General features: G+C 53.0%; 47 protein-coding genes and 1 pseudogene (2 of these 48 cut by a window edge). 27 read left to right on the top strand and 21 right to left on the bottom strand.

Going from position 1 to position 57,671, the window contains the following annotated elements; all coding sequences use genetic code 11:
- From dnaK to nhaR, 4 genes are all read left to right on the top strand, one after another.
- On the top strand, positions 1–826 hold the end of the coding sequence (dnaK, locus tag OGX66_RS18235) for a molecular chaperone DnaK (RefSeq protein ID WP_003018959.1). The gene continues 1,097 nt to the left of window position 1, outside the view; the window shows 826 of its 1,923 coding nt (coding positions 1,098–1,923); its start codon lies off the left edge, out of view; it ends in the stop codon at positions 824–826.
- Between the two features lie 85 nt (positions 827–911).
- Positions 912–2,045 (top strand): molecular chaperone DnaJ, encoded by a 1,134-nt coding sequence (gene dnaJ / locus OGX66_RS18230; protein WP_032937497.1) that lies wholly within the window; start codon positions 912–914, stop codon positions 2,043–2,045.
- A gap of 206 nt (positions 2,046–2,251) precedes the next feature.
- Complete coding sequence (gene nhaA, locus OGX66_RS18225; protein ID WP_003018952.1) at positions 2,252–3,418, top strand: Na+/H+ antiporter NhaA; 1,167 nt, start codon at positions 2,252–2,254, stop codon at positions 3,416–3,418.
- Between the two features lie 38 nt (positions 3,419–3,456).
- A complete protein-coding gene (gene nhaR, locus OGX66_RS18220; RefSeq protein WP_003837333.1) occupies positions 3,457–4,356 on the top strand; it encodes a transcriptional activator NhaR in 900 nt (299 codons plus the stop codon).
- 49 nt (positions 4,357–4,405) lie between these two features.
- Here nhaR and OGX66_RS18215 read toward each other — a convergent pair whose 3' ends face one another.
- The 3 genes from OGX66_RS18215 to rpsT form a co-directional block, all read right to left on the bottom strand.
- Positions 4,406–6,445 carry a glycoside hydrolase family 31 protein gene (locus OGX66_RS18215; RefSeq protein WP_103798170.1) on the bottom strand — a complete coding sequence of 680 codons (2,040 nt, stop codon included), beginning with the start codon at positions 6,443–6,445 and terminating at the stop codon, positions 4,406–4,408.
- 40 nt (positions 6,446–6,485) lie between these two features.
- Positions 6,486–7,859, bottom strand: a complete 1,374-nt coding sequence (locus tag OGX66_RS18210; protein ID WP_088903374.1) for an MFS transporter — start codon at positions 7,857–7,859, stop codon at positions 6,486–6,488.
- A 463-nt stretch (positions 7,860–8,322) separates the two neighbouring features.
- Positions 8,323–8,586: a 30S ribosomal protein S20 gene (gene rpsT, locus OGX66_RS18205; RefSeq protein ID WP_003018940.1), complete on the bottom strand. Its 264-nt coding sequence runs from the start codon at positions 8,584–8,586 to the stop codon at positions 8,323–8,325.
- Between the two features lie 117 nt (positions 8,587–8,703).
- Between rpsT and OGX66_RS18200 the strand changes: the two are divergent.
- From OGX66_RS18200 to caiF, 11 genes and pseudogenes are all read left to right on the top strand, one after another.
- A pseudogene (locus tag OGX66_RS18200) lies at positions 8,704–8,907 on the top strand (DUF2575 domain-containing protein).
- 7 nt (positions 8,908–8,914) lie between these two features.
- Positions 8,915–9,853, top strand: a complete 939-nt coding sequence (gene ribF / locus OGX66_RS18195) for a bifunctional riboflavin kinase/FAD synthetase (protein WP_003845657.1) — start codon at positions 8,915–8,917, stop codon at positions 9,851–9,853.
- A 37-nt stretch (positions 9,854–9,890) separates the two neighbouring features.
- The gene (gene ileS / locus OGX66_RS18190) at positions 9,891–12,707 is read left to right on the top strand and encodes an isoleucine--tRNA ligase (RefSeq protein ID WP_016149528.1); all 2,817 of its coding nucleotides are present in this window, start codon (positions 9,891–9,893) and stop codon (positions 12,705–12,707) included.
- Positions 12,707–13,204, top strand: a complete 498-nt coding sequence (lspA, locus tag OGX66_RS18185; RefSeq protein WP_003018932.1) for a signal peptidase II — start codon at positions 12,707–12,709, stop codon at positions 13,202–13,204. Before ileS ends, lspA begins: the two co-directional genes overlap by 1 nt.
- Before the next feature lie 117 nt (positions 13,205–13,321).
- The gene (fkpB, locus tag OGX66_RS18180) at positions 13,322–13,771 is read left to right on the top strand and encodes an FKBP-type peptidyl-prolyl cis-trans isomerase (protein WP_003018929.1); all 450 of its coding nucleotides are present in this window, start codon (positions 13,322–13,324) and stop codon (positions 13,769–13,771) included.
- Between the two features lies 1 nt (position 13,772).
- A complete protein-coding gene (gene ispH / locus OGX66_RS18175) occupies positions 13,773–14,723 on the top strand; it encodes a 4-hydroxy-3-methylbut-2-enyl diphosphate reductase (protein ID WP_088902758.1) in 951 nt (316 codons plus the stop codon).
- A 66-nt stretch (positions 14,724–14,789) separates the two neighbouring features.
- Complete coding sequence (rihC, locus tag OGX66_RS18170) at positions 14,790–15,704, top strand: ribonucleoside hydrolase RihC (protein ID WP_046670915.1); 915 nt, start codon at positions 14,790–14,792, stop codon at positions 15,702–15,704.
- 173 nt (positions 15,705–15,877) lie between these two features.
- A complete protein-coding gene (gene dapB, locus OGX66_RS18165; protein ID WP_003018920.1) occupies positions 15,878–16,699 on the top strand; it encodes a 4-hydroxy-tetrahydrodipicolinate reductase in 822 nt (273 codons plus the stop codon).
- Between the two features lie 455 nt (positions 16,700–17,154).
- Positions 17,155–18,303: a glutamine-hydrolyzing carbamoyl-phosphate synthase small subunit gene (carA, locus tag OGX66_RS18160; protein WP_003018918.1), complete on the top strand. Its 1,149-nt coding sequence runs from the start codon at positions 17,155–17,157 to the stop codon at positions 18,301–18,303.
- A 17-nt stretch (positions 18,304–18,320) separates the two neighbouring features.
- Complete coding sequence (gene carB, locus OGX66_RS18155; protein ID WP_088902757.1) at positions 18,321–21,548, top strand: carbamoyl-phosphate synthase large subunit; 3,228 nt, start codon at positions 18,321–18,323, stop codon at positions 21,546–21,548.
- A gap of 273 nt (positions 21,549–21,821) precedes the next feature.
- Positions 21,822–22,217: a carnitine metabolism transcriptional regulator CaiF gene (gene caiF, locus OGX66_RS18150; RefSeq protein ID WP_003018912.1), complete on the top strand. Its 396-nt coding sequence runs from the start codon at positions 21,822–21,824 to the stop codon at positions 22,215–22,217.
- A 75-nt stretch (positions 22,218–22,292) separates the two neighbouring features.
- On the opposite strand, the gene caiE is transcribed toward caiF, so the two are convergent.
- From caiE to caiT, 6 genes are all read right to left on the bottom strand, one after another.
- Positions 22,293–22,889, bottom strand: a complete 597-nt coding sequence (gene caiE / locus OGX66_RS18145) for a carnitine operon protein CaiE (RefSeq protein WP_003845681.1) — start codon at positions 22,887–22,889, stop codon at positions 22,293–22,295.
- 6 nt (positions 22,890–22,895) lie between these two features.
- Positions 22,896–23,681, bottom strand: a complete 786-nt coding sequence (caiD, locus tag OGX66_RS18140) for a crotonobetainyl-CoA hydratase (RefSeq protein ID WP_003845683.1) — start codon at positions 23,679–23,681, stop codon at positions 22,896–22,898.
- Positions 23,682–23,735: 54 nt separating this feature from the next.
- A complete protein-coding gene (caiC, locus tag OGX66_RS18135) occupies positions 23,736–25,289 on the bottom strand; it encodes a crotonobetaine/carnitine-CoA ligase (RefSeq protein WP_003845685.1) in 1,554 nt (517 codons plus the stop codon).
- 61 nt (positions 25,290–25,350) lie between these two features.
- A complete protein-coding gene (caiB, locus tag OGX66_RS18130; protein ID WP_003837364.1) occupies positions 25,351–26,568 on the bottom strand; it encodes an L-carnitine CoA-transferase in 1,218 nt (405 codons plus the stop codon).
- 105 nt (positions 26,569–26,673) lie between these two features.
- Complete coding sequence (caiA, locus tag OGX66_RS18125; RefSeq protein WP_003018898.1) at positions 26,674–27,816, bottom strand: crotonobetainyl-CoA dehydrogenase; 1,143 nt, start codon at positions 27,814–27,816, stop codon at positions 26,674–26,676.
- 34 nt (positions 27,817–27,850) lie between these two features.
- Positions 27,851–29,368 carry an L-carnitine/gamma-butyrobetaine antiporter gene (gene caiT / locus OGX66_RS18120; protein ID WP_003018896.1) on the bottom strand — a complete coding sequence of 506 codons (1,518 nt, stop codon included), beginning with the start codon at positions 29,366–29,368 and terminating at the stop codon, positions 27,851–27,853.
- A 480-nt stretch (positions 29,369–29,848) separates the two neighbouring features.
- Between caiT and OGX66_RS18115 the strand changes: the two genes are divergently transcribed.
- The 9 genes from OGX66_RS18115 (at position 29,849) to folA (ending at position 38,178) form a co-directional block, all read left to right on the top strand.
- Positions 29,849–30,619 (top strand): electron transfer flavoprotein FixA, encoded by a 771-nt coding sequence (locus OGX66_RS18115; protein WP_088902756.1) that lies wholly within the window; start codon positions 29,849–29,851, stop codon positions 30,617–30,619.
- 15 nt (positions 30,620–30,634) lie between these two features.
- Positions 30,635–31,576 carry an electron transfer flavoprotein subunit alpha/FixB family protein gene (locus OGX66_RS18110; RefSeq protein WP_016149531.1) on the top strand — a complete coding sequence of 314 codons (942 nt, stop codon included), beginning with the start codon at positions 30,635–30,637 and terminating at the stop codon, positions 31,574–31,576.
- Between the two features lie 48 nt (positions 31,577–31,624).
- Complete coding sequence (locus OGX66_RS18105; protein WP_003018887.1) at positions 31,625–32,911, top strand: FAD-dependent oxidoreductase; 1,287 nt, start codon at positions 31,625–31,627, stop codon at positions 32,909–32,911.
- Positions 32,908–33,195, top strand: coding sequence for a ferredoxin-like protein FixX (fixX, locus tag OGX66_RS18100; protein WP_000203736.1), 288 nt, complete (start codon positions 32,908–32,910; stop codon positions 33,193–33,195). Before OGX66_RS18105 ends, fixX begins: the two co-directional genes overlap by 4 nt.
- A gap of 147 nt (positions 33,196–33,342) precedes the next feature.
- Complete coding sequence (locus tag OGX66_RS18095; RefSeq protein WP_003845694.1) at positions 33,343–34,686, top strand: MFS transporter; 1,344 nt, start codon at positions 33,343–33,345, stop codon at positions 34,684–34,686.
- Between the two features lie 91 nt (positions 34,687–34,777).
- Complete coding sequence (locus OGX66_RS18090; RefSeq protein ID WP_003018880.1) at positions 34,778–35,011, top strand: YgdI/YgdR family lipoprotein; 234 nt, start codon at positions 34,778–34,780, stop codon at positions 35,009–35,011.
- Positions 35,012–35,114: 103 nt separating this feature from the next.
- Entirely contained in the window at positions 35,115–35,645 is a 531-nt protein-coding gene (kefF, locus tag OGX66_RS18085) for a glutathione-regulated potassium-efflux system oxidoreductase KefF (protein ID WP_286512032.1), read from the top strand.
- Complete coding sequence (gene kefC / locus OGX66_RS18080; protein ID WP_088902755.1) at positions 35,638–37,500, top strand: glutathione-regulated potassium-efflux system protein KefC; 1,863 nt, start codon at positions 35,638–35,640, stop codon at positions 37,498–37,500. The genes kefF and kefC overlap by 8 nt, the downstream gene beginning before the upstream one ends.
- Before the next feature lie 198 nt (positions 37,501–37,698).
- Positions 37,699–38,178, top strand: a complete 480-nt coding sequence (gene folA, locus OGX66_RS18075; protein WP_003018873.1) for a type 3 dihydrofolate reductase — start codon at positions 37,699–37,701, stop codon at positions 38,176–38,178.
- 96 nt (positions 38,179–38,274) lie between these two features.
- Here folA and apaH read toward each other — a convergent pair whose 3' ends face one another.
- From apaH to lptD, 6 genes are read right to left on the bottom strand one after another with little or no spacing between them, the layout of a single operon-like run.
- Entirely contained in the window at positions 38,275–39,123 is an 849-nt protein-coding gene (gene apaH / locus OGX66_RS18070; RefSeq protein ID WP_270926431.1) for a bis(5'-nucleosyl)-tetraphosphatase (symmetrical) ApaH, read from the bottom strand.
- 10 nt (positions 39,124–39,133) lie between these two features.
- Entirely contained in the window at positions 39,134–39,511 is a 378-nt protein-coding gene (apaG, locus tag OGX66_RS18065) for a Co2+/Mg2+ efflux facilitator ApaG/CorD (protein ID WP_003018867.1), read from the bottom strand.
- A 2-nt stretch (positions 39,512–39,513) separates the two neighbouring features.
- Positions 39,514–40,335 carry a 16S rRNA (adenine(1518)-N(6)/adenine(1519)-N(6))-dimethyltransferase RsmA gene (rsmA, locus tag OGX66_RS18060; RefSeq protein WP_003018865.1) on the bottom strand — a complete coding sequence of 274 codons (822 nt, stop codon included), beginning with the start codon at positions 40,333–40,335 and terminating at the stop codon, positions 39,514–39,516.
- Complete coding sequence (pdxA, locus tag OGX66_RS18055) at positions 40,328–41,320, bottom strand: 4-hydroxythreonine-4-phosphate dehydrogenase PdxA (protein WP_088902754.1); 993 nt, start codon at positions 41,318–41,320, stop codon at positions 40,328–40,330. Before pdxA ends, rsmA begins: the two co-directional genes overlap by 8 nt.
- Positions 41,320–42,606 carry a peptidylprolyl isomerase SurA gene (surA, locus tag OGX66_RS18050; RefSeq protein ID WP_003018860.1) on the bottom strand — a complete coding sequence of 429 codons (1,287 nt, stop codon included), beginning with the start codon at positions 42,604–42,606 and terminating at the stop codon, positions 41,320–41,322. Before surA ends, pdxA begins: the two co-directional genes overlap by 1 nt.
- A gap of 53 nt (positions 42,607–42,659) precedes the next feature.
- Positions 42,660–45,017, bottom strand: coding sequence for an LPS assembly protein LptD (gene lptD, locus OGX66_RS18045; protein WP_016149536.1), 2,358 nt, complete (start codon positions 45,015–45,017; stop codon positions 42,660–42,662).
- Positions 45,018–45,272: 255 nt separating this feature from the next.
- Between lptD and djlA the strand changes: the two genes are divergently transcribed.
- The gene (djlA, locus tag OGX66_RS18040) at positions 45,273–46,088 is read left to right on the top strand and encodes a co-chaperone DjlA (protein ID WP_003845702.1); all 816 of its coding nucleotides are present in this window, start codon (positions 45,273–45,275) and stop codon (positions 46,086–46,088) included.
- Positions 46,089–46,183: 95 nt separating this feature from the next.
- Here djlA and rluA read toward each other — a convergent pair whose 3' ends face one another.
- The 3 genes from rluA to polB form a co-directional block, all read right to left on the bottom strand.
- A complete protein-coding gene (gene rluA / locus OGX66_RS18035; RefSeq protein ID WP_008786174.1) occupies positions 46,184–46,843 on the bottom strand; it encodes a bifunctional tRNA pseudouridine(32) synthase/23S rRNA pseudouridine(746) synthase RluA in 660 nt (219 codons plus the stop codon).
- Positions 46,844–46,854: 11 nt separating this feature from the next.
- Positions 46,855–49,761, bottom strand: coding sequence for an RNA polymerase-associated protein RapA (gene rapA / locus OGX66_RS18030; protein WP_003837386.1), 2,907 nt, complete (start codon positions 49,759–49,761; stop codon positions 46,855–46,857).
- Between the two features lie 131 nt (positions 49,762–49,892).
- Positions 49,893–52,244 carry a DNA polymerase II gene (gene polB, locus OGX66_RS18025; protein WP_088902751.1) on the bottom strand — a complete coding sequence of 784 codons (2,352 nt, stop codon included), beginning with the start codon at positions 52,242–52,244 and terminating at the stop codon, positions 49,893–49,895.
- Positions 52,245–52,840: 596 nt separating this feature from the next.
- Between polB and OGX66_RS18020 the strand changes: the two genes are divergently transcribed.
- A complete protein-coding gene (locus OGX66_RS18020) occupies positions 52,841–53,224 on the top strand; it encodes a DUF4751 family protein (protein WP_048233916.1) in 384 nt (127 codons plus the stop codon).
- A 40-nt stretch (positions 53,225–53,264) separates the two neighbouring features.
- Here OGX66_RS18020 and araD read toward each other — a convergent pair whose 3' ends face one another.
- From araD to araB, 3 genes are all read right to left on the bottom strand, one after another.
- A complete protein-coding gene (araD, locus tag OGX66_RS18015) occupies positions 53,265–53,960 on the bottom strand; it encodes an L-ribulose-5-phosphate 4-epimerase (RefSeq protein ID WP_003018841.1) in 696 nt (231 codons plus the stop codon).
- 97 nt (positions 53,961–54,057) lie between these two features.
- The gene (gene araA, locus OGX66_RS18010; protein WP_088902750.1) at positions 54,058–55,560 is read right to left on the bottom strand and encodes an L-arabinose isomerase; all 1,503 of its coding nucleotides are present in this window, start codon (positions 55,558–55,560) and stop codon (positions 54,058–54,060) included.
- 10 nt (positions 55,561–55,570) lie between these two features.
- Complete coding sequence (gene araB, locus OGX66_RS18005) at positions 55,571–57,280, bottom strand: ribulokinase (protein WP_088902749.1); 1,710 nt, start codon at positions 57,278–57,280, stop codon at positions 55,571–55,573.
- A 339-nt stretch (positions 57,281–57,619) separates the two neighbouring features.
- Here araB and araC point away from each other — a divergent pair, with 339 nt between their 5' ends.
- On the top strand, positions 57,620–57,671 hold the 5' end (the start) of the coding sequence (gene araC / locus OGX66_RS18000) for an arabinose operon transcriptional regulator AraC (RefSeq protein WP_003018834.1). Its footprint extends 794 nt past the window's final position; only the first 52 of its 846 coding nucleotides appear in the window; it begins with the start codon at positions 57,620–57,622; its stop codon lies off the right edge, out of view.

Here is a 57,671-nt window from a genome sequence, read left to right as displayed (position 1 = left end):
CCCGGACGAAGCCGTAGCAATCGGTGCTGCTGTTCAGGGTGGTGTATTGACCGGTGATGTTAAAGACGTGCTGCTGCTGGACGTTACCCCGCTGTCTCTGGGTATCGAAACCATGGGTGGCGTAATGACTCCGCTGATCGCGAAAAACACCACTATCCCGACCAAGCACAGCCAGGTGTTCTCTACCGCTGAAGACAACCAGTCTGCGGTAACCATCCATGTGCTGCAGGGTGAACGTAAACGTGCTGCTGATAACAAAGATCTGGGTCAGTTTAACCTGGATGGTATCAGCCCGGCTCCGCGCGGTATGCCGCAGATCGAAGTTACTTTTGACATCGATGCCGACGGTATCCTGCACGTTTCCGCGAAAGACAAAAACAGCGGTAAAGAGCAGAAGATCACCATCAAGGCTTCTTCTGGTCTGAACGAAGAAGAAATTCAGAAAATGGTTCGCGAAGCAGAAGCGAACGCAGAATCTGACCGTAAGTTTGAAGAGCTGGTTCAGACCCGTAACCAGGGTGACCATCTGCTGCACAGCACTCGCAAGCAGGTTGAAGAAGCAGGCGACAAACTGCCGGCTGACGACAAAACTGCCATCGAGTCTGCACTGACCGCGCTGGAAACTTCTCTGAAAGGTGAAGACAAAGCGGATATCGAAGCGAAAATGCAGGCGCTGGCACAGGTTTCCCAGAAACTGATGGAAATCGCTCAGCAGCAGCACGCACAGCAACAGGCTGGTGCAGCAGGCGCTGATGCTTCTGCAAATAACGCGAAAGATGACGACGTTGTCGACGCCGAGTTTGAAGAAGTGAAAGACAAAAAATAATCGCCCTTTGAACGGGTAATTACTGGCACGGGCGAAGAGGTTTCCTCTCCGCCCGTGCACGCATGTTAGGGGCAGATAAAAAGAGATGGCTAAGCAAGACTATTACGAGATTTTAGGCGTTTCCAAATCAGCGGAAGAGCGTGAAATCAAAAAGGCCTACAAGCGCCTGGCCATGAAATATCACCCGGACCGCAACCAGGGTGATAAAGAGGCCGAAGCCAAGTTTAAAGAGATCAAAGAAGCGTACGAGATCCTGACCGATGCGCAAAAACGTGCGGCCTACGATCAGTACGGTCATGCTGCGTTTGAGCAAGGCGGTATGGGCGGCGGCGGCGGTTTTGGCGGCGGGGCTGACTTCAGCGATATCTTTGGTGACGTGTTTGGCGATATCTTTGGCGGCGGTCGTGGTCGTCAGCGCGCCTCACGTGGTGCTGATTTACGTTACAACATGGATCTCACTCTGGAAGAAGCCGTGCGTGGCGTCACCAAAGAGATCCGTATTCCGACTCTGGAAGAGTGTGACGTCTGCCACGGTAGCGGCGCGAAGGTGGGCACTCAGCCGCAAACCTGTCCAACCTGTCACGGTTCTGGTCAGGTGCAGATGCGTCAGGGCTTTTTTGCCGTACAGCAGACCTGTCCACACTGTCAAGGCCGCGGTACGCTGATCAAAGATCCGTGCAACAAATGCCACGGGCATGGTCGCGTTGAGAAGAGCAAAACGCTGTCTGTTAAAATCCCGGCTGGGGTTGATACCGGCGACCGTATCCGTTTGTCTGGTGAAGGCGAAGCCGGTGAGCATGGCGCGCCAGCAGGTGATTTGTACGTTCAGGTGCAGGTAAAACAACACCCAATTTTCGAACGTGAAGGCAATAACCTCTACTGCGAAGTGCCGATTAACTTTGCGATGGCTGCTCTGGGCGGCGAGATTGAAGTCCCGACGCTGGACGGTCGCGTGAAGCTAAAAATTCCGGGCGAAACGCAAACTGGCAAACTTTTCCGCATGCGTGGAAAGGGCGTCAAGTCTGTACGCGGTGGCGCTCAGGGAGACCTGCTGTGCCGCGTGGTAGTGGAAACCCCGGTTGGCCTGAACGACAAGCAGAAGCAACTGCTGAAAGATTTGCAGGACAGCTTTGGCGGCCCGACGGGTGAACAAAACAGTCCGCGCTCCAAAAGTTTCTTCGACGGTGTGAAGAAGTTCTTTGACGATCTGACTCGCTAATTCGCCGTTTTATCTCGAATAAAAAGCCTGGGACTGAAAAGCCTCAGGCTTTTTTATTTCTGTTTTCCGCTCGGAAAATCTTTATCGACTTTATCTGAATAGGTCGTAAAAACCGATCTATCAATCACAAATAATCTAATTTTAACGAGCTTTTTGAGGGTGTAAGATAGTATTTACGAAGTATTCACCCAATAGAGAGAATAAAAGTGAAACATCTGCATCGTTTTTTTAGTAGTGACGCCTCGGGGGGCATCATTCTGATCATCGCTGCCGTGGTCGCTATGCTGATGGCAAACATCGGGGTAACCAGTGGATGGTACCACGCCTTTTTGGAAACACCCGTTCAACTGCGGGTTGGCGCGCTTGAGATCAACAAAAATATGCTGCTGTGGATCAACGACGCGTTGATGGCGGTGTTCTTCCTGTTGATTGGTCTGGAGGTGAAGCGTGAGTTGATGCAAGGCTCGCTGGCCAGCCTGCGTCAGGCAGCGTTTCCGATCATTGCCGCTATCGGGGGCATGATTGTCCCGGCGCTGCTGTACCTGGCATTCAACTATGCCGATCCCATCACCCGTGAAGGGTGGGCGATCCCGGCGGCAACGGACATCGCTTTTGCGTTAGGTGTGCTGGCGTTGTTGGGCAGCCGCGTTCCGCTGGCGTTGAAAATATTCCTGATGGCGCTGGCGATTATTGATGACCTCGGCGCTATCGTAATCATCGCACTGTTCTACACCAGCGATCTCTCGCTGCTGTCGCTGGGCGTTGCCGCGTGTGCCATTCTCGTCCTGGCGGCCTTGAATCTGTGTGGCGTGAGACGTACCGGGATTTATATTCTGGTGGGCGTGGTGCTATGGACTGCGGTACTGAAGTCCGGCGTGCATGCGACGCTGGCTGGCGTGATCGTCGGTTTCTTCATTCCGTTAAAGGAAAAACACGGGCGTTCACCGGCGAAGCGACTGGAGCATGTTCTGCATCCATGGGTGGCATACCTGATCCTGCCACTGTTTGCCTTCGCCAACGCGGGCGTTTCACTGCAGGGCGTTACTATTGATGGACTGACCTCGGTGTTACCGCTGGGGATCATTGCCGGCCTGTTGATCGGCAAACCGCTGGGTATCAGCCTGTTTTGCTGGCTGGCGTTACGCCTTAAGGTGGCGCAATTGCCGGAGGGAACGAACTTCCAGCAAATTATGGCGGTCGGCATTCTGTGCGGCATTGGCTTTACAATGTCAATTTTTATCGCCAGCCTGGCGTTTGGGAACGTCGATCCTGAGCTGATTAACTGGGCGAAACTGGGGATCCTGATCGGTTCCTTGCTGTCGGCGGTAATAGGTTACTGCTGGTTACGCACCCGGTTGAACGCGTCAGCCTGACGGGATAACCCTTTTGTGACAATTTTCAGGGAGTGAGTATGTCTCATATAAACTACAACCACCTGTACTACTTTTGGCATGTCTATAAAGAAGGTTCGGTGGTTGGCGCTGCAGAAGCGCTTTATCTGACGCCGCAGACCATTACCGGGCAGATTAAAGCGCTTGAGGAACGTTTGCAGGGAAAGCTGTTCAAGCGCAAGGGGCGTGGACTGGAGCCTAGTGAGTTAGGCGAATTGGTTTTTCGTTATGCGGATAAGATGTTCACCTTAAGCCAGGAAATGCTGGATATCGTGAACTACCGCAAAGAGTCTAATTTACTGTTTGATGTCGGCGTGGCGGATGCGCTATCGAAGCAGCTGGTCAGTAGCGTGCTTGATGCCGCTGTGGTTGAAGATGAACAAATCCATCTGCGTTGTTTTGAGTCAACACATGAGATGCTGTTGGATCAACTCAGTCAGCATAAGCTGGATATGATTATCTCCGACTGCCCGATCGACTCTACGCAGCAGGAAGGGCTGTTCTCAGTGCGGATAGGCGAATGCAGCGTGAGTTTTTGGTGCACCAAACCGTTGCCTGAAAAACCCTTCCCGGCCTGCCTTGAGGAGCGTCGATTACTGATCCCTGGACGTCGTTCAATGCTCGGTCGTAAGCTGCTGAATTGGATCAACTCACAAGGATTGAATGTCGAAATCCTCGGCGAGTTTGATGACGCTGCGCTGATGAAAGCGTTTGGCGCAACGCATAATGCCATTTTCGTTGCACCTACGCTGTATTCACACAATTTCTATGCCGATGATTCTATTGTTGAAATTGGACGCGTAGAGAATGTGATGGAGGAGTATCACGCCATATTTGCTGAAAGGATGATCCAGCATCCGGCGGTGCAGCGTATTTGCAATACGGACTACTCAGCACTGTTCAAGTCGCCACAGGTCTAAACGCCTTCATGTTGCCGGCTGCGGTGTACTAACCGCAGCCGGACTGTGACTACAGTTTCAACATATTACGATACTGCCCGCCTTCGCGGATAAATACCGGAATTCTGTTCAGGGGAGCGTCATAGCGCAGCGTTTGTCCTCCCTGATAGCTCTCGCCGGTTGCAAGATCCGTCCATGTTTCACCTTCCGGTAGCCAAACGTCACGCTCGCGCATACCTTCAAGCATGACGGGCGCAACCAGCAGGTCGGGGCCAAAACAGTACTGGTCGGTAATCTCCCAACTCCTTGTCTGTTCTGGGAATTCAAAAAACAGGGTGCGCATAACCGGGGCATTGCGTTCGTGTGTTTCCGCCATCACCGCTTTGATGTACGGCCTTAACTTTTCTCGCAACGTCAGACAGCCAGTCAACACTTCGCACACCTCTTCACCATAGCTCCACACTTCGTTTGCAGCACCGGTCGGACACTGGGCAATACCATCACGGTAAGGATGTTCTGGTAAAATCTGCGGATCGCGGTTGCCGTGCAGGCGCATCACTGGGCTAAACACGCCCCACTGGAACCAGCGAATCAGCAACTCATGAAAGTGTGGGTCGTGAATATTGCCGCCATGAAAGCCGCCAATATCTGTTGTCCACCACGGGATACCTGCAATACCCATGTTCATCCCGGCGGCAAACTGATTGCGCAGAGAACGAAACGATGAGTGGATATCACCTGACCAGACCAGCGCGCCGTATTTCTGACTTCCGGCCCAGGCGCAGCGCAGCAGGTTGATCACCTGGTCTTCGCCATCGGCTTTCATGCCGTCAAAAAAGGTTTTGGCGTACATTCGCGGGTAGATATTGCCCACTTCCAGCACCGGTCCGGCGTGGTAGCGATAATTATCGTAGTCGTAAACGCTGAACTCCGGCTCGGCTTCGTCTAGCCAGAAGAGCTTCACGCCTTTATCGTAATAGTTGCGTTTTGCTTTACCCCAGACGTAGTCGCGAGCGTCGGGATGGGTGGCATCAAAGAAAGTGGTATTGCCGAGGAAATCCATATTAATCGGCAATCCGCGCTCTGTTTGCACCAGCCAGCCGTTTTCGCGCATCTCCCGATAGCTCTCGGTTCGGCTATCCACAGTTGGCCAGACGGAGACCATTAGCTCAATACCCAGCGATTTTAGCTCGGCGATCATGGCATCGGGATCGGGCCAGTCCCGCGAGTCGAACATCCAGTCCCCCTGATTTGGCCAGTGGAAGAAATCGATCACGATTACCGAGATGGGGAGATTGCGCCGTTTGTACTCGCGGGCGACGGCGAGCAACTCCTCCTGAGTGCGATAACGTAACTTGCACTGCCAGAAGCCCATGGCGTAATCCGGCATCATCGGCGGCGTGCCCGTGGCGAGCGCATACGCCCGGCTAATTTCTGCCGGGGTATCGCCAGCGGTGATCCAGTAGTCCAGCTGCTCGCTGATTTGAGCTTCCCACTCGGTCACGTTGTGGGCGAATGTCACGCGGCCGACCGCCGGATTGTTCCATAAAAATCCGTAGCCCAGGCTTGAGAGCATAAAGGGCACCGAGGCCTGAGAGTTGCGCTGGGCCAGTTCGAGCACGCATCCTTTGAGATCCAGATTGGCCTGCTGATATTGGCCCATGCCGTAAATTTTTTCCCCTTCGGTGGCTTCGAAGCGGGCTTTAAGTGAATATTTCCCACCCTGAATAGGGCGGAATTCGCGTCCCTCAAGGTTGAGTGCGCTGACGTACTGGCCGTGAGAAGATTCATCCTCGCCAATTTCGCCCCGCAGGCGCCAGAACTCCTGCAACAGGGGTTTGTGTGGATGACGGTAAAAGGTAACTTGTCCTTTTTGATTGACGATAGCGATAATTTTGCCGTTGGTCATTGTCGCCTGGTGGTGCTCATAATCGATGTGGCAGTGGCTTTCTGCGACTGGCTCAGTCAATGCCCAGTCTTCATTTCTCATTACCGGCAGATGACGACCACTGCGTACGCGCAGGCTGTTCTCGCCCCAGGGTTCAATCCACAAATAGCGATCGTTTTGCTGCCAGACCAGACGACGCGGGTCATGTTGCACAAATGGCATGGTGGTGCCTCCCATATTTTGAGGGTAAAGATTAAGAAAGTTATTGGGTGATGGTTTCCAGATCGTGGCGAATCGTCTCTTCCATTGCTTCGTACTTACGGAAGAAAAGTAGCGGGATCGCCGCGAGTGCGAAGAGTAGGGCGGGCGCCCAGATAAAGGCCCAGGTAATGCCTTCCAGGCCCGCAGCGCTTTGGGCATGGTTCGGGACATAGCCAAAACTGTTCATGATCCAGGCGGCGAAAGCGGTACCCAGACCACTGCCCATCTTGATGCAGAAAGTACTGCCGAAGGCGATAAGAATGCCCGTGGCCTTGATGCCCGTTTTCCAGGCACCGAAGTCGACGGCAAAGCCCAACATGGCAAACGGCATTGAGCAGGCGATTCCGCTACCGATATTGCCGAGCACCCAGGCCGCGATGAGGAAAGGTATGTTGTCCGCCGCCAGCCACATCAAGACGCCGCCGAACGTGGCGACCAGCAAGCCTCCTACCCATATCCAGGTTTTAGCCAGGAATTTGCTAAAGAAAGGGATGGCGATGATGAACAGGATCTGAATCGTCGCCAGACTGTTAATCAGCGGAACCAGGTCTTTGCGATCGAGGTTGTAGGTCAGATAATAAACAATGGTTGTGGACCGCTGTTGCAGGGCAATCCAGAAGATCAGATTGGCCAGCACCATCAGGATCCATGGCCAGTTACCTTTCATTGCCGTGAAACTTTTTTTCATCGGCAGTTTGGGTTCTTGCTGTATTTTATCCGCATCCATTTCGCGGATATTTTTAAAGGCGAAAAGCGTTAGCGAACAGGATATCGCAGCAAACAGAATCGCCGTGTAAATAAATCCGGCATGATCATTTCCGTTACCTAAAAATGCAACCAGGGGTAATGCTGTGGCATTCATTAATAAAACCCCGATTTGTCCCCCGGTCATTCTCCAGGAATTTAATATCAGCCGTTCCTTAGGGGACAGAGTCATTAGAGGTAATATTGCGCTGAGCGGTGTATTGAGTCCGGTAAATAAAATGCTGGCAATCATGTAGGATATTGCTGCATATATGGCTTTTCCTGTCATGCTGATATCTGGAGACCAAAATGACAGCGCGCTGAATACACCAAAAGGCAGCGGCAGCCATAAGAACCAGGGACGACATTTACCGTAACGTGAACGTGTTTTATCGATAATGATACCCCAGATTGGGGCATCTATACCATCTACGATACGCGCCAACAGCAGGATGACACCTGCTACGGCGAGACTAATACCCGCAACGTCAGTGTAGAAATATAAGATGTAGGTTGAGCCGAAACAGTACAGTAGATTACCTGCCACATCCAAAGAGCCGTAGCTAATACGCTGTAGTAAAGATAATGATGCTGACCCGCAAGACTGGGTATCCTCAATAACAGAACTCATAATAATAACTCCGATATTGGTGCGATACGCCCAGAAAAACAACTTTTACTTTCCAAGCAAGTTTTAAATATTATTTTTTATGTCGTTACTGAATTTAACCTCAGATTAAAATGAGTGAGTAAGGTGTACATGGAAAGTAGTTGACCCTACCGCAGCAATCAATTATCAAATCTTACATCAGGATTGCGTTTATTCGTTTTTGAATGAGAGATGTTTCTATTTGCTAAGGTGGTCACAGTTTTTTTAATAATGAAATAAAAAAAGGAAAACAGTGAAAGAAAATAACTTTCAAGTATTACGCGACGCGACTAACTAAGGGAGGGATAGCTGAAAAAACAGGCTGGTCAGGAAGAGTGTGGGCGAGCGAGAACAACATCCGTGGCTGAAGAGAAAAACGCCAGATAGCAGGCATAAAAAAACCCGCTTGCGCGGGTTTTTTCACAAAGCGTCGACAAGCAGGCGATTAAGCCAGTTTGTTGATCTGTGCAGTCAGGTTTGCTTTATGACGTGCAGCTTTGTTTTTGTGGATCAGACCTTTAGCAGCCTGACGGTCCACGATTGGTTGCATTTCGTTAAATGCTTTCAGTGCAGTAGCTTTGTCGCCAGCTTCGATAGCTGCGTATACTTTCTTGATGAAAGTACGCATCATAGAGCGACGGCTAGCGTTGTGCTTGCGGGCCTTTTCAGACTGAACGGCGCGCTTCTTAGCTGATTTGATATTAGCCAAGGTCCAACTCCCAAATGTGTTCTATATGGACAATTCAAAGGCCGAGGAATATGCCCTTTTAGCCTTCTTTTGTCAATGGATTTGTGCAAATAAGCGCCGTTTAAATTCCAGCACTCGTTGCGTAGTGATGGCGCAGGATTCTACCAGCTTGCGTGGCGTGAATACAGCTTTTCGACGAGAAAAATTGCATTGGTGTGCCCGTGAAGGGCGTCAATTTGTTTCATAACAATGAAAACCATCCTCTTTCTGTTTCGTAGAAACAATCGCCGGTTAACCTTGACCGCGGTACAGGGTATACTTTCACGATTTTCACTGTTTTGAGCCAGACATGAAGCTGATACGAGGCATACATAATCTCAGCCAGGCCCCGCATGGGTGTGTGCTGACTATTGGTAATTTCGACGGTGTGCACCGTGGCCACCGTGCGTTGCTGCAAGGCTTACGGGAAGAAGGGCGCAAACGCAATTTACCGGTGGTGGTAATGATTTTCGAGCCACAACCGCTGGAACTGTTTGCGACGGACAAGTCACCTGCGCGCCTTACCCGCCTGCGGGAAAAACTGCGTTATCTGGCCGAATGCGGTGTGGACTATGTGCTGTGTGTGCGTTTTGACAGGCGTTTCGCCGCATTAACGGCGCAGACCTTCATCAGCGACCTGCTGGTGAAGCGCCTTGGTGTACAATTTCTTGCCGTTGGCGATGATTTCCGCTTTGGCGCTAGCCGTGCGGGCGATTTCTTGTTATTACAGGAAGCGGGCGCTGAGTATGGTTTTGATATCACCAGCACCCAAACCTTCTGTGAAGGCGGTGTGCGTATCAGCAGCACCGCAGTACGTCAGGCGCTGGCCGAAGATAACCTGCAACAGGCCGAAAGCCTGCTTGGGCATCCTTTTACTATCTCAGGACGCGTCGTTCACGGTGATGAGTTAGGGCGTACCATCGGTTTTCCGACGGCAAACTTACCGCTTCGTCGTCAGGTTTCTCCGGTGAAAGGTGTTTATGCGGTTGAAGTGATGGGACTGGGTGACAAACCGTTGCCCGGCGTCGCCAACATCGGCACCCGCCCGACGGTAGCAGGCGTACGCCAGCAGTTGGAAGTGCATCTATTGGACGTTGTAATGGACCTGTATGGTCGCCATATAGATGTAGTACTGCGTAAAAAAATACGCAGCGAACAGCGATTTGCCTCGCTGGATGAACTAAAAGCGCAGATTGCGCGTGATGAGTTGACTGCCCGTGAATTTTTTGGGCTAACAAAACCGGCTTAATGCCTATACGAGTTTTAAATACGGAACCGAGAATCTGATGAGTGACTATAAATCAACCCTGAATTTGCCGGAAACAGGGTTCCCGATGCGCGGCGATCTCGCCAAGCGCGAACCGGGAATGCTGGCGCGTTGGACTGATGATGACCTGTACGGCATCATTCGTGCGGCCAAAAAAGGCAAAAAAACCTTCATTCTGCATGATGGCCCTCCTTATGCGAATGGCAGCATTCATATTGGTCACTCGGTTAACAAGATTCTGAAAGACATTATCGTGAAGTCCAAAGGACTCACGGGCTATGACTCGCCGTACGTTCCGGGCTGGGACTGCCACGGTCTGCCGATCGAGCTGAAAGTAGAGCAGGAATACGGCAAGCCGGGCGAGAAGTTCACCGCTGCTGAGTTCCGCGCCAAGTGCCGTGAATACGCTGCTACGCAGGTTGACGGTCAGCGTAAAGACTTTATCCGTCTTGGCGTACTGGGCGACTGGTCGCATCCGTACCTGACCATGGACTTCAAAACCGAAGCCAATATCATTCGCGCGCTGGGTAAAATCATTGGCAACGGCCATCTGCATAAAGGTGCGAAGCCGGTGCACTGGTGCGTTGACTGCCGTTCCGCGCTGGCGGAAGCGGAAGTTGAGTATTATGACAAAACCTCCCCGTCCATCGACGTGGCGTTCCACGCTGCCGATCAGGATGCGGTGAAAGCGAAGTTTGGCGTTTCTGACGTCAACGGCCCGATCTCACTGGTTATCTGGACTACCACCCCGTGGACGTTACCGGCGAACCGCGCAATCTCTCTGGCACCTGATTTTGACTATGCGCTGGTGCAGATTGACGGCCAGGCTGTGATTCTGGCGAAAGATCTGGTTGAAAGCGTCATGCAGCGTATTGGCGCGGCTGAATACACCATTCTCGGCACAGTGAAAGGCGCTGAGCTGGAACTGCTGCGCTTTACCCATCCGTTTATGGGCTTTGACGTGCCGGCTATCCTTGGCGATCACGTTACGCTGGACGCGGGTACCGGTGCGGTCCATACCGCTGGCGGTCACGGTCCGGATGACTACGTCATCAGCCAGAAATACGGTCTGGAAATCGCTAACCCGGTTGGCCCGGACGGCGCATACCTGGCGGGTACCTATCCGGATCTGGACGGTGTGAACGTCTTTAAAGCCAACGACAAAATCGTTGCGCTGCTGAGCGAAAAAGGCGCGCTGCTGCACGTTGAGAAGATGCAGCACAGCTACCCATGCTGCTGGCGTCACAAGTCACCGATCATCTTCCGTGCGACCCCGCAGTGGTTCGTCAGCATGGATCAGAAAGGCCTGCGCGCGCAGTCGCTGAAAGAGATCAAAGGCGTACAGTGGATCCCGGACTGGGGCCAGGCGCGTATTGAATCGATGGTTGCCAACCGTCCTGACTGGTGTATCTCCCGTCAGCGTACGTGGGGTGTGCCGATGTCTCTGTTTGTTCACAAAGACACCGAAGAGCTGCATCCGCGCGCTATCGAACTGATGGAAGAAGTGGCTAAACGCGTTGAAGTTGACGGCATCCAGGCGTGGTGGGATCTCGATCCGAAAGATATCCTCGGCGACGAAGCTGACCAGTATGTCAAAGTCCCGGATACGCTGGACGTGTGGTTCGACTCCGGTTCAACCCACTCATCCGTCGTGGATGTGCGTCCTGAGTTTGCGGGCCATGCGGCAGATATGTATCTGGAAGGTTCTGACCAGCACCGTGGCTGGTTCATGTCTTCCCTGATGATCTCCACCGCCATGAAAGGCAAAGCACCTTATCGCCAGGTACTGACCCACGGTTTCACCGTTGATGGTCAGGGCCGTAAGATGTCCAAATCTATCGGTAACACCGTTTCTCCGCAGGACGTGATGAACAAACTCGGCGCGGATATTCTGCGTCTGTGGGTTGCTTCTACCGACTATACTGGCGAAATGGCCGTTTCTGACGAAATCCTGAAACGTGCTGCCGACAGCTATCGTCGTATCCGTAACACCGCGCGCTTCCTGCTGGCGAACCTGAACGGGTTCGATCCGGTTAAAGACATGGTGAAACCGGAAGAGATGGTGGTGCTGGATCGTTGGGCGGTAGGTTGTGCGCAAGCGGCGCAGGACGAAATCCTGAAAGCCTATGAAGCCTATGACTTCCACGAAGTGGTACAGCGCCTGATGCGCTTCTGCTCCGTAGAAATGGGTTCGTTCTACCTCGACATCATCAAAGACCGTCAGTACACCGCGAAAGCGGACAGCGTGGCGCGTCGTAGCTGCCAGACTGCGCTGTTCCATATTGCAGAAGCGCTGGTTCGTTGGATGGCGCCGATCATGTCCTTCACCGCCGATGAAATCTGGGGCTACCTGCCGGGCGATCGTGAGAAGTACGTCTTTACCGGTGAATGGTACGAAGGTCTGTTTGGCTTAGGTGAAACCGAAGCGATGAACGATGCCTACTGGGACGAGCTGCTGAAAGTGCGCGGCGAAGTGAACAAGGTTATCGAGCAGGCGCGTGCGGATAAGAAAGTCGGCGGTTCTCTGGAAGCGGCAGTGACCCTGTACGCTGAACCTGAGCTGGCGGCGAAACTGACCGCGCTGGGTGAAGAGTTGCGTTTTGTACTGCTGACCTCTGGTGCGACGGTTGCGGATTATGCGGCTGCTCCTGCTGATGCTCAGCAGAGCGAACTGCTCAAAGGTCTGAAAATCGTACTGAGCAAAGCTGAAGGTGAGAAATGCCCGCGCTGCTGGCATTACACTACCGACGTCGGCCAGGTGGCGGAACATGCAGATATCTGCGGACGCTGTGTCAGCAACATCGCCGGTGATGGCGAACAACGTAAGTTTGCCTGATGAGTAAGCCTCTTTGTTCAACAGGACTACGCTGGCTGTGGCTGGTGGTAGTCGTGCTGATTATCGATTTAGGCAGCAAGTACCTGATCCTCCAGAACTTTGCTCTGGGGGATACGGTGTCGCTGTTTCCGTCGCTTAATCTGCACTACGCGCGTAACTATGGTGCGGCGTTTAGCTTCTTAGCTGACAGCGGCGGCTGGCAACGTTGGTTCTTTGCCGGTATCGCTATCGGTATTTGCGTCATCCTGATGGTGATGATGTATCGCTCGAAGGCGACGCAGAAGCTGAACAACATCGCGTATGCGTTAATCATTGGCGGTGCGCTGGGCAACTTGTTTGACCGCCTGTGGCACGGCTTCGTGGTTGATATGATTGACTTTTACGTCGGCGACTGGCATTTCGCGACCTTCAATCTGGCCGATACAGCTATCTGTATCGGGGCGGCATTGATTGTTCTCGAAGGCTTCCTGCCGTCGAAAGAGAAAAAAGCCGCATAAAAAAATGCCGGATGGCGCTATGCTAATCCGGCCTACAATTTACTGTGATCCTTGTAGGCCCGGTAAGCGTAGCGCCACCGGGCAGACAGGCGGCAGCAATTTTAAAGAGCAACCTGCATGTCTAAATCAGTACAGAGTAACAGTGCGGTGCTGGTGCACTTCACCCTTAAGCTCGACGATGGCTCCACCGCAGAGTCAACCCGCAATAACGGCAAGCCTGCGCTGTTTCGCCTGGGCGACGGTTCTCTGTCTGAAGGACTGGAGCAACACCTGCTGGGGCTAAAAGAAGGCGATAAAACCACCTTTGCTCTGGAGCCGGATGCCGCCTTTGGCGTATCAAGTCCGGACTTAATTCAGTATTTCTCGCGTCGGGAATTTATGGACGCGGGCGAGCCAGAAATTGGCGCAATCATGCTCTTTACCGCAATGGACGGCAGTGAGATGCCTGGCGTGATCCGTGAAATCAACGGTGACTCGATCACGGTTGATTTCAACCATCCGCTGGCTGGGCATACCGTTCATTTTGATATTGAAGTGCTGGAAGTCGAACCGGCACTGGAGGCGTAAAATGCAGATCCTGTTGGCCAACCCGCGCGGTTTTTGCGCTGGCGTAGACCGCGCTATCAGCATTGTCGAAAACGCGTTGGCTATTTACGGCGCACCGATTTATGTCCGTCATGAAGTGGTACATAACCGTTATGTGGTGGATAGCCTGCGCGAGCGCGGCGCTATTTTTATCGAGCAAATCAGCGAAGTGCCGGATGGCGCGATCCTGATTTTCTCCGCTCATGGCGTGTCTCAGGCGGTGCGTAACGAAGCCAAAGGCCGCGACCTCACGGTTTTTGATGCAACCTGTCCGCTAGTCACGAAAGTGCATATGGAAGTTGCCCGCGCCAGCCGTCGTGGCGAAGAATCCATTCTGATTGGTCACGCCGGACACCCGGAAGTCGAAGGCACGATGGGCCAGTACAGCAACCCGCAAGGCGGAATGTATCTGGTTGAATCACCAGATGATGTGCTGAAACTGAATGTGAAAAATGAAGGCAAATTATCCTTCATGACGCAGACCACGCTCTCCGTTGACGATACTTCTGACGTTATTGATGCTTTGCGTCAACGCTTCCCGAAAATTGTCGGACCGCGTAAAGACGATATCTGTTATGCCACCACCAACCGTCAGGAAGCGGTTCGCGCGCTGGCGGAACTGGCTGATGTTGTGCTGGTGGTCGGCTCGAAGAACTCCTCTAACTCCAACCGTCTGGCTGAACTGGCACAGCGAATGGGGAAAGCGGCGTATTTGATTGACGATGCGACCGACATCCAGGAAGCGTGGGTGAAAGAGGCGAAGTGCGTAGGCGTGACGGCCGGAGCCTCGGCGCCGGATATCCTGGTGCAAAACGTGATTGCTCGCCTGCAGGAGCTTGGCGGTGAGGAAGCTATTCCGCTGGAAGGCCGCGAAGAGAACATCGTTTTCGAAGTGCCGAAAGAGCTGCGTGTGGATGTTCGTGAAGTAGAGTAAGTCTTTCCGGTTACGATTATGAGAAGATGCCAGACTTAACGTCTGGCATTTTTTTATGGAGAAACCATGCGCTTACCGATCATTCTTGATACCGATCCCGGCATTGATGATGCCGCCGCCATTGCCGCCGCGCTGTTTGCCCCTGAGCTGGATCTGCAACTGATGACCACGGTAGCAGGCAATGTGTCGGTGGAAAAAACCACCCGTAATGCGTTGCAACTGCTGCACTTCTGGAATGCGGATGTTCCACTGGCGCAGGGAGCATCGATGCCGCTGGTGCGGCCGCTGCGTGATGCCGCTTCCGTGCACGGCGAGTCCGGTATGGAAGGGTATGAATTTGTCGAACACGACCGCCAGGCGATGGCAAAACCCGCCTTCCAGGCGATTCGCGATGCGCTGATGCATGCCCCGCAGCCCGTGACGCTGGTGGCAATTGGCCCGCTGACCAACATTGCGCTGCTGCTGACCCATTATCCTGAATGCGTATTCAACATTCACCGTCTGGTGATTATGGGCGGCTCTGCCGGGCGCGGGAACTTCACACCCAACGCCGAGTTTAATATTGCTATCGATCCCGAGGCTGCCGCAAAAGTCTTCCAGAGCGGGCTGGATATTGTGATGTGTGGGCTGGATGTTACTAACCAGGCCATGCTCGCCCCGGACTATCTGGCGACGCTCCCCCAGCTTAACCAGACGGGAAAAATGCTGCACGCGCTGTTTAGCCATTACCGTAGCGGCAGTATGAATACGGGGCTGCGAATGCACGATCTGTGTGCCATTGCCTGGCTGGTGCGCCCGGAACTGTTTACCCTGCAGTCGTGTTTCGTGGCGGTTGAAACCCAGGGCGAATATACCTCAGGTACGACGGTGGTGGATATCGAAGGACGTCTGGGGCATCCAGCAAATGCGCAGGTTGCGCTGGGTCTGAACGTTGAAGGTTTCCAGCAGTGGGTGGCAGAGGTGCTGACACTGGCCCCTTGATCTCCGCGCTTTATAACCCGATGACGCTGCTTTTTCCGTGGCGTCATGCCTTTTACTGATATCTCTGCCTGTTTATCATTAAATTCTAATTATCGACGTTTTCGGCTGGCGGTGCAGCGTTGCGCTGGTTAATCTGAAAACGATTTACGTAAAATTAACAAAAGAGAATAGCTATGCATGATGCACAAATCCGCGTTGCCATCGCGGGAGCCGGAGGACGCATGGGGCGTCAGTTGATTCAGGCCACTCTCGGCATGGAAGGCGTACAGCTGGGCGCGGCGCTGGAGCGCGAAGGTTCCTCCTTATTAGGAAGCGATGCCGGAGAGTTAGCGGGAGCCGGGAAAACGGGCGTTACCGTACAAAGTAGCCTTGAAGCGGTGAAAGATGATTTCGATGTTTTCATCGATTTTACCCGCCCGGAAGGCACGCTGACGCATCTGGCGTTTTGCCGCCAGCACGGTAAAGGGATGGTGATTGGCACCACCGGCTTTGATGACGCGGGTAAACAGGCTATTCGTGATGCCGCGCAGGAGATTGCTATCGTTTTCGCCGCGAACTTTAGCGTCGGCGTGAACGTTATGCTTAAGCTGCTGGAGAAAGCGGCGAAAGTGATGGGCGATTACACCGATATTGAGATTATTGAAGCCCACCACCGTCATAAAGTTGATGCGCCGTCAGGCACTGCGCTGGCGATGGGCGAGGCGATTGCCGGGGCGCTGGATAAAGATCTGAAAGACTGCGCAGTCTATTCGCGTGAAGGTTACACCGGCGAGCGCGTACCGGGCACGATCGGCTTTGCCACGGTGCGGGCGGGGGATATCGTTGGTGAGCATACCGCGATGTTTGCTGATATTGGCGAGCGTATTGAGATCACGCATAAAGCGTCCAGCCGCATGACTTTTGCGAACGGCGCGGTGAGATCGGCAATTTGGCTAAAATCAAAGTCAAATGGTCTTTTTGATATGAAAGATGTGCTTGATTTACGTAATTTATAGCTTTTACTACCCTTCGTGATGTGGTTATTGTAATCATAATTATTTGATTGCATGGGGCAATATTTTATTGCCCTTTAATTTTTATCTTTTGAATATATTTTTTCTTTTAAATGAGTTTTTGTATATGTTTTGTTGGGTTTTTATGTTACCTCAATGTAAATTTTGACCAAATGGTCCACTTTTTTCTCTCCCGCATTCTTTTTTTACACTCTTTGCCTACCGCAAGCGTTTTCCACCACAAGTTAGCTGATCTTTTTGCCTGTTAAATCGTGTGATTTATCCCAGTGGCGCAAAATAATAATAAAAATTACCCTTTTGGGTAGACTTTTACGTGGGCTATCTCTAGAATGCCGCCGTTTGCCAGAAATCCATAGGTAAGCAAATTTGCATTGATTCATGAGGTGTTAATGAATTAATATGCAAATAAAGTGAGTGAATATTCTCTGGAGGGTGTTTTGATTAAGTCAGCGCTATTGGTTCTGGAAGACGGAACCCAGTTTCACGGTCGGGCCATAGGGGCAACAGGTTCGGCGGTTGGGGAAGTCGTTTTCAATACTTCAATGACCGGTTATCAAGAAATCCTCACTGATCCTTCCTATTCCCGCCAAATCGTCACTCTTACTTATCCTCATATCGGTAATGTCGGCACCAATGAAGCCGATGCAGAATCTTCACAGGTACATGCGCAAGGCCTGGTCATCCGCGACCTGCCGCTGATTGCCAGCAACTTCCGCGATACCGAAGACCTCTCTTCTTACCTGAAGCGCCATAACATTGTGGCGATTGCTGATATCGATACTCGTAAGCTGACGCGTTTGCTGCGTGAAAAGGGCGCACAGAACGGCTGCATCATCGCGGGCGATAACCCGGATGCGGCGCTGGCACTGGAAAAGGCAAAAGCTTTCCCTGGCCTGAACGGTATGGATCTGGCGAAAGAAGTGACCACCGCGGAGCCTTATAGCTGGACGCAGGGTAGCTGGACGCTGGCGGGTGACCTGCCGGAAGCAAAATCTGCCGATGAACTGCCGTTCCACGTTGTGGCTTACGATTTCGGCGCTAAACGTAACATTCTGCGTATGTTAGCGGACCGCGGCTGCCGCCTGACGGTTGTACCGGCGAAAACCTCAGCAGAAGACGTTCTGAAGATGAATCCGGACGGTATCTTCCTGTCCAACGGCCCTGGCGACCCGGCGCCGTGCGACTACGCGATTACCGCGATTCAGAAATTCCTCGAAACCGATATTCCGGTATTTGGCATCTGCCTCGGCCATCAGCTGTTGGCGCTGGCGAGCGGTGCGAAGACCATTAAGATGAAGTTTGGCCACCACGGCGGCAACCATCCGGTAAAAGATATTGATAACAACACCGTGATGATCACCGCGCAGAACCACGGTTTTGCTGTAGATGAAGCCTCCATGCCTGCCAACCTGCGCGTGACCCACAAGTCACTGTTCGACGGCACTTTGCAGGGGATTCATCGTACCGACAAACCGGCATTCAGCTTCCAGGGGCACCCTGAAGCGAGTCCGGGGCCGCACGACGCTGCACCGCTGTTCGACCACTTTATCGAGTTAATTGAGCAATACCGTCAGTCCGCGAAATAATCAGGAGTAAAAGAGCCATGCCAAAACGTACAGACATAAAAAGTATCCTGATTCTGGGCGCGGGTCCGATTGTTATCGGTCAGGCGTGTGAGTTTGACTATTCCGGCGCACAGGCGTGTAAAGCCCTGCGTGAAGAGGGTTACCGCGTTATTCTGGTGAACTCCAACCCGGCAACCATCATGACCGACCCGGAAATGGCCGATGCCACCTACATCGAGCCGATTCACTGGGAAGTGGTACGCAAAATCATTGAGAAAGAGCGCCCGGATGCGGTGCTGCCAACCATGGGCGGTCAGACGGCGCTGAACTGTGCGCTGGAACTGGAGCGTCAGGGCGTGCTGGCTGAGTTCGGCGTGACCATGATTGGTGCCACGGCTGATGCGATTGATAAAGCAGAAGACCGTCGTCGCTTTGATATCGCGATGAAGAAAATTGGTCTCGACACCGCGCGCTCTGGTATCGCCCATACCATGGAAGAAGCGCTGGCGGTTGCTGCTGACGTGGGCTTCCCGTGCATTATCCGCCCTAGCTTCACCATGGGCGGCACCGGCGGCGGTATCGCTTATAACCGTGAAGAGTTCGAAGAGATTTGCGAACGCGGTCTGGACCTTTCCCCAACCAACGAGCTGCTGATTGATGAATCGCTGATTGGCTGGAAAGAGTACGAGATGGAAGTGGTGCGTGATAAAAACGACAACTGCATCATCGTCTGCTCCATCGAAAACTTCGACGCGATGGGCATCCATACCGGTGACTCCATCACCGTAGCACCTGCCCAGACGCTGACCGACAAAGAATATCAAATCATGCGTAACGCCTCGATGGCGGTACTGCGTGAAATCGGCGTGGAAACCGGCGGTTCTAACGTCCAGTTTGCGGTAAACCCGAAAAACGGTCGCCTGATTGTCATCGAGATGAACCCGCGCGTATCCCGCTCCTCGGCGCTGGCGTCCAAAGCTACCGGCTTCCCGATTGCGAAAGTCGCCGCCAAGCTGGCCGTAGGTTACACCCTCGACGAACTGATGAACGACATCACCGGCGGCCGTACTCCGGCCTCGTTTGAGCCGTCCATCGACTACGTTGTGACGAAAATTCCACGCTTCAACTTCGAGAAATTCGTTGGTGCTAATGACCGTCTGACCACGCAGATGAAATCTGTTGGTGAAGTGATGGCGATTGGCCGCACCCAGCAGGAATCGATGCAGAAAGCGCTGCGCGGTCTGGAAGTGGGCGCGACCGGCTTCGACCCGAAAGTCAGCCTGGACGACCCGGAAGCGCTGACCAAAATCCGTCGCGAACTGAAAGACGCTGGCGCTGAGCGTATCTGGTACATCGCCGATGCCTTCCGTGCTGGCCTGTCCGTCGATGGTGTGTTCAACCTGACCAACATCGACCGCTGGTTCCTGGTGCAGATTGAAGAGCTGGTGCGCCTGGAAGAAAAAGTCATTGACCTTGGCATCAACGGCCTCGACGCTGACTTCCTGCGCGTACTGAAGCGCAAAGGCTTCGCTGATGCGCGTCTGGCAAAACTGGCCGGCGTTCGCGAAGCGGAAATCCGCAAACTGCGTGACCAATATAACCTTCACCCGGTCTACAAGCGCGTGGATACCTGTGCGGCAGAATTCGCGACCGACACCGCTTATATGTACTCCACTTATGAAGATGAATGTGAAGCGAATCCGTCCGTCGACCGCGATAAAATCATGGTGCTGGGTGGTGGTCCAAACCGTATCGGTCAGGGCATTGAGTTCGACTACTGCTGCGTACACGCCTCTCTGGCGCTGCGCGAAGACGGTTACGAGACCATCATGGTCAACTGTAACCCGGAAACCGTCTCTACTGATTACGACACTTCCGACCGCCTGTACTTCGAGCCGGTCACGCTGGAAGACGTACTGGAAATCGTGCGCATTGAGAAGCCGAAAGGCGTCATCGTACAGTACGGCGGCCAGACCCCGCTGAAGCTGGCGCGTGCGCTGGAAGCGGCAGGTGTACCGGTAATCGGCACCAGCCCGGATGCCATCGACCGCGCGGAAGACCGTGAGCGTTTCCAGCAGGCGGTTGACCGTCTGAAGCTGAAGCAACCGGCGAACGCTACCGTAACGGCTATCGAACAGGCTGTTGAGAAGGCGAAAGAGATTGGCTACCCGCTGGTGGTGCGTCCGTCGTATGTTCTCGGCGGCCGCGCGATGGAAATTGTCTACGACGAAGCCGACCTGCGTCGCTACTTCCAGACTGCGGTCAGCGTTTCTAACGATGCGCCGGTACTGCTGGACCGTTTCCTTGACGATGCGGTTGAAGTGGACGTGGACGCTATCTGCGACGGCGAAATGGTGCTGATTGGCGGCATCATGGAGCACATAGAACAAGCGGGCGTACACTCCGGTGACTCCGCATGTTCTCTGCCAGCGTACACCCTGAGCCAGGATATTCAGGATGTGATGCGTCAGCAGGTGCAGAAACTGGCCTTCGAACTGCAGGTTCGCGGTCTGATGAACGTTCAGTTTGCGGTGAAGAATAACGAAGTTTACCTGATTGAAGTGAACCCGCGTGCGGCGCGTACCGTTCCGTTCGTCTCCAAGGCAACTGGCGTACCGCTGGCGAAAGTTGCGGCGCGCGTGATGGCCGGGAAAACACTGGCACAGCAGGGCGTAACCAAAGAAGTTATCCCGCCGTACTACTCAGTAAAAGAAGTGGTGCTGCCGTTCAACAAATTCCCGGGCGTTGACCCGCTGTTAGGGCCAGAAATGCGCTCTACCGGGGAAGTGATGGGCGTGGGTCGTACCTTCGCGGAAGCGTTCGCCAAGGCACAGCTGGGCAGCAGCTCCACCATGAAAAAACAGGGGCGTGCGCTGCTCTCTGTTCGCGAAGGCGATAAAGAGCGCGTGGTTGACCTGGCGGCGAAACTGCTGAAGTTTGGTTTTGAGCTGGATGCAACGCACGGCACGGCGATTGTGCTGGGCGAAGCGGGTATCAATCCACGTCTGGTGAATAAGGTGCATGAAGGGCGTCCGCACATTCAGGACCGTATCAAGAATGGCGAGTACACTTACATCATAAACACCACCGAAGGTCGTCAGGCGATTGAAGACTCTAAGCTGATTCGCCGTAGCGCCCTGCAGTACAAAGTGCATTATGACACTACCCTGAACGGCGGTTTCGCGACGGCGATGGCGCTGAATGCCGATGCCACTGAGAAGGTGACCTCGGTGCAGGAAATGCACGCGCAGATCAAAAAGTCATAAACAAAGAGTCCGGTGATAATTGCGTTAACCGGACCTGCAATATAATCTTGAAAGGGTTTCTGTAAAGAAACCCTTTTTTTATCTCTCGTAAGGTCATTCCTGGCCAAATGCAGTTTCATAACCACATTTTCAATGTAATAAGCACGATATTGCTCACACTAATCAACATTCAAGTCGCATACTATCTTTTATATCCACAATTTTAATATGGCTTAGTTTTTATTAATTTGGACAGGCCGTAGCCAGATTTTTAATTTGTGAAATGGTGTGCTTATGTGTGAAAAATATGTTGAAAGACCGCTTTATTTGTTAATTGCTGACTGGATGATGGCTGAAGATCGTTGGATCACCGCAAAGGAAATTTCCCGCCATTTTGATATTGAACACTGCAAAGCAATTAATACGCTCTCTTATATTCTGTCGGAAGTGGGAGAAATTGTTTGTGAAGTTAAGATGATCCCTAATCAGATTGCAGGCCGGGGCTGCCAGTGCCAGCGTCTGGTAAAAGTCATCAGTATTGATTCTCACCTCTACAACCGATTGAGCCACAATTTGCAGGAAAAAAAGGTGAGTGTGGCGAAAACGCCGCGGCTGTCTGCCGTTCCCCCAACAGAGCTCAACCGTGAGCAGAAATGGCAGATGATGCTCTCCAAGAGTATGCGTCGCTAATTGTCAGTTGCCTGATGGCGGTATAAACGGTGGTTGACGCGTAGGCCGGATAAGCGTGAGCGAATCCGGCATCAATTACTGTGCTGATTTGGGTTTTACGTCCGTCGTGCCTTTCAGGCGCGGCCGGTGTTCTTCGACTTGCGTTAATGGCTGCGTTTCGCGTAAACCTGTCCGGCAGCGGACCGCAAGATCCTGATACTCTTTGGTGTTTAACCGTTTCCAGTGCAGCTCCTGGTCCGTGACTTCACGCAATACGCGAGCAGGTGAGCCCACCAGCATCTGCCTTGCCTCCCCCTGAAATCCGGCTTTGACAAAGCTCATGGCGGCGACAATGCTCTCTTCACCAATCACTGCGCCGTCCATAATGACGCTGTTCATGCCGATCAGCGCGTCCCTGCCCACCACGCAACCGTGCAGGATTGCGCCATGGCCGATATGCCCATTCTCATGCACGATGGTGTCAGTGTCGCAATAACCGTGCATGATGCAGCCATCCTGCAAGTTAGAACCTGCCTCCAGAATCAGGCGACCATAGTCACCGCGCAGTGAGGCATGCGGGCCGACGTAGACGCCAGCCCCCACGATCACATCACCAATCAACACAGCGCTGGGATGAACATACGCCTCTGGATGCACTACCGGAATCAGGCCTTCAAAGGCGTAATAGCTCATCTGTTATCAGCGTCCTTTCCACACCGGATCGCGTTTTTCCGCAAACGCCTGCGGTCCTTCGAGCGCATCTTCGGAGTGCAGCACTGACGGATAGTGCTTCAGCACGCCGCTGCGGATGTAGCGGTAGCCTTCTTCTACCGGCATTTCGCTGGTCGAACGGTAAATCTCTTTCAGCGCGGCGATCGCCAGCGGGGCGCTATTCACTAGCTGCTGCGCCAGTTCGCGCGCACTATCCATCAGTTCGCTCTGGCTGACAACGCGGTTGACGATACCCCAACGCAGCGCTTCTTCGGCACTCATTCGTCTGCCGGTCATCATCATTTCGTTGACGATAGCCGGTGGCAGTAGCTTCGGCAGACGCAGAACGCCTCCGCTGTCAGGTACGATCCCGAGCTTGGCTTCCGGTAGCGCGAAGCTGGCATTTTCCGCGCAGACGATAAAATCCGCCGCCAGCGCTAATTCAAAACCACCGCCAAACGCATAGCCGTTTACAGCAGCGATGACCGGTTTATTAAGGTCGAAAATTTCGGTTAAACCGGCAAAGCCGCCTGGGCCAAAATCGGCATCCGGCGCTTCACCTTCAGCCGCTGCTTTTAAGTCCCAGCCCGCAGAAAAGAATTTCTCACCGCCGCCGGTGATTATCGCTACGCGTAATTCCGGGTCATCACGAAAATTAAGAAACGCTTCACCCATGGCAAAGCTGGTTTTGGCATCAATGGCATTGGCTTTAGGCCGGTCGAGGGTAATTTCCAGAATCGGGCCGTTACGGGTCAGATGTAATGATTCACTCATAGTTCATCTCCAGATAAATAGATTTCCCGGCAGGAGGAATTCCTACCGGGAGGGTTATTTCAGATTTTTTTTGATTATTTTTCCTGAACAATTGCGCGGCAGGTCGGTTCTTATCTCCATAAACGAGGGAACCTTGAATTTCGCCATATTGTTTTCGCAGAAGCTGAAGAACTCGGCTTCGCTTAATGTTTCACCTTCATTAAGGACGATAAACGCTTTAATGGCTTCATCACGGATTGAATCTTTAATACCGACAACCACAATGTCCTGAATTTTCGGATGCGCAGAAATAATATTTTCCAGCTCGACGCAGGAGACATTTTCTCCGCCGCGTTTAATCATGTTGCAGCGTCTGTCGACGAAATAAAAATAGCCATCCGCATCCTGATAGCCCGAATCTCCGGTATGTAACCAGCCTTCAGGTTCCAGCGCTTTGGCGGTAGCCTCCGGCTGGGCATAGTACTCTTTGAAGATTGTTTTGCCCGGCACGCCTTTAATACAGATTTCGCCAATTTCTCCGGCGGGCAGGGGACGGTTGTGATCGTCACGGATTTCGGCTTCATAGCTAAATCCCACGCGGCCAATGGAGGGCCAGCGTCGTTTGTCACCGGGACGGTCGCCGATAATACCGACGATGGTTTCAGTCATACCGTAGGAGGTCAGCAGCCTGACGCCAAAGCGTTCGGTAAAGGCGTCTTTTTCCTGTGCGGATAAATTGAGATAGAACATTACCTCGCGCAGGTGATGCTGTCTGTCGGTTGGCGCGGCAGGTTGTACCATCAGCGTTCTGATCATCATCGGAATGCATTCGGTAACCGTCGCCTTATATCTATGCACCTGATTCCAGAACGCCCTGGCACTGTACTTCTCTAGCAGCACAAAGGTGCTGCCAGCGGAGAATGCGGGCATTGCGGCGGTACACTGACAGTCGATATGAAAAGCGGGCATCACCGTCATGTAGACGTCATCATCGCGCAGAGCGATTTGCCAGGAAGTGTAGTAGCCTGCAAAACGCAGGTTGTAGTGGGTAATCACCACCCCTTTAGGCCGTGAAGTGGTGCCTGAGGTAAACAGAATTTCCGCCGTATCGTCAGTGGATAACGCGGGCGTATAACACAGCGTAGTCGACTGGCGGGATTGCAGTTGGGTAAAGTGGCTCACGCCGTCGTCAACCGGAAGCTGTTCGCCAATCAGACAGATATGATTAAGCGGTGTGGTATTTTCCAGCCGTATCTGGCGGTACATAGGATAAAACTGGGCGCTGGTGACCAGCAGGCTTACCTGGCTGTTTTGTAGGATCCAGGCACTTTCTTCGCCCAGTAAACGGGCATTAATCGGTACCATAATGGCGCCAATTTTTGCCAGCCCAAACCAGCAAAAAATGAATTCCGGACAGTTATCCAGATGCAATGCGACCTTATCGCCCTTGCGGATCCCTAAGGAATGGAACAGGTTTGCCGTGCGGTTAATCTCTTCATTGAGCGATGCATAGCTAAACTGCCGAACGACTCCTTCGCAGGATTCGAAAATTAACGCCGTTTTATCTCCGTACACCCCGGCCAGGTCGTCCCACATCTGACGTAAGTTTTGTCCGCCAACGATATCCATATTGCTTTATCCACTGAAATCAGGCGTGAGCGCTAACCAATGAGCGGTCAGCGCGTCGCGTTTATTCCTCAACTCTGGCCAGGCCTTTGCCGACCAGCTCATTTATGTCTGCTTCGCTATAACCAATGTTTTTCAGAATGGCGGCAGTATCCATGCCATGTGACGGCATGCCACGCCAGATTTTCCCCGGGTTGTTTTTAAATTTCGGCATGATGTTTGGCCCTTTGCAGGTGCGGCCATCCATTGTTTGCCACTGAGTAATGGATTCACGAGCAACGTACTGAGGGTTGCCTTCCAGTTCCGGAATGGTCAGCACCTTCGCGCAGGCGATATTCAGCTCAGCAAAACGCGCCTGGACTTCGGCGATGGTGTGTGTTGCCAGCCACGCGTCCAGTTTCTCTTCCACGAGCGGGCCGTAAGGGCATTCCACGCGATGGATAAGCTGGGTGCCTTCCGGTACTTCCGGTGTGCCAAGAATGTGGGCGAGGCCAATATCTTTGAAGCACTCGTTGATTTGCGTGATGCCGACCAGCTCCATGACGATATAGCCATCGGCGCATTTATACAGGCCGCAGCCAGCGTAATACGGGTCTTTGCCTTTGGTCATGCGTGGGCAAATTTCGCCGCCGTTGAAGTAATCCATCATGAAATACTGACCCATGCGCAGCATCACCTCGTACATGGCGATATCGATGCTTTCACCTTTACCCGTTTCGCGGACTTTGTGCAGAGCCGCCAGCGCCGCTGTCGTCGCGGTCATCCCGGAGAAGTAATCGGCGGTGTACGGAAAGGCTGGCATTGGCTGATCCACGTCACCGTTTTGGATCAGATAGCCACTGAACGCCTGTGCGATGGTGTTATACGCCGGAAGATTGGTGTACTCCTCGGTACCAAACTGGCCGAAGCCGGAAAGGTGGGCGATAACCAGTTTCGGGTTATGTTCCCACAGCACTTCATCGGTAATACCGCGGCGGGCAAAGGCCGGGCCTTTACTGGCTTCAATGAAAATATCGGTGGTTTCCATCAGCTTCAGAAACGCTTCCCGGCCTTCATCTTTGAAAATATTCAGCGACAGGGCATGCAGATTACGGCGTGATAGCTGCGGATAGTTAGGTTGCACGCGGATGGTATCGGCCCATGCGACGTTTTCAATCCAGATAACCTCAGCACCCCATTCGGCGAACATCTGTCCGGCGAACGGACCGGCAATTTCGATCCCTGAAAAGACAACGCGTACCCCGGAAAGCGGGCCGAAGGATGGCATTGGTAAATGATTCATCATTTTTCTCCTGGCATTTTTTTGTAGGCCCGGTAAGCGCAGCGCCACCGGGCATATTGCCGGATGGTGGCGTAAACGCCTTATCCGGCCTACGAAACGAACGAATCAACGGTATTGCTTCAATACCGCACGACCCAACGTCAGGATCTGCATTTCGTCAGAACCACCAGAAACACGGTCAACGCGCAGGTCACGCCAGAAGCGCGTGATGCGATGGTTACCCGCGATACCCACGCCACCCAGCACCTGCATGGCGGTGTCTACCACTTCAAATGCCGCGTTGGCGCAGAAGTATTTGCACATGGCCGCGTCGCCCGAGGTAATAGTGCCGTTATCCGCTTTCCATGCGGCTTCCAGCAGCATGTTTTTCATGGAGTTCAGTTTGATCGCCATGTGCGCGAACTTCTCCTGAATCAGCTGGAAACGGCCGATCGTTTCGCCAAACTGTACGCGTTGGTTGGCATAACGCGCTGCGTCTTCAAAAGCGCACATTGCCGTACCGTAGTTGGTCAGTGCGACGAGGAAGCGTTCATGGTCAAACTCTTCTTTCACACGATTGAAGCCATTACCTTCCCGACCGAACATGTCTTTCTCGTCCAGTTCAACGTCATCAAAGGTGATTTCACAGCAGCTATCCATGCGCAGACCGAGTTTCTCCAGTTTGTTGACCTTGATACCCGCCTTGCTCATGTCAACAAACCACTCGGTATAAACAGGTTTATCCGGCGATGCACCATCTCTCGCCATCACTACGATGTACGGGGTATAGGCGCTACTGGTGATAAAGCACTTACTGCCATTAAGATAAACCTTACCATTTTTGCGTGTATAAGTGGTTTTCAGACTGCCAACATCCGATCCCGCTCCCGGTTCTGTGATCGCCGAGTTCCACATCTGCTTACCGGTCCCCTGGAACGCCATGATTTTATCAATTTGCTCTTGGGTACCTTCACGCAGAAAAGTGTTAAAACCGCCAGGTAATTGGTACAACACGTAAGTCGGTGCGCCAAGACGTCCGAGTTCCATCCAGACGGCGGCAACGGTGACAAAACCGGCTTCCAGCCCGCCGTGTTCTTCCGGGATCAACAGGCTATCGATGCCCATATCCGCCAGTGCTTTTACAAAACGCTCAGGGTAGACGCTGTCGCGATCGCACTCGGCAAAATAAGCTTCCCAGTTCTCACTGGCCATCAGTTCACGAATACCGGCGACAAACAGTTCCTGCTCGTCATTTAAGTTGAAATCCATCTTTCAGCCTCTTGATCAATTGGGTTAATAAGAATTACTTGTCTTTCCAGTGCACTTTGGCGTCTTTAATAAAGGACAGCGTCACCATGATGTTGACGAAGAACAGCGGGCATCCTCCGGCGATAATCGCGGTCTGTATCGGCTTCAGCCCGCCCAGCGCCAGTAGAACGATGCCGATGACGCCGACCAGAACGGACCAACCGATACGCACCAACAGCGGCGGTTCTTCACCATCACGAACTTCGCGACAGGTGGACATCGCCAGGGTGTAGGAGCAGGCGTTAATTAGCGTGACGGTGGCAATAAAGCAGAGGATAAAGAAGCCCCACATGGTGGCGGTGCTGAATGGCAATGCGGCCCAGGTTTCGATAATGGCGCGCGCCACGCCGTGTTGTTCAATCAGCTGCGGGATGTTGAGAATGTTTTTATCCATCAGCAGCAGCGTGTTGCTGCCAAGGACTGTCCACAGGATCCAGGTGGAAGCGGTCAGGCCCAGCACCATCCCAAAGCACAGTTCACGTACGGTACGACCACGAGAAATACGCGCCAGGAAGATACTCATCTGGATGGCGTAAATGACCCACCACGCCCAGTAGAAAACAGTCCAGCCCTGCGGGAATCCGCCTTTACCGATGGCATCGGTATAGAACAGCATGCGCGGCAGATACATCAGCAGCATGCCGACCGAGTCGGTGAAGTAGTTCATGATGAAGCTGGCGCCGCTGACGATAAACACCCAGCCCAGCATCAGGAAGCTCAGGTAGCTACGCACGTCGCTGGCGATTCTGACTCCTTTTTGCAGGCCACAGGCTACGCAAATGGCGTTCAGAATGATCCAGCAGGTAATGATGATGGCGTCGAGTTGCAGCGTATGCGGAATACCGAACAGCCATTGCATACACTCGGTTACCAGCGGCGTCGCCAGACCGAGGCTGGTACCCATCGCGAAGATCAGCGCCACCAGGTAGAAGTTATCAACGATGGTGCCGAACAGCCCTTTCGCATGCTTTTCGCCCACTAACGGTACCAGCGTGGAGCTGGGACGGATGACGTCCATCTTGCGCACAAAGAAGAAATAGGCGAAGGCCACGGAAAGGAAGCTGTAGGTTGCCCACGGCAACGGCCCCCAGTGGAACAGGCTGTACGCCAGACCGATCTCTTTCGCACCCGTGGAATTGGGCTCCAAAGCGAACGGCGGGGTAGAGATATAGTAGTAGATCTCGATGGAACCCCAGAACAGCACCGCGGCGGATGTACAGGAGGCGAACATCATAAAAATCCAGCTGGCGGTACTAAACTCGGGTTTTTCGTCGCCTAATTTCTTTTTGGCATACGGGCCAAAGACTAACCAGAACCAGCCGAAGAGCATGACGACCATATACCATTCGAATGCCCAACCCCAGACGTTGGTGACATAACTGAATACCGCATTAATAACGACGTTAGCGGCATCAAGATCTCTTACTGTTAGCCAACAAAGTATCCCAACAATTATTAATGGCGGAAAAAAAACCTTCGGTTCAATTCCCGATTTTCTCTTTTCATTTTTCATAAGTGAATTCCAGTGTGAAAACGAAATTTATTTAGCGTGCCCGTATGTGATCGTTTGTTTATTTATTATTAATGATTTGTTGATGACTTTTTAACCTCTGGGGCGCCTCAGTGAGTAACTCATAATGGGTATTCATTTCCGGCTATTCTGTTATCTGCGTCACACTTTTTTATGCTGGTTATTTTGTCTGGAAATCTAGATGATTTACTTATTAATCATAGTCTTGGTGTTGGTTTTTTAACTTTTTTAAGTGACTGGCGTTCAATATTGTTGAACCAGCAGACAATATTGAAAATTTTCATATTTGACGTGATTCTTTCAATATTGGTGAGGCATGTAACACTATTGAAAGTTACGAATTTCAATGTGTGACATTTTCAATATTGGTGATTAAGGTTTTATTTCCGAATTAAAGAGCGTGATATCTGTATTTAACACCGCCGATATAAATACGTTTCCTTCATGATTTCTGGAGATGCAATGAAGATAATTACTTGCTACAAATGCGTACCTGATGAGCAGGATATTGCGATTAATAATGCTGATGGAACACTCGATTTCAGCAAAGCAGATGGCAAAATCAGCCAATATGATCTGAATGCGATCGAAGCGGCTTGCCAGTTAAAACAGCAGTTGGGAGAGGCTCAGGTTGTGGCCATGAGCGTCGGCGGCAAAGCGCTGACCAATGCAAAAGGGCGCAAAGATGTGCTTTCCCGTGGCCCTGATGAACTGATTGTTGTCATTGACGATCAATTTGAACAGGCGCTGCCGCAACAAACTGCCACTGCGCTGGCTGCCGCCGCGCAAAAATCCGGTTTTGATCTGCTTATTTGCGGCGACGGTTCTTCCGATCTTTATGCTCAGCAGGTTGGTCTGCTGGTGGGCGAAATGCTGGACGTGCCGGCGATAAACGGCGTGAGCAAAATCCTCTCTCTTACCGACAGCACTCTGACGGTAGAGCGTGAACTGGAAGATGAAGTTGAAACCCTGAGTATCCCGCTTCCGGCGGTTATCGCGGTCTCTACTGACATCAACACCCCTCAAATCCCTTCCATGAAAGCCATTCTTGGTGCGGCGAAAAAACCGGTTCAGGTTTGGTCACCTGCAGACATTGGGCTGAACAGCGTGCAGGCGTATTCCGCACAACAGGTTGCTGCGCCGAAACAGCGCGAGCGTCAGCGCGTTGTCATTGAAGGTGACGGTGAAGAACAGATTGCCGCGTTTGTCGAGAATCTTCGCAAAATCATTTAATTATCAGGGGATGTTATGAACAAATTTTCCAGTATCTGGGTATTCAGCGATACCCCTTCTCGTCTGCCGGAACTGATGAAAGGTGCGCAGGCTTTAGGCGAAAAAGTTAACACGTTTGTGCTCAGCGATGCGGACAGTGCAACGGCATGTCATTTAGGCGCGGATCATGTCTGGCTGCTCAGCGGCAAACCAGAAGACCGTATGGTTGAAGACTACGCCGATGCGATGGCCGAAATCATTCGTCAGCACAGCGAGGGCGGCGCGGTGCTGCTGCCGAATACACGTCGGGGCAAGCTGTTAGCGGCAAAGCTGGGCTTTCGCTTGTCGGCTGCAGTCTCAAATGACGCCAGCGCAGTCGCGGTGCAGGATGGAAAAGCGGCGGTCAAACATATGGTCTACGGCGGCCTGGCGATGGGAGCAGAAACAATCGCTTCACCGTTTGCCGTGATCACTCTCAGTAGCGGAACGTTTGACGCGCAGCAACCGGATACCGCTCGCAGCGGTGAGGTGCACACCGTCCAGTGGCAGGCTCCGGCCATTGTCGTGACCCGTACGGCAACTCAGGCGCGTCAGAGCAACAGCGTCGATCTCGACAAAGCCCGTCTGGTGGTCAGCGTGGGACGCGGTATTGGTAGCAAAGAAAATATCTCGCTGGCAGAAGCGCTGTGCCAAACGATTGGCGCTGAGTTGGCCTGTTCCCGTCCGGTGGCGGAAAACGAGAAGTGGATGGAGCATGAACGCTACGTCGGCATCTCCAACCTGATGCTTAAGCCTGAACTGTATCTGGCCGTGGGGATCTCCGGGCAGATCCAACATATGGTCGGCGCCAACGGCGCACAGACGATTTTCGCCATCAACAAAGACAAAAATGCGCCGATTTTCCAGTATGCAGATTATGGCATCGTTGGCGATGCGCTGAAGATCCTGCCTGCGCTGACGGCTGCCTTAGCGCGTTAAACCATTCGGGCAGGATGCGAAGGTATCCTGCCGCTGACAGGAGTACGTATGTCCGAAGATATCTTTGATGCCATCATAGTGGGTGCAGGTCTGGCTGGTTCGGTTGCGGCGCTGGTGCTGGCTCGGGAAGGTGCACAGGTGCTGGTTATCGAGCGCGGCAATTCTGCTGGCGCGAAGAATGTCACCGGTGGGCGCATGTATGCGCATAGCCTGGAGCGCATCATTCCCGGTTTTGCTGAGCAGGCCCCCATTGAACGCATAATCACCCACGAAAAGCTCGCCTTTATGACCGACAAAGGGGCGATGACCATCGACTATTGCAATGGTGAAGAGGCCGCATCGTCGCAGGTTTCTTATTCCGTCTTACGTAGCAAATTTGACGCCTGGCTGATGGAGCAGGCCGAGGAGGCGGGCGCCCAGCTCATCACCGGTATTCGTGTGGATAACGTTGTGCAGCGCGAGGGTAAAGTCGTGGGCGTGGAAGCCGACGGCGATATTCTGGAAGCCAAAGTGGTGATCCTCGCCGACGGGGTGAATTCTCTGCTGGCTGAAAAGCTGGGTATGGCAAAGCGCGTCGAGGCATCGCATGTTGCCGTCGGCGTAAAAGAGCTGATCGAACTGCCAAAATCGGTAATTGAAGATCGTTTCCAGTTACAGGGGAACGAAGGTGCAGCTTGCCTGTTTGCCGGTTCGCCAACTGATGGATTGATGGGTGGTGGCTTTCTCTATACGAATGAAACGACCCTTTCTCTGGGGCTGGTCTGCGGCCTTCATCACCTGAAAGACGCGAAAAAATCGGTCCCGCAAATGCTGGAAGATTTCAAACAGCATCCGGCGGTTGCCCCACTGATCGCCGGTGGCAAGCTGGTGGAATATGCCGCGCACGTGGTACCTGAAGCCGGTATGAATATGCAGCCAGAACTGGTGGGGGACGGTGTGCTGATTGCCGGTGACGCTGCCGGAATGTGTATGAACCTCGGCTTTACCATTCGCGGTATGGATCTCGCCATTTCCGCAGGCGAAGCGGCGGCGAAAACGGTGCTTTCAGCGATGAAGCGTGACGACTTTAGCAAGCAGTCGCTGGGTGAATACCGTCAGCATCTGGACGATGGCCCGATGCGCGATATGCGTATGTACCAGAAGCTTCCTGCTTTTCTTGATAACCCGCGCATGTTTACCGCCTATCCCGAAATGGCGGTCAGTATCGCACGCGACCTGTTCACCGTAGATGGTTCCGCCCCAGTGCCAATGCGTAAAAAAATCCTACGCCATGCGAAGAAAGTGGGTTTCATCAACCTGATGAAAGATGGCCTGAAAGGAGTGACCGTATTATGACATCTCCCGTCAATGTGGACGTCAAACTGGGCGTCAATAAGTTCAATGTCGATGAAGACAGCCCGCATATCATTCTCAAAACCGATCCTGATAAACAGGCGCTGGAAGTGCTGATTAAGGCCTGTCCTGCAGGGCTGTATAAAAAGCAGGACGACGGCAGCGTACGGTTTGATTACGCCGGATGCCTGGAGTGCGGAACGTGCCGCATTCTCGGGCTCGATACAGCGCTGGAAAAGTGGGAATACCCGCGTGGGACATTTGGCGTGGAGTTTCGCTACGGTTAATAAGTGCGAGGTTGTGCACCCGTAGGCCGGATAAGACGCGCTAGCGTCGCCATCCGGCAATCATGTGACGCCAGTGCCGGATGGGGGCGTAAACGCCTTATCCGGCCTATAGATGACGCTTTGCCCGTGTTGAAACAGGAAGTCGCTATGCAGCAGCCCAGGAACTTTGATGACATCAAATTTACCTCTATTCACCGCCGGATAATGCTGTGGGGAAGCGGTGGGCCATTTCTGGATGGTTATGTGCTGGTGATGATTGGCGTAGCGCTGGAACAGCTCACGCCAGCATTGAAACTGGACGCACAGTGGATTGGTCTGCTGGGTGCCGGCACGCTCGCCGGTCTGTTTGTGGGGACGTCGCTGTTTGGCTACATTTCCGATAAGGTCGGGCGGCGCAAAATGTTCATCATCGATATTATCGCCATTGGCGTGATATCGGCAGCAACCATGTTTGTTTCCTCGCCCGTTGAGCTGTTGGTGATGCGTGTGCTGATCGGCATTGTGATTGGTGCCGATTATCCGATTGCTACCTCGATGATTACCGAGTTCTCCAATACCCGCCAGCGCGCTTTCTCCATCGGTTTTATCGCCGCGATGTGGTATGTCGGCGCCACCTGTGCCGATCTGGTCGGTTACTGGCTGTATGATGTTGAGGGAGGGTGGCGCTGGATGCTGGGCAGCGCGGTGATCCCCTGTATTTTGATCCTGATTGGGCGCTTCGATCTTCCTGAATCGCCGCGCTGGCTGCTGCGTAAAGGTCGGGTGAAAGAGTGTGAAGCGATGATGATCAAACTGTTCGGCGAACCGGTGGTGTTCGACGAAGAGGCGCCGCAGGAGACGCGTTTCCTTCAGTTGTTTAATCGCCGACACTTCCCGTTTGTCCTGTTTGTTGCCGCTATCTGGACCTGTCAGGTGATCCCGATGTTCGCCATTTATACCTTTGGTCCGCAGATTGTTGGACTATTGGGGCTTGGTGCCGGGAAAAGCGCCGCGTTGGGCAATGTGGTAATCAGCCTGTGCTTTATGCTGGGGTGTATTCCTCCCATGTTCTGGCTCAATAGCGCGGGCCGCCGACCGCTGTTGATTGGCAGTTTTATTATGATGACGCTGGCGCTGGCTGTACTGGGGTTAATTCCTGATATGGGGGCGTGGCTGGTAGTGCTGGCGTTTGCCGTGTACGCGTTTTTCTCGGGGGGACCGGGAAACCTGCAGTGGCTATACCCAAACGAGCTGTTCCCTACCGACATTCGCGCGTCTGCCGTCGGGGTGATTATGTCCTTAAGCCGCATCGGTACTATTGTTTCAACCTGGGCGCTGCCGGTATTCATCACCAAATACGGTATCAGCAATGTCATGCTGATGGGCGCAGGAATTTCGCTGATAGGCCTGCTTGTGTCCATCGCTTTCGCCCCGGAAACGCGAGGTCTGACGCTGGCGCAAACCAGTCAAATGACGATTCGCAGTAAGCCCGTGACCAGGGCGGGCTATTAGGAGTGTTCTGTATTTTCCCTGCAACTCAGTCAGTTAGCCTACAGTTAACTGGGTATATCACTGAAAACAACTGAAAAGCAGGGAGAACACCATGCAAAAACATATCCTGATCACCTCAATTTTTACCGCAGCAGCACTGTTTACCGTGGCCGGTTGTTCCTCAAACCAGGCGGTTAAAACCACCGATGGCAAAACAATCGTCACTGACGGCAAACCGCAGGTTGATGATGATACTGGTCTGGTGTCGTACAAAAATGCTCAGACGGGTAAGACGGAACAGATTAACCGCGATCAGGTTAAGGATATGAGCGAACTGGACAACTAGTTCAGTTTTCTCCATTCAGCCACTCAATAATATTGACTGTTAGCCTGTGGATTAAGTGACTAAACTCACTGTTATTACAATAATGCAGTGACACAGGCTAATCATGATTCTCATCATTTATGCGCATCCCTATCCGCAGCATTCGCATGCGAATAAGCGGATGCTTGAACAGGCAAGGACGCTGGAGGGCGTGGAGATACGCTCGCTCTACCAGCTCTACCCCGACTTCAATATCGATATTGCCGCTGAACAGGATGCGCTGGCGCGCGCTGATTTGATCATCTGGCAGCATCCGATGCAGTGGTACAGCACACCTCCATTACTCAAGCTGTGGATGGATAAAGTCCTTTCGCACGGCTGGGCGTATGGCCATGGTGGTACTGCGCTGCACAGTAAACAACTGCTGTGGGCGGTGACGACCGGCGGCGGTGAAAACCACTTCGATATTGGCTCCCATCCCGGATTTGATGTGCTTTCTCAGCCTTTACAGGCAACAGCGCTCTATTGCGGCCTCAAATGGCTGCCGCCGTTTGCGATGCACTGTACGTTTATCTGTGATGATGAAACGCTGCAAGCGCAGGCGCGTCACTACAAACAGCGTCTGATGGAATGGCAGGAGGCACACCATGGATAGCCATACGCTGATACAGGCGCTGATTTATCTCGGATCGGCGGCGCTGATTGTACCCATCGCCGTACGGCTGGGATTAGGGTCGGTACTGGGGTATCTCATCGCCGGATGCATTATCGGACCCTGGGGGCTGAGGCTGGTGACGGACGCCGAATCCATCCTGCATTTTGCGGAGATCGGTGTGGTACTGATGCTGTTTGTCATCGGTCTGGAGCTGGATCCGCAACGTTTGTGGAAATTGCGGGCATCGGTGTTCGGCGGCGGTGCGCTACAGATGGTGGTTTGCGGCGGCTTAATTGGTTTGTTCTGTATGTTCCTTGGCCTGCGCTGGCAGGTAGCGGAACTGATCGGCATGACGCTGGCGCTTTCCTCAACGGCTATCGCTATGCAGGCAATGAATGAACGCAACCTGATGGTTTCGCAAATGGGCCGCAGCGCGTTTGCCGTGCTGCTGTTCCAGGATATCGCCGCTATTCCATTGGTGGCGATGATCCCGTTACTGGCGGCGAGCGGCGCATCGACTACGCTTGGGGCGTTTGCATTGTCAGCCCTGAAGGTAGCGGGCGCACTGGTATTGGTGGTGGTATTGGGGCGTTATGTCACACGTCCGGCCTTGCGTTTTGTTGCGCGTTCGGGCCTGCGGGAAGTATTCAGTGCCGTTGCGCTGTTCCTCGTGTTTGGCTTCGGTCTGCTCCTGGAAGAGGTTGGCCTGTCGATGGCGATGGGGGCCTTCCTGGCCGGGGTGCTGCTGGCGAGCTCTGAGTATCGCCACGCGCTGGAAAGCGACATTGAGCCATTTAAAGGATTGCTGCTGGGACTGTTTTTCATTGGCGTGGGGATGTCTATCGACTTTGGTACGCTGATTGATAATCCCTTGCGCATTATCATTTTGCTGGTCGGTTTCCTGGTTATCAAAACCGTCATGCTGTGGTTGATAGCGAAACCGTTGCAGGTGCCGAACAAGCAGCGTCGCTGCTTTGCCGTATTGTTAGGGCAGGGCAGTGAGTTTGCCTTTGTGGTGTTTGGCGCGGCGCAAATGGCAAATGTGCTCGATCCTGACTGGGCGAAATCGCTGACGCTGGCGGTGGCGTTGTCGATGGCGGCTACGCCGATTTTGCTGGTGATTTTGACGCGTCTGGAAAAATCGGCGACTTCGGAAGAGCGGGAAGCCGATGAAATTGATGAGGAGCAACCGCGGGTGATCATCGCTGGATTTGGGCGATTTGGCCAGATAACCGGTCGTCTGTTGTTGTCGAGTGGGGTCAAAATGGTGGTTCTTGATCATGACCCGGACCATATCGAAACGCTGCGTAAATTCGGGATGAAGGTTTTCTATGGCGATGCGACCCGGATGGATCTGCTGGAGTCTGCCGGGGCGGCGAAAGCTGAAGTCATTATTAATGCCATTGACGATCCGCAAACCAGCCTGCAGTTAACCGAAATGGTGAAAGAGCATTTCCCGCATCTGCAAATTATTGCTCGTGCGCGCGATGTGGATCATTACATCCGCCTGCGCCAGGCGGGCGTGGATATGCCGGAACGCGAAACCTTTGAAGGTGCACTGAAGACCGGACGTCTGGCGTTGGAGGGTCTCGGGCTTGGGCGCTATGAGGCACGTGAGCGGGCGGACGTATTCCGCCGATTCAATACCATGATGGTAGAGGAGATGGTGAAAGGGGAAAATGACGCGACTTCCCGCGCGGCCGTTTATAAACGCACCAGCGCAATGCTGAGTGAAATTATTGCGGAAGATCGTCAGCACTTATCGTTAATTCAACGCCATGGCTGGCAAGGCACGGATGAAGGTAAGCATACGGGCGACGTCGCCGATGAGCCGGAAGTGAAACCGTCAGCATAGGGTAAAAAATGTGATGTTCTGCAAACTTTACTGCTAATTGGCTGTTTTTGAACTACTGTAATGCTGGCGTACCACCTTAAATAGGTCGGTTCGCCAGCAGAACGGAAAATTTTCCTGTTCATCCTCTTTCCGCCAGTCGACGAAAGATTGCGCTTTCCGTATAGTGGCGACAATTTTTTTGTATCCGGGAAATATTCAATGATCAGTCTGATTGCGGCGTTAGCGGTAGATCGCGTCATCGGTATGGAGAACGCCATGCCGTGGAACCTCCCTGCCGATCTCGCCTGGTTTAAACGTAATACCTTAAACAAGCCGGTTGTCATGGGACGCCACACCTGGGAATCCATTGGGCGACCGTTACCTGGGCGTAAAAATATCGTCATCAGCAGCAAGCCTGGCACTGACGATCGTGTGCAGTGGGTGAAGTCTGTTGATGAAGCCATTGCGGCCTGCGGTGATGAACCAGAGATTATGGTGATTGGCGGTGGGCGCGTGTATGAGCAGTTCCTGCCAAAAGCGCAGAAGCTGTATCTGACGCACATTGATGCTGAAGTCGAAGGGGATACGCATTTCCCGGACTACGAACCGGATGACTGGGAGTCGGTGTTCAGTGAATTCCACGATGCCGACGCGCAAAACTCTCACAGCTACTGCTTCGAGATTCTGGAGCGTCGTTAATCCTGTAAGTGCCGGATGGCGGCGAAACGCCTTATCCGGCCTATTCTTGTGCCAGATGTAGGCCTGATAAGCGTAGCGCCATCAGGCATAAATCTCTCAGGCGTTGACCGCTTCGCCAGGATCCAGATTCAGATGGCGATTTGATGGCTGCACAAAGTACTGTTTGTCTTCCCAGCGCAGACAGGTGAGATCGCCTCCCCAGCAACACCCCGTATCCAGCGCGTAAATACCTTCTGGTGTGCCTTTGCCTTCCAGCGATGCCCAGTGCCCGAATGCAATGCTGTACGCTTCACTGACAGGTCCAGGAATGGCAAACCATGGCTTCAGCGGGGCAGGCGCGTCTTCTGGTGACTCTTTGCTGTACATATCCAGTTGACCGTTGGGGAAGCAGTAACGCATGCGGGTAAAGGCGTTGGTAATAAAACGCAGGCGTGCCAGCCCGGTCAGTTCCGGGGTCCAGTTATTGGGCATGTCGCCGTACATCGCATCAAGGAAGAAGGGATATGAGTCGCTCGACAACACGGCTTCAACATCGCGAGCACAGTCTTTTGCCGTCTGCAGGTCCCACTGTGGGGTGATACCGGCATGTGCCATCACCAGCTTCTTCTCTTCGTCTACCTGCAACAGCGGTTGACGGCGGAGCCAGTTAAGTAATTCGTCGGCATCCGGTGCTTCGAGCAGCGATGTGACCCTGTCTTTAGGTTTATTACGACTGATACCAGCAAATACGGCCAGCAGGTGTAAATCGTGATTACCCAATACTAACCGCACGCTGTCGCCCTGTGATTTCACGTAGCGCAAAACGTCCAGCGAGCCCGGCCCACGAGCGACCAGATCGCCGGTGAGCCATAGGGTGTCTTTTTTGGAATTAAATTCTACCTGATGCAGCAAGGCTACCAGTTCATCGTAACAACCGTGAACGTCGCCAATAAGGTATGTCGCCATAGTTATTGTTTTAATGAATGAGTGTTGGAACGGCGAGTCGGAATACGGGAATGTCGATGGTAAAGGCGATGCCTTGTTCATCGATCATTTCGTAGTGACCCTGCATGGTGCCCAGCGGCGTTTCAATCACCGCACCGCTGGTATACTGGTACTCTTCGCCGGGTTCGATATGGGGCTGGACGCCAACCACGCCTTCACCCTGGACTTCTGTTTCGCGGCCATGACCATTAGTGATTAACCAATAACGCCCCAACAGCTGCACAGGCGCTCGCCCCAAATTGCGGATAGTTACGGTGTAAGCAAAAACGTAACGTTCATCATCAGGTGAGGATTGCGCCTCAATGTAGACGCTTTGTACCTGAATGCACACTCGGGGCGAATTGATCATGTTTAACTCTCCTTCGATGGCGCGTTTTCTGACAGATAGTTAGCCATCCGGCAGTATTGCGCGACAGAGATATTTTCCGCTCGCATCGCCGGATCAACGCCCAGCTCTGTCAGTACTTCAACGCTAAATAGGTTGCCGAGACTGTTACGTACCGTTTTACGGCGCTGATTAAACGCTTCGGTGGTAATACGGCTCAGCACACGAACATCTTTAACCGGGTACGGCATCGTCGCGTGAGGGACCAGACGCACAACAGCTGAATCAACTTTAGGCGCTGGCGTAAATGCGGAAGGCGGTACTTCAAGTACCGGGATCACATTGCAGTAATACTGCGCCATGACGCTTAATCGACCATACGCTTTACTGTTTGGCCCTGCAACCAGACGATTGACCACCTCTTTTTGCAACATGAAATGCATGTCGGCAATGGCATCAGTATAGGAAAAAAGATGGAACATGAGTGGCGTGGAGATGTTGTACGGCAGGTTGCCGAATACACGCAGCGGCTGTCCCATCGTTTGTGCCAGTTCGCCGAAGTTCATGGTCATGGCATCTTGCTGATAAATCGTCAGCTTAGGCCCTAAAAACGGGTGTGTCTGTAAGCGTGCTGCCAGATCGCGGTCCAGTTCAATGACCGTGAGCTTGTCCAGACGTTCGCCTACTGGTTCGGTCAATGCCGCCAGGCCTGGGCCGATTTCGACCATAGCCTGACCTTTCTGCGGGTTGATAGCAGAGACAATACTTTCGATCACAAACTGATCGTTGAGGAAGTTCTGCCCGAAACGTTTACGGGCTAAATGGCCCTGATGGACTCGATTATTCATTGGTATTAACAATCATTTTGATGGCGAGATTAAGCGCCGTAATAAAACTGCCGACATCTGCTTGTCCATGGCCCGCGAGTTCAAGTGCGGTGCCGTGATCGACGGATGTGCGAATAAAGGGCAGGCCCAGCGTGATATTCACACCGCGACCAAATCCCTGGTATTTTAGCACGGGGAGACCCTGATCGTGGTACATTGCCAGCACGGCATCCGCGTGGTCGAGATATTTGGGCTGAAAAAGCGTATCTGCGGGCAGCGGGCCGTTTAATTTCATCCCCTGCGCACGCAGTTCATCGAGTACCGGAATGAGGGTGTCTATCTCTTCCGTTCCCATATGACCGCCTTCACCAGCATGCGGGTTAAGACCGCACACCAGAATATGTGGATCGGCAATGCCGAACTTAGTGCGTAAATCATGATGCAAAATGCCGATCACTTCCTGGAGCAGGGCGGGCGTGATGGCGTCGGCAACGGCTCTGAGCGGCAAATGCGTGGTTGCCAGGGCAACGCGCAGCTCTTCGGTCGCCAGCATCATAACAACTTTCTTTGCCTGTGAGCGCTCTTCAAAAAACTCGGTATGCCCGGTAAACGGAACGCCTGCGTCATTGATTACGCCCTTGTGAACCGGACCGGTGATCAGCGCCGCAAACTCACCTTGCAGACAACCATCGCAGGCGCGAGCCAGCGTATCCACCACATATTGCCCGTTTACTACAGCCAACTGACCCACGACAGCAGGTGCCCGCAGCGCAATCGGTAACAGCGTCAATGTGCCTGCTGATTGCGGTCTGGCTGGGGTATCTGGAGAGTAGGGGAGGAGTGAAAGCGGTAAACCGAGCATTGCTGCCCGGTCACTGAGAAGTCCTGCATCTGCACAGACAACGAGTTCTACAGGCCAATCGCGCTGGGCGAGCTGAACCACCAGGTCCGGGCCAATCCCGGCGGGTTCGCCGGGAGTGATAACAACGCGTTGAGTACGAGCCATTAGTTGCTCAGAACTTTAACGTAAGCGCTGGCGCGCTGTTCCTGCATCCAGGTTGCTGCTTCTTCCGAGAATTTACGGTTCATCAGCATGCGGTAAGCTCTGTCTTTCTGCGCCGCGTCAGTTTTATCAACGTTCCGCGTGTCCAGCAGTTCGATCAGATGCCAACCGAAAGAGGAGTGCACCGGGGCGCTCATCTGGCCTTTATGAAGTTTGGTCAGCGCATCGCGGAAAGCTGGGTCGAAAATATCCGCTGCAGCCCAACCCAGATCGCCGCCCTGGTTGGCAGAGCCTGGATCCTGAGAAAACTCTTTAGCGGCTGCCGCGAAGGTAGTTTTACCGCTCTTAATATCTGCCGCGATTTGTTCCAGCTTCAGACGCGCCTGCTGATCGGTCATGATCGGCGACGGCTTAAGCAGAATATGGCGGGCGTGAACTTCAGTCACGGAGATGCTCTGGCTTTGGCCACGCATATCATTGACTTTCAGGATGTGGAAGCCGACACCTGAACGAATTGGGCCGATGATATCGCCTTTTTTCGCAGTGCTTAACGCCTGGGCGAAGATACCCGGCAGCTCCTGAATACGTCCCCAACCCATCTGGCCGCCTTTCAGCGCCTGCTGGTCAGCGGAATAAGTAATAGCCAGTTTGCCAAAATCACTACCGTTACGCGCTTCATCAACAACAGAGCGCGCCTGGCTTTCAGCCGCGTTAACCTGGTCGGAAGTTGGGTTTTCCGGTAATGGGATCAGAATGTGGCTCAGGTTCAGTTCGGTGCTGGCATCGTTTTGGTTGCCTACCTGTTGCGCCAGGGCATCCACTTCCTGAGGCAGGATGGTGACGCGACGGCGAACTTCGTTGTTACGAACTTCAGAGATGGTCATCTCTTTGCGGATCTGGCTACGATAGGTCGAATAACTTAAACCATCCTGTGCCAAACGACTGCGCATCTGATCCAGCGTCATGTTGTTCTGCTTGGCGATGTTGGCAATAGCCTGATCCAACTGCTCGTCAGAGATTTTAACACCCATCTTCTGACCCATTTGCAGGAGGATTTGATCCATGATCAAACGTTCCAGGATCTGATGACGCAGCGTGGCGTCGTCCGGTAACTGCTGACCAGCCTGACCCGCATTAAGTTTTACTGACTGCATTAAGCCATCGACGTCGCTTTCGAGAACGACGCCGTTATTGACGACGGCTGCGACTTTATCGACTACCTGTGGGGCAGCGAAACTGGTATTCGCGATCATGGCGATACCGAGAAGCAGCGTTTTCCAGTTCTTCATACTTTTTCCATTTCAATTAACCGCGATGCGGATTACGTTGTAAATCAATCAGATCATAAAGAGCTTTGATACGGCAAAATGTTTGAACGCAACATTTGGTTGGTGCCGAGACCGTAGTTGGAGCTCAGGCCGCGCAGTTCGATATTAAAGCCGATCGTGTTGTCATAAATCGCGTGTTTCTGGGTGTTATCCCAGCCGTTCAGCTTACGTTCGTAACCGAAGCGAATGGCGTAACAGCAGGAGTTGTACTGCAGCCCCAGCATTGAATCTGCTTCTTTGTTCACGTTGGTATCGAAGTAGTAAGCGCCAACAATCGACCAACGGTCGGCGATTGGGAAGCTTGCCACTGCGCCCACCTGTGAGATCCCGTTTTTATACTGCTCTGCCGTAGAGTAGTAAGACGGCAGAGTAGCCTGGATATACTCCGAGCTGGCATAACGGTAGTTCAACTGCAGCATACGGTTTTCGTCGCGACGATATTCGATACTGCTGCTACTGGTTGCAACGCTGTCCAGACGGGTATCGTACTGGATCCCACTGCGTAAACCCCAGCGATCGGAGATGCGCCAGTAGGTATCGCCCGCCCATACCAGTGAGCCCGTTTTGTCGTCATTCTCCCATTTAATGTTGTCATCGCCGGTGCGAGACTCGGTGAAATAGTAGATTTGACCCACGGATATATTAAAACGTTCAACGGCTGCGTCATCATAAACGCGAGATGTGACCCCGGTTGTGACCTGGTTGGCGGAGGCAATGCGGTCCAGACCGCCATAGGTACGGTCACGGAACAGGCCGCTATAGTCGGATTGCAGCAGGGACGAGTCATAGTTATAGATATGACTTTGGTCGCGATACGGTACGTACAGGTACTGCGCGCGCGGCTCCAGCGTCTGGGTATAACCCGGCGCCAGCATTTGCATGTCACGCTCAAACACCATCTTGCCGTCAACTTTAAACTGCGGCATGACGCGGTTAGCTGAATCATCGAGCTTGGTGTTCTGCGGGTTGCTGTTGTACCAATCCAGATTAGTCTGCTGATAGTGCGTTGCCAGCAGTTTTGCTTCGGTATTGATACTTCCCCAGTTGTTCGACAATGGCAGATTGATGGTCGGTTCAAGGTGAACACGCGTCGCTTCCGGCATGTTGTCGTTGGTGTTAACGAAGTGCACCGCCTGACCATAAATACGGGTATCAAACGGACCAACGTCATTCTGGTAGTAGTTGACATCTAACTGCGGCTGCGCAGAGTAGCTGTTACTGTTTTGCGCGTCGAAGACCTGGAACTGCTTGGTCGAAACTGTGGCATCAAAGTTCTGTACCGCGTAGCCGACGCTGAATTTTTGCGTGGCGTAGCCGTCGGTACTGGAACCGTATTTGTTATCGAAATCATTAAAGTAGCTGGTGTCGCTGACCTTGGTATAGTCGACGTTGAAACGCCACACCTGGTCCATCACCCCAGAGTGTTGCCAGTAAAACAGCCAGCGACGTGAATTGTCATCCTTCGGATGTTCGTCCTCATACACTTTATCGGAGTTCAGATAGTCGAACTCCATCAGGCCCGCACCTGCTTGCGTCAGGTAGCGGAATTCGTTCTCCCACATGATCCCGCCACGACGGTGCATATAATGTGGCGTGATGGTGGCGTCCATGTTGGGCGCAATGTTCCAGTAATATGGCAGGTAGAACTCAAAATAGTTATTAGTGGAATATTTTGCGTTCGGGATCAGGAAACCGGAACGGCGCTTATCGCCGACGGGTAACTGTAAATAAGGACTATAAAAGACCGGAACCGGACCCAGTTTAAAACGGGCGTTCCAGATCTCTGCGACCTGTTCTTCACGGTCGTGGATCACTTCGCTACCGACAACGCTCCAGGTATCGGAACCTGGCAGACAGGAGGTAAAGCTACCGTTTTCCAGAATGGTATAACGGTTTTCGCCACGCTGTTTCATCAGATCGGCTTTCCCGCGTCCCTGACGGCCCACCATCTGGTAATCACCTTCCCAGATGTTGGTATCTTTGGTATTCAGATTCGACCAGCCCTTCGGCCCCTTCAGAATAACCTGATTGTCATCATAATGGACATTGCCCAGCGCATCGACGGTACGTATTGGCTCCGGCTGGCCTTCAGCCTGCTTCTGATGAAGCTGTACTTCGTCGGCCTGCAGGCGGCTGTTACCCTGTGCGATGTCCACGTTGCCGGTAAACACCGCGTCATCGGGATAATTCCCTTTAGCGTTGTCGGCATTGATGGTGACGGGTAATTCATTAGTCTCGCCCTGTACCAGAGGACGGTCATAGCTCGGCACGCCCAGCATACACTGTGAGGCGAGATCGGCTGCCAGGCCCTGATGGCTATAGAGGGCACTGGCAATCATGGTGGCCAGAAGAGTGGGAATACGTTTTTTCATACGTTGTATTTATTGTTCCATCATCAGTAGCGTCGCGCGTGACAAACGGTCACAGCCTAACTTATCTCATCTTCACTGCGCTAGTGTTAATCCTGCCCATTTAGGCATCCGTGGTGTTAGGCACGGCATTGAATGACAGGTATGATAATGCAAATTATAGGCGATGTCCCACAATTGACCGCAGCCGTAAATCGGTAAAAGCACCTTATATTGTGGGACATAGCCTGGCTGAGAGCATAAAGATTTGGGGAGTCTATGCAGTATTGGGGAAAGATAATTGGTGTAGCCGTGGCCTTAATGATGGGTGGCGGCTTCTGGGGTGTGGTTCTGGGGCTGTTAGTTGGCCACATGTTCGACAAAGCCCGCATGCGCAAAATGGCGTGGTTTGCCAACCAACGTGAACGCCAGGCGCTGTTTTTTGCCACCACTTTTGAGGTGATGGGACATCTGACCAAATCCAAAGGTCGCGTCACGGAAGCCGATATTCATATCGCCAGCCAGTTGATGGATCGGATGAATTTGCACGGTGACTCGCGAACGGCTGCACAACACGCCTTCCGGGTAGGAAAATCGGATAATTATCCATTACGTGAAAAGATGCGTCAGTTTCGCAGCGTCTGTTTTGGTCGATTCGATCTGATCCGCATGTTTCTGGAAATTCAAATCCAGGCGGCATTTGCCGATGGGTCGTTACATCCTAATGAGCGTGAAGTGCTGTATGTGATTGCTGAAGAGTTGGGGATCTCACGTACCCAATTTGATCAGTTCCTGCGCATGATGCAGGGCGGCGCACAGTTTGGCGGCGGATATCAGCAGCAGTCTGGCGGCGGTGGCTGGCAGCAGGCGCAACGCGGCCCGACGCTGGAAGACGCCTGTAATGTGCTGGGTGTGAAAACGACCGATGATGCGACTACCATAAAGCGCGCTTACCGTAAGCTGATGAGCGAGCACCATCCGGACAAACTGGTCGCGAAAGGTCTGCCGCCAGAGATGATGGAAATGGCGAAGCAAAAAGCGCAGGAAATCCAGAAGGCTTACGAGTTAATCAAAGAACAAAAAGGCTTTAAATAATAATTATGCCGGATGCGGCTAGCGCTTTATCCGGCCTACGGTAATGAATGTAGGCCGGGCAAGCGAAGCGCCCCCGGCATAAATTGGCTCAGAATTTAAAAATCCGCCGGGACTTTAAACGTCATACTGTTGCCGTATTCGGGATGCGTGATGGTTAGCATCTCGGCGTGCAGCAGCAGGCGGGGTGCCAACGCCAGCGCTTCAGGCGGAGCATAGAAGCGATCGCCGAGGATTGGATGCCCTAACGCCAGCATATGCACACGCAGCTGGTGGGAGCGTCCGGTAATCGGTTTAAGCACGACCCGGGCGGTGTTATCCGCCGCGAACTCCACCACCTCATACTCTGTCTGCGCTGATTTCCCGGTCTCATAACACACTTTTTGCTTTGGCCTGTTCGGCCAGTCGCAAATCAGCGGTAAATCAACCAGACCCTCGGCCGGAGCGGGATGCCCCCAGACGCGTGCAACATACTGTTTTTTCGGTTCGCGCTCGCGAAACTGGCGTTTTAGCTCGCGCTCTGCCGCTTTGGTTAGCGCGACTACAATCACGCCGCTGGTGGCCATATCCAGACGATGGACGGATTCAGCCTGCGGATAATCGCGCTGGATACGCGTCATCACGCTGTCTTTGTGCTCATCCAGACGACCCGGCACAGACAACAAACCGCTCGGCTTGTTGACCACCATAATGTGGTCATCCTGATACAGGATGACCAACCAGGGTTCCTGCGGCGGATTGTAGTTTTCCATCCCCATGTATGGCTCCGTTACTGATGCGTCACGACGATCAGGCGCAGGGCATCCAGACGCCAGCCCGCCTGATCCAGGCTTTCCATCACCTGCTGACGGTTGCTTTCAATTGCGCTGAGTTCGTCATCACGGATGTTCGGGTTAACGGCACGCAGCGCTTCCAGACGGGAGAGTTCCGCAGTCAGTTTTTCGTCCGCTTCTTTACGCGCCGCGTCGATCAGCGCGCGGGCTGATTTTTCCACCTGCGCTTCACCGAGTTGCAGAATAGCATGAACGTCTTGCTGCACGGCGTTGACCAGTTTACTGCCGGTGTGGCGGTTAACGGCGCTGAGCTGACGGTTAAAGGTTTCGAACTCAACCTGTGCAGCGAGGTTATTGCCGTTTTTATCCAGCAGCATACGTACCGGCGTTGGCGGCAGGAAGCGGTTCAGCTGCAGCTGTTTCGGCGCTTGCGCTTCAACCACATACACCAGCTCAACCAACAGCGTTCCGACCGGCAATGCTTTGTTTTTCAACAATGAAATGGTGCTGCTGCCGGTGTCGCCAGAGAGGATCAGATCCAGACCATTACGGATTAACGGATGCTCCCAGGTAATAAACTGTGCGTCTTCACGCGACAGGGCGACATCGCGCTCGAACGTAATGGTGCAGCCATCTTCCGGCAATCCCGGGAAATCTGGCACCAGCATATGATCGGACGGCGTCAGCACGATCAAATTGTCACCACGGTCATCCTGATTAATACCAACGATATCAAACAGATTCATGGCGAAGGCGATCAGGCTGGTATCATCGTCCTGTTCTTCAATACTCTCAGCCAGCGCCAGCGCTTTTTCACCGCCGTTAGAGTGGATCTCCAGCAGACGATCGCGACCTTGTTCCAGCTGTGCTTTCAGCGCGTCATGTTGTTCGCGACAGGTTTTGATCAGATCGTCAAAGCCATCGGTATTTTCTGGTTCAGCCAGGTAGCCGATCAGATTGTTATAGACCGTGTCGTAGATGGTACGGCCGGTCGGGCAGGTGTGTTCGAACGCATCCAGACCTTCGTGGTACCAGCGCACCAGCACGGATTGCGCGGTTTTTTCCAGGTACGGAACGTGGATCTGAATATCATGTGCCTGACCAATACGGTCCAGACGGCCAATACGCTGTTCCAGTAGATCCGGATTGAACGGCAGGTCAAACATCACCAGATTGCTGGCGAACTGGAAGTTACGCCCTTCGGAGCCGATTTCAGAACACAGCATTACCTGAGCGCCGCTATCTTCTTCGCTAAACCAGGCTGCGGCGCGGTCACGCTCAATGATCGACATCCCTTCATGGAACACGGCTGCGCGGATACCTTCTCGCTCGCGCAGGACCTGCTCCAGTTGAAGCGCGGTGGTGGCTTTTGCACAGATAACTAATACTTTTTGCGAGCGGTGGCTGGTCAGATAGCCCATTAGCCATTCCACGCGCGGGTCAAAGTTCCACCAGGTGCCGGTATCGCCTTCGAATTCCTGATAAATCTGTTCCGGGTAGAGCATATCGCGCGCCCGGTCTTCCGCGCTTTTACGCGCACCCATAATGCCGGAGACTTTAATCGCCGTCTGGTATTGGGTCGGCAGCGGCAGCTTGATGGTGTGCAGCTCGCGTTTTGGGAAGCCTTTAACACCATTACGGGTGTTACGGAACAGCACGCGGCTGGTGCCATGGCGGTCCATCAGCATCGAAACCAGCTCCTGACGCGCGCTCTGGGCATCTTCGCTGTCGCTGTTTGCCGCCTGCAATAGCGGTTCAATGTCCTGCTCGCCAATCATGTCGCCTAACATGTTCAGCTCACTATTACTCAGCTTGTTGCCTGCCAGTAACATAGCGACGGCGTCGGCGACCGGACGATAATTTTTTTGCTCTTCAACAAACTGGGCGAAATCGTGGAAACGGCTGGGGTCCAGCAGGCGCAGACGAGCAAAGTGACTTTCCATACCCAGCTGCTCCGGTGTAGCGGTTAGCAGCAGGATGCCCGGCACACGTTCTGCCAGTTGTTCAATGGCCATATATTCGCGGCTGGGCGCGTCTTCGCTCCACACCAGGTGATGCGCTTCATCGACGATCAGCAGATCCCATTCGGCGTCACACAGATGCTCCAGGCGCTGTTTACTGCGACGGGCAAAGTCCAGCGAGCAGATGACCAGTTGTTCGGTTTCAAACGGGTTGTAGGCGTCGTGCTGCGCTTCTGCATAACGCTCATCATCAAACAGTGCAAAACGCAGGTTGAAGCGACGCAGCATTTCGACCAGCCACTGGTGCTGTAATGTCTCTGGGACGATGATCAGCACGCGCTCTGCGGCGCCTGACAGCAGCTGTTGATGCAGGATCATCCCGGCTTCAATGGTTTTACCTAAACCCACTTCGTCTGCCAGTAAAACGCGAGGGGCATGACGACGGCCAACATCATGGGCAATGTTCAGCTGGTGAGGAATCAGGCTGGTACGTTGACCACGCAAACCACTCCACGGCATACGGTATTGTTCGCTCTGAAATTTACGCGCGCGATAGCGCAGAGCAAAGCGATCCATGCGGTCAATCTGGCCGGCAAACAGGCGATCTTGTGGTTTGCTGAATACCAGTTTGCTGTCGAGTAGTACTTCACGCAGCATGACACCGGTTTCTTCGGTATCCAGGCGGGTTCCGATATAGGCAAGCAGGCCGTTTTCTTCTTTTACTTCATCGACATGCAGTTGCCAGCCTTCATGGCTTGTTATCGTATCGCCAGGATTGAACATCACGCGGGTCACGGGGGAATCACTGCGCGCATACAGACGGTTTTCGCCCGTCGATGAGAAAAGTAATGTGACGGTTCGCGCATCCATGGCGACAACGGTACCAAGTCCCAATTCGCTTTCTGTATCGCTGATCCAGCGTTGACCAAGTGTAAAAGGCATATATGTTCGGCTCTATATCTTTAGTTGCAGGCAATACTCACCCTCTGCCAGAGTAAAGTGGCAGCAAGTGTATTGGGGTCCAGGAATGGAAAGGGCGCTATGGTACTGGATGGCGACGGTTTCGTCACGCGTCAAAATAACCCCAGTTGCCCTGTGAGTAGTGTAGCAAAATTATCGTCAATAAAGGGAAGAATTCCCTCGGCAACGGGTTGGATCTGGCGTGTCAGATAATGCTCGTAATCGAGCACAGATAGCTGATAATCAACAGGTTCTGGGCCATTGACCGTCCAGACATATTTTATGGTTCCGCGATTTTGATACTGCGGTGGACGCCCCAGCTTTACATTCTGCTCATCGGCGAGTCGCGCGGCACGCACGTGTGGTGGAACATTGCGCTGGTATTCGCTTAACGGGCGGCGCAGGCGCTTGCGGTACACCAGTTGTTCATCCATTTCACCGGCCATCAGACGGTCAATAGTCTCGCGAACAAACTCCTGATAAGGTTCGTTACGAAAAATTCGCAGGTATAGCTCCTGCTGAAACTGTTGGGCCAGCGGCGTCCAGTCGGTTCGTACCGTTTCCAGTCCCTTAAACACCATACGTTGCTCAGCACAGTCCTGAATCATCCCTGCATAGCGTTTTTTACTGCCGGTATCTGCACCGCGAATGGTCGGCATCAGAAAGCGACAAAAATGGGTTTCAAATTCCAGCTCCAGCGCACTGGTCAGGTTTTGTTGCTTCAGCGACTGCGCCCACCAGTCGTTGACATAGCTCACCAGCTCACGGCCAATCCGGGCGGCATCATCTTCTGAGTGCGCCTTTTTCAGCCAGACAAAGGTCGAGTCGGTATCGCCATAGATAACGTCGTAACCCTGAGCTTCAATCAGCGCTTTGGTCTGGCGCATGATCGCATGGCCGCGCATGGTAATGGACGAGGCCAGTCTCGGGTCGAAAAAGCGACAGGCGGTGGTTCCCAGCACGCCGTAAAATGCGTTCATGATGATTTTCAGCGCCTGCGAGAGCGGCTTATTGCCGCGGCGTTTTGCTTCATCGCGACCATGCCAGATCCGGGTCACGATTTCCGGCAGGCAGTGCTTTTCACGTGAGAACCAGGCGTCAAGGAACCCTTCGGTGCTGTGCTCCGGATCCGGCTGCGCCATTCCTTCGATAAGCCCCACCGGATCGATTAAAAAAGTACGTATTATTGAGGGGTACAGGCTTTTGTAATCCAGCACCAGTACCGAGTCGTATAAGCCGGGGCGCGAGTCCATCACGTAGCCACCGGGGCTGGCGTGAGCGGGGACTTCACCCAGGTTCGGTGCCACATACCCCGCCCGGTGCATTCGTGGCAGGTAGAGATGTCCGAAGGCGGCAACTGAACCACCGTGCCGGTCGACCGGCAGACCGTTGACCGTCGATCGTTCCAGCAGAAATGGCATGATCTCGGTTTTATGAAAAATACGCGTGACCAACTCACAGTCTTTGAGATTGTAGGTGGCGAGCGCGGGCTTATCCTGGGCAAACCGGCGATCGATTTCGTCCATCCTGTCCCAGGGATTATCAATTGACTTCCCTTCGCCCAGTAGCTCCTGCGACACCGTCTCCAGCGAAAATGACGAGAAATTCCAGAATGCGGATTTGAGCGCCTCAATGCCGTCGATAATCAGGCGACCTTTAGCCTGCGCGAAGAACACGCCGTTTTTGAAGCCATGCTCGCGCCACTCCAGCTCGCTATTGTCACGACCAAAACGCAGGGGAATGCGGTAACGTTCGGCGTGCTTTTGCAGGACGCGTAAATCGAATTGCACGACGTTCCAGCCGATTATCACATCAGGATCGTGACGGGCAATCCAGTCATTGAGCTTTTCCAACAACTGCGGGCGGCTTGCAACGTACTCAAGTTCAAAATCCAGCGCAGAGGCGTCACCGTTTGCCGGGCCGAGCATATAGACAATACGCTGCCCACAGCCCTCAAGACCGATGCAGTAGAGTTCGCCGTGGCGCGTGGTTTCGATATCCAGCGATACCCATTTTAGCGGTGGTCGATAGTCAGGGTTCGGCTTCAGGCGGGCATTAACCAGCATGTTGTCATGTCTGTCGCCTTCGACCCAAACAGGGGAGGTGATAAAGCGCTCCATCAGATACCGCTCCGGCGGCCGTACGTCGGCTTCGTAGACGGTGACTGCGTTTTCGCGCAGCAGTTTTTCCAGCCGCATAAGCTGGCGATGTGAGCGGCAATACAGGCCGGAAACGGGCTGGCGGTGGAAGTCTTGCAACTGAAGAGGCGTCAGGCGATAGCCGTTTTCAGTGCGTAATAATGACGTGACGCGAGGAACCTGACTGGTGGGAATAAACGCGACTGACTCCTGAGGCGCAAGCGTGACCTGCAGCGGCCCATCGTCTGTAGCCAGCCAGAATGAGACCTCAGTTCCCTGCGGAGTGTCCCGCCAGTGTCGGGTTAGAATAAAGCCTGCCTGCGCCACGCTGTGTATCCGTCAAAAAGCCAGACACTATTATAGCCTGGTTTACATAATTGTACTGTTATTTTGTACAGTTATTCGGCGTAAGACGCGGTACCCGCTGGAGTAAAAAGCGTCTCTGAGTAAAAAATGTGTTGTGTCAGCCTGGGTTATCTTCGTATTTAATATATGAATATCGTGCCTAAGACGAGTTGCAGTGAACTATTTTATTGGTGTGGCTGTTGTTTTAAATGGCGATTGTCCATCTGGGTTATGTATTGAATTGATATTATAAAGTCCATTATCGGATGTTTGCTGTTTTTCGGATTTGTGCTTATTTATTTTTGCTACATCTTTCTCGGATTCAGGAAAATTTACTTTTTTTATTTGTGTTTATTAATGGTTGATGTAAAGATTTTATTCGAAGCATCCGGATATGAGTTTGAAATATAATATATATTTAATTGTGTTTATTGCCGAATAGAAACGGATTTTCAGTTCGAATTCGTCGGGAATCTCTCTGTAGAATTTGGTTTTTATCTCGGGATATAATTTATTTTCAGCTTACTGTTCGGGTGCTTCTTAATACATATCCGGGAAAGTGATGAAATGGAGTTTTTATGAATGTTTATACTCAGGCAATTTTGCCTGGATACCAGCACTATCTATTTGTTAATACTCAGCTATCAAACCCAGTAATTAAAGCTGTGAGCAAATATATTGAGTACAAAACATGGACCGGACAAATTTGGCGGACTGAAATAATTGAAAGTGGAAACGCTTTTTTTCACTGGCAGGGGCATGACAGAAGAAATGGTCATCGTGATACGGTAATTAATTATTTGTTGTGTGGGCAGAAATGGCAGTCAACGATAACAGATTATATTTTCTTCCATTCACTGGAAGGAGAGGAAACTCATGGGAATTATGACAATGTGATTGAGTATGTTTCTTCTAATAACTGTGTTTATCAAAGTGCTTTTGCTGAATATATAGCCGAGTAGAAATAAAGCGCGCGACGATCAAAACGCGCTTATATAAAGGTTACTGCCCGTAGTAGGCTTTAGCACCGTGTTTACGCAGGTAATGCTTATCTAACAGGGTTTGTTGCATATCTGGCAATTGCGGCGCGAGCTGGCGACAGAAGATCCCCATGTAGGCGACTTCTTCCAGCACGATGGCGTTATGCACCGCATCTTCGGCATTTTTTCCCCAGGCAAACGGACCGTGAGAGTGCACTAGCACGCCAGGCATCTGCGCGGCGTCAATACCTTGTTTCTCAAAGGTTTCAACGATCACATTGCCGGTTTCCCATTCATATTCGCCGTTGATTTCTTCGTCGGTCATTTTCCGTGTGCAGGGAATCGAACCGTAGAAATAGTCCGCATGGGTGGTACCCGTGGCCGGAATCGACTGACCCGCCTGCGCCCAGATGGTTGCATGACGCGAATGGGTGTGAACAATGCCGCCAATGGTCGGGAATGCCTGATACAGCAGTCGGTGCGTTGGGGTATCGGAAGAGGGCTTCTTCTGGCCTTCGACTACTTCACCCGTGGCGATACTGACAACAACCATATCGTCTGCGGTCATGACGCTGTAATCGACACCGGAAGGTTTAATCACAAACACGCCGCGCTCGCGATCGACGGCGCTGACATTCCCCCAGGTCAGGGTGACCAGATTGTGCTTAGGCAACGCCAGATTGGCTTCCAGTACTTGACGTTTAAGATCTTCTAGCATGTTAACTCCTGAATGCCGGATGGCGCTTCGCTTATCCGGCCTACGGTGATTTGTAGGCCCGGTAAATGAAATGCCACCGGGCAATCCGTTTCGACAATTAACGTTTGAACCCGTAATACACTTCGTTCCAGCGCAGCGCGTCCTTAAAGGCCGGCAGGCGGGTATCGTTATCGATCACCGCGATCTCGATATCGTGCATTTCAGCGAACTGGCGCATATCGTTCAGATCCAGCGCGTGGCTGAACACGGTGTGGTGCGCGCCGCCGGCCAGGATCCAGGCTTCAGATGCGGTTGGCAGATCCGGTTGAGCTTTCCACAGCGCGTTAGCTACAGGCAGTTTCGGCAGTGAGTGCGGTGTTTGTACCGTGTCGATGCAGTTAACCAGCAGGCGAAAACGATCGCCGAGATCGATCAGGCTGGCAACCACGGCCGGGCCGGTTTTGGTGTTGAAGATCAGACGGGCGGGATCGTCTTTACCACCAATACCGAGGTGCTGTACGTCGAGGATCGGTTTCTCTTCCACCGCGATGGACGGGCAAACTTCCAGCATGTGCGAACCGAGTACCAGATCGTTGCCTTTCTCGAAGTGGTAGGTGTAATCCTCCATAAATGAGGTGCCGCCCTGCAGACCGGTTGACATCACCTTCATGATGCGAAGCAGAGCGGCGGTTTTCCAGTCGCCTTCGCCCGCAAAGCCATAGCCTTGCTGCATCAGACGCTGTACGGCCAGACCCGGAAGCTGTTTCAGGCCGTGTAAATCTTCAAATGTGGTGGTGAAGGCGTGGAATCCACCCTGTTCCAGGAAGCGCTTCATCCCCAGTTCAATACGGGCAGCTTCCAGGACGTTCTGACGTTTTTCACCGTGGACTTGCGTCGCCGCCGTCATGGTGTAAGTGCTTTCATACTCATCGATTAGCGCGTTGATTTCGCCGTCGTTAATTGCGTTCACGACCTGCACCAGATCGCCCACGGCCCAGGTGTTTACCGAGAAGCCGAACTTGATCTGCGCAGCGACTTTATCGCCATCTGTGACCGCAACTTCGCGCATGTTGTCGCCAAAGCGGCAGACTTTCAGGTGGCGGGTATCCTGTTTGGACACGGCCTGGCGCATCCAGGAGCCAATGCGTTCATGCGCTTGTTTATCCTGCCAGTGACCGGTGACCACGGCATGCTGCTGACGCATACGTGCGCCGATGAAGCCGAACTCACGACCGCCGTGCGCAGTCTGGTTCAGGTTCATAAAGTCCATATCAATGCTGTTCCACGGCAGGGCGGCGTTGAACTGGGTGTGGAACTGCATCAGCGGTTTGTTGAGGATAGTCAGGCCGTTAATCCACATTTTGGCCGGGGAGAAGGTATGCAGCCAGACCACCATCCCTGCACAGCGATCGTCGTAGTTAGCGTCACGACAGATAGCGGTAATCTCGTCAGGGGAAGTTCCCAGCGGCTTTAATACCAGCTTACAGGGCAGTTTGGCTTCAGTATTCAGTGCGTTAACGACGTGCTCCGCATGTTGGGTTACCTGACGCAGGGTTTCAGGGCCATACAGATGCTGGCTACCAATCACAAACCACACTTCATAGTTATCAAAAATCGTCATTGTCGTGTCCTTAATGTGTCAGGGTTGCCAGGTCTACCGGGGCTTGTTGCGCCGGAGCGGCAGTCGGAAGGTATTGTTGTTCAGCGCTTACCGCCCACTGCTGATAGCGGCGGTAGAGTTGTTCAAAACGTTGAGCCTGCTCTGGGCGAGGTTGCAGCGTGTTTTCCACGGCGCTTGCCATTTGCTGCTGAGCGGCTGGGATATCCGCGTGTACTTTCGCGGCAACGGCAGCGAAGATAGCCGCACCGAGTGCGCAGCACTGGTCTGAAGCGACAATCTGTAGCGGGCGGTTCAGCACGTCACAGCAGGCCTGCATGATGACCGGGTTCTTGCGCGCGATACCGCCAAGCGCCATTACGTTGTTAACCGCAATGCCTTGTTCGGTGAAGCATTCCATAATGGCGCGTGCGCCAAAGGCCGTGGCGGCAATCAGCCCACCGAACAGCGCTGGCGCGTCAGTTGCCAGGTTCAGATCGGTAATTACCCCTTTCAAACGCTGGTTGGCATTGGGCGTACGGCGACCGTTGAACCAGTCGAGCACCACCGGGAGATGCTCCAGTGATGGATTTTTCGCCCAGGCTTCAGTGAGTGCAGGCAGCAGCTGTTTTTGACTGGCTTTAATCTGGGGCTGCAGTTCCGGATGCTGTGCGGCAAGCTGTTCCAGAGGCCAGCTCAGCACGCGGCTAAACCAGGCATAGATATCACCGAATGCAGACTGGCCAGCTTCGAGGCCAATAAAATCAGGTACTACGCTGCCATCAACCTGGCCGCATATGCCTTTCACCGCGCGTTCGCCGACGCTGTGCTTGTCGGCAATCAGAATGTCGCAGGTCGACGTGCCGATGACTTTCACCAGCGCGTTAGGCTGTGCGCCTGCGCCAACCGCGCCCATATGGCAGTCAAAAGCACCGCCTGCAATCACCACGCTTTCCGGTAGCCCCAGGCGCTGTGCCCACTCGGCGCACAGGGTGCCAACCGGCAGATCCGCGGTGAAGGTATTGGTAAACATTGGGTATTGCAGATGGCGGTTGAGGATGGGGTCGAGTTCGTCAAAGAAACTGGCTGGCGGCAGACCACCCCAGCTTTCATGCCACAGGGATTTATGTCCGGCGCTGCAGCGACCGCGACGAATATCCTGTGGGCGTACGGTGTTGGAGAGCAGGGCCGGAACCCAATCGCATAGCTCAATCCACGAGACCGCAGCTTCGGCTACCGCATGGTCCTGACGAGTTACATGCAGGATTTTGGCCCAGAACCATTCGCTGGAATAAATGCCGCCGATATAGCGGGAGTAATCGATCTTGCCCGGTGTGTGGCACAGGCGGGTGATTTCTTCAGCTTCTTCTACTGAGGTGTGATCTTTCCACAGGACAAACATTGCATTCGGGTTTTCCGCGAACTCCGGACGCAGTGCCAGTACGTTACCGTCTGCATCGATGGGCGCCGGGGTTGAGCCGGTACTGTCAACGCCGATCCCGACCACTTCCGCGCGCTGTTCAGCGCTCAGTTCGGCCAATACGGTTTTCAGCGCCGCTTCCATGGATTCAATGTAGTCGCGCGGATGATGGCGAAACTGGTTGTTTGGGCCATCGCAATACTGCCCTTCCTGCCAACGTGGATACCACTCAACGCTGGTGGCGATCTCTTCGCCGGTGGCACATTCCACCGCCAAAGCGCGTACTGAATCACTACCAAAATCGAGGCCAATTGCAATCGCCATCGTCTTACTCCATCCAAAAATACGGGTATGGATAAACAGTAGTGAGTAGCGATAAAAACCGTCAGGCAGGATCCGCTAATCTTATGGATTAAAATGCTGTGGCATCACAAAGTGTGACGCTGTGCAAATAATCAATGTGGACATTTCTGCCGTAGTTATAGACACTTTTGTTAGCCGATTTTGACGTTGGCGTAGTACATGTTTTTTACAAAGAGCTTTTCACAAGCGGGATTGGTGGTCCATTACCGCAAATACAGCGGCCCGCAGGGGCGACAGCGATGATGTCTGGCGTAATATGGACAAATTGTTTCTTGGCAGGACATAGGGAGTATTGAAATTATGGCTGAAACGCAAAACGATCCCCTGTTGCCAGGTTATTCGTTTAACGCGC

It is taken from the genome of Citrobacter sp. Cf072, assembly GCF_030334485.1.
Classification (GTDB): Bacteria; Pseudomonadota; Gammaproteobacteria; order Enterobacterales; family Enterobacteriaceae; genus Citrobacter; species Citrobacter freundii.
Note: the sequence above shows the minus strand (reverse complement) of the source record. Positions and strands in the feature narration are given on the sequence as shown.

What these genes read in the sequence shown, in the direction of transcription:
- OGX66_RS18215 (WP_103798170.1), bottom strand. Translation starts at nt 6,445, where the DNA reads ATGCCATTTGTGCAACATGACCCGCGTCGTCTGGTCTGGCAGCAAAAC.
- ileS (WP_016149528.1), top strand. Translation starts at nt 9,891, where the DNA reads ATGAGTGACTATAAATCAACCCTGAATTTGCCGGAAACAGGGTTCCCG.
- rsmA (WP_003018865.1), bottom strand. Translation starts at nt 40,335, where the DNA reads ATGAATAATCGAGTCCATCAGGGCCATTTAGCCCGTAAACGTTTCGGG.
- surA (WP_003018860.1), bottom strand. Translation starts at nt 42,606, where the DNA reads ATGAAGAACTGGAAAACGCTGCTTCTCGGTATCGCCATGATCGCGAAT.
- lspA (WP_003018932.1), top strand. Translation starts at nt 12,707, where the DNA reads ATGAGTAAGCCTCTTTGTTCAACAGGACTACGCTGGCTGTGGCTGGTG.
- caiE (WP_003845681.1), bottom strand. Translation starts at nt 22,889, where the DNA reads ATGAGCTATTACGCCTTTGAAGGCCTGATTCCGGTAGTGCATCCAGAG.
- caiT (WP_003018896.1), bottom strand. Translation starts at nt 29,368, where the DNA reads ATGAAAAATGAAAAGAGAAAATCGGGAATTGAACCGAAGGTTTTTTTT.
- caiB (WP_003837364.1), bottom strand. Translation starts at nt 26,568, where the DNA reads ATGAATCATTTACCAATGCCATCCTTCGGCCCGCTTTCCGGGGTACGC.
- folA (WP_003018873.1), top strand. Translation starts at nt 37,699, where the DNA reads ATGATCAGTCTGATTGCGGCGTTAGCGGTAGATCGCGTCATCGGTATG.
- OGX66_RS18020 (WP_048233916.1), top strand. Translation starts at nt 52,841, where the DNA reads ATGAATGTTTATACTCAGGCAATTTTGCCTGGATACCAGCACTATCTA.
- kefF (WP_286512032.1), top strand. Translation starts at nt 35,115, where the DNA reads ATGATTCTCATCATTTATGCGCATCCCTATCCGCAGCATTCGCATGCG.
- caiA (WP_003018898.1), bottom strand. Translation starts at nt 27,816, where the DNA reads ATGGATTTCAACTTAAATGACGAGCAGGAACTGTTTGTCGCCGGTATT.
- djlA (WP_003845702.1), top strand. Translation starts at nt 45,273, where the DNA reads ATGCAGTATTGGGGAAAGATAATTGGTGTAGCCGTGGCCTTAATGATG.
- caiF (WP_003018912.1), top strand. Translation starts at nt 21,822, where the DNA reads ATGTGTGAAAAATATGTTGAAAGACCGCTTTATTTGTTAATTGCTGAC.
- caiC (WP_003845685.1), bottom strand. Translation starts at nt 25,289, where the DNA reads ATGGATATCGTTGGCGGACAAAACTTACGTCAGATGTGGGACGACCTG.
- rluA (WP_008786174.1), bottom strand. Translation starts at nt 46,843, where the DNA reads ATGGGGATGGAAAACTACAATCCGCCGCAGGAACCCTGGTTGGTCATC.
- ispH (WP_088902758.1), top strand. Translation starts at nt 13,773, where the DNA reads ATGCAGATCCTGTTGGCCAACCCGCGCGGTTTTTGCGCTGGCGTAGAC.
- araB (WP_088902749.1), bottom strand. Translation starts at nt 57,280, where the DNA reads ATGGCGATTGCAATTGGCCTCGATTTTGGTAGTGATTCAGTACGCGCT.
- apaH (WP_270926431.1), bottom strand. Translation starts at nt 39,123, where the DNA reads ATGGCGACATACCTTATTGGCGACGTTCACGGTTGTTACGATGAACTG.
- araA (WP_088902750.1), bottom strand. Translation starts at nt 55,560, where the DNA reads ATGACGATTTTTGATAACTATGAAGTGTGGTTTGTGATTGGTAGCCAG.
- araD (WP_003018841.1), bottom strand. Translation starts at nt 53,960, where the DNA reads ATGCTAGAAGATCTTAAACGTCAAGTACTGGAAGCCAATCTGGCGTTG.
- pdxA (WP_088902754.1), bottom strand. Translation starts at nt 41,320, where the DNA reads ATGGCTCGTACTCAACGCGTTGTTATCACTCCCGGCGAACCCGCCGGG.
- kefC (WP_088902755.1), top strand. Translation starts at nt 35,638, where the DNA reads ATGGATAGCCATACGCTGATACAGGCGCTGATTTATCTCGGATCGGCG.
- lptD (WP_016149536.1), bottom strand. Translation starts at nt 45,017, where the DNA reads ATGAAAAAACGTATTCCCACTCTTCTGGCCACCATGATTGCCAGTGCC.
- OGX66_RS18095 (WP_003845694.1), top strand. Translation starts at nt 33,343, where the DNA reads ATGCAGCAGCCCAGGAACTTTGATGACATCAAATTTACCTCTATTCAC.
- dapB (WP_003018920.1), top strand. Translation starts at nt 15,878, where the DNA reads ATGCATGATGCACAAATCCGCGTTGCCATCGCGGGAGCCGGAGGACGC.
- OGX66_RS18090 (WP_003018880.1), top strand. Translation starts at nt 34,778, where the DNA reads ATGCAAAAACATATCCTGATCACCTCAATTTTTACCGCAGCAGCACTG.
- caiD (WP_003845683.1), bottom strand. Translation starts at nt 23,681, where the DNA reads ATGAGTGAATCATTACATCTGACCCGTAACGGCCCGATTCTGGAAATT.
- fixX (WP_000203736.1), top strand. Translation starts at nt 32,908, where the DNA reads ATGACATCTCCCGTCAATGTGGACGTCAAACTGGGCGTCAATAAGTTC.
- OGX66_RS18110 (WP_016149531.1), top strand. Translation starts at nt 30,635, where the DNA reads ATGAACAAATTTTCCAGTATCTGGGTATTCAGCGATACCCCTTCTCGT.
- apaG (WP_003018867.1), bottom strand. Translation starts at nt 39,511, where the DNA reads ATGATCAATTCGCCCCGAGTGTGCATTCAGGTACAAAGCGTCTACATT.
- rihC (WP_046670915.1), top strand. Translation starts at nt 14,790, where the DNA reads ATGCGCTTACCGATCATTCTTGATACCGATCCCGGCATTGATGATGCC.
- dnaJ (WP_032937497.1), top strand. Translation starts at nt 912, where the DNA reads ATGGCTAAGCAAGACTATTACGAGATTTTAGGCGTTTCCAAATCAGCG.
- nhaR (WP_003837333.1), top strand. Translation starts at nt 3,457, where the DNA reads ATGTCTCATATAAACTACAACCACCTGTACTACTTTTGGCATGTCTAT.
- OGX66_RS18210 (WP_088903374.1), bottom strand. Translation starts at nt 7,859, where the DNA reads ATGAGTTCTGTTATTGAGGATACCCAGTCTTGCGGGTCAGCATCATTA.
- rapA (WP_003837386.1), bottom strand. Translation starts at nt 49,761, where the DNA reads ATGCCTTTTACACTTGGTCAACGCTGGATCAGCGATACAGAAAGCGAA.
- OGX66_RS18115 (WP_088902756.1), top strand. Translation starts at nt 29,849, where the DNA reads ATGAAGATAATTACTTGCTACAAATGCGTACCTGATGAGCAGGATATT.
- carB (WP_088902757.1), top strand. Translation starts at nt 18,321, where the DNA reads ATGCCAAAACGTACAGACATAAAAAGTATCCTGATTCTGGGCGCGGGT.
- ribF (WP_003845657.1), top strand. Translation starts at nt 8,915, where the DNA reads ATGAAGCTGATACGAGGCATACATAATCTCAGCCAGGCCCCGCATGGG.
- fkpB (WP_003018929.1), top strand. Translation starts at nt 13,322, where the DNA reads ATGTCTAAATCAGTACAGAGTAACAGTGCGGTGCTGGTGCACTTCACC.
- OGX66_RS18105 (WP_003018887.1), top strand. Translation starts at nt 31,625, where the DNA reads ATGTCCGAAGATATCTTTGATGCCATCATAGTGGGTGCAGGTCTGGCT.